This window comes from Candidatus Kurthia intestinigallinarum, assembly GCF_003991225.1.
GTDB classification, from domain to species: domain Bacteria; phylum Bacillota; class Bacilli; order Bacillales_A; family Planococcaceae; genus Kurthia; species Kurthia populi.
On sequence record NZ_JTFC01000036.1, the window covers coordinates 1 to 57,671 of the forward strand.

General features: G+C 39.6%; 51 protein-coding genes and 1 riboswitch (1 of these 52 running past the window's edge). Of the genes, 37 read left to right on the top strand and 14 right to left on the bottom strand.

Annotation, left to right across the window (positions count from 1 at the left end; translation table 11 throughout):
- Positions 1–30: 30 nt before the first annotated feature.
- On the top strand, positions 31–1,173 hold the full coding sequence (gene tnpB / locus QI30_RS14450; RefSeq protein ID WP_126991307.1) for an IS200/IS605 family element RNA-guided endonuclease TnpB: 1,143 nt from the start codon (positions 31–33) through the stop codon (positions 1,171–1,173).
- 385 nt (positions 1,174–1,558) lie between these two features.
- Positions 1,559–2,359: a class I SAM-dependent methyltransferase gene (locus QI30_RS14455; RefSeq protein WP_126991308.1), complete on the top strand. Its 801-nt coding sequence runs from the start codon at positions 1,559–1,561 to the stop codon at positions 2,357–2,359.
- 163 nt (positions 2,360–2,522) lie between these two features.
- On the opposite strand, the gene QI30_RS14460 is transcribed toward QI30_RS14455, so the two are convergent.
- Together QI30_RS14460 and QI30_RS20475 are read right to left on the bottom strand one after the other, a co-directional pair.
- Positions 2,523–2,999: a hypothetical protein gene (locus QI30_RS14460; protein ID WP_126991309.1), complete on the bottom strand. Its 477-nt coding sequence runs from the start codon at positions 2,997–2,999 to the stop codon at positions 2,523–2,525.
- A 106-nt stretch (positions 3,000–3,105) separates the two neighbouring features.
- The gene (locus QI30_RS20475) at positions 3,106–3,273 is read right to left on the bottom strand and encodes a DUF6366 family protein (protein ID WP_158621042.1); all 168 of its coding nucleotides are present in this window, start codon (positions 3,271–3,273) and stop codon (positions 3,106–3,108) included.
- A 73-nt stretch (positions 3,274–3,346) separates the two neighbouring features.
- On the opposite strand from QI30_RS20475, the gene QI30_RS14465 reads away from it, so the two are divergent.
- Both QI30_RS14465 and QI30_RS14470 read left to right on the top strand, forming a co-directional pair.
- Positions 3,347–4,147 carry a hypothetical protein gene (locus tag QI30_RS14465; RefSeq protein WP_126991310.1) on the top strand — a complete coding sequence of 267 codons (801 nt, stop codon included), beginning with the start codon at positions 3,347–3,349 and terminating at the stop codon, positions 4,145–4,147.
- Between the two features lie 33 nt (positions 4,148–4,180).
- A complete protein-coding gene (locus QI30_RS14470; RefSeq protein ID WP_370323622.1) occupies positions 4,181–4,621 on the top strand; it encodes a GNAT family N-acetyltransferase in 441 nt (146 codons plus the stop codon).
- 40 nt (positions 4,622–4,661) lie between these two features.
- Here the strand turns inward: QI30_RS14470 and QI30_RS14475 are convergent, their stop codons facing one another.
- Together QI30_RS14475 and QI30_RS14480 are read right to left on the bottom strand one after the other, a co-directional pair.
- Positions 4,662–5,690, bottom strand: a complete 1,029-nt coding sequence (locus tag QI30_RS14475; protein WP_126991311.1) for a FecCD family ABC transporter permease — start codon at positions 5,688–5,690, stop codon at positions 4,662–4,664.
- Positions 5,690–6,724, bottom strand: coding sequence for a FecCD family ABC transporter permease (locus tag QI30_RS14480; RefSeq protein ID WP_233600607.1), 1,035 nt, complete (start codon positions 6,722–6,724; stop codon positions 5,690–5,692). Before QI30_RS14480 ends, QI30_RS14475 begins: the two co-directional genes overlap by 1 nt.
- Before the next feature lie 156 nt (positions 6,725–6,880).
- Between QI30_RS14480 and QI30_RS14485 the strand changes: the two genes are divergently transcribed.
- The 4 genes from QI30_RS14485 (at position 6,881) to QI30_RS14500 (ending at position 11,075) form a co-directional block, all read left to right on the top strand.
- A complete protein-coding gene (locus QI30_RS14485) occupies positions 6,881–7,849 on the top strand; it encodes an ABC transporter substrate-binding protein (RefSeq protein ID WP_126991313.1) in 969 nt (322 codons plus the stop codon).
- Positions 7,850–7,917: 68 nt separating this feature from the next.
- Entirely contained in the window at positions 7,918–8,703 is a 786-nt protein-coding gene (locus QI30_RS14490) for an ABC transporter ATP-binding protein (RefSeq protein WP_126991314.1), read from the top strand.
- A gap of 14 nt (positions 8,704–8,717) precedes the next feature.
- Positions 8,718–9,743 carry an NAD(P)/FAD-dependent oxidoreductase gene (locus tag QI30_RS14495; protein ID WP_126991315.1) on the top strand — a complete coding sequence of 342 codons (1,026 nt, stop codon included), beginning with the start codon at positions 8,718–8,720 and terminating at the stop codon, positions 9,741–9,743.
- A gap of 153 nt (positions 9,744–9,896) precedes the next feature.
- On the top strand, positions 9,897–11,075 hold the full coding sequence (locus QI30_RS14500; protein WP_126991316.1) for an SH3 domain-containing protein: 1,179 nt from the start codon (positions 9,897–9,899) through the stop codon (positions 11,073–11,075).
- A gap of 39 nt (positions 11,076–11,114) precedes the next feature.
- Here QI30_RS14500 and QI30_RS14505 read toward each other — a convergent pair whose 3' ends face one another.
- On the bottom strand, positions 11,115–12,392 hold the full coding sequence (locus tag QI30_RS14505; protein ID WP_158621043.1) for a CAP domain-containing protein: 1,278 nt from the start codon (positions 12,390–12,392) through the stop codon (positions 11,115–11,117).
- Between the two features lie 271 nt (positions 12,393–12,663).
- Between QI30_RS14505 and QI30_RS14510 the strand changes: the two genes are divergently transcribed.
- Together QI30_RS14510 and QI30_RS14515 are read left to right on the top strand one after the other, a co-directional pair.
- Positions 12,664–13,077: a YrvL family regulatory protein gene (locus QI30_RS14510; RefSeq protein WP_126991318.1), complete on the top strand. Its 414-nt coding sequence runs from the start codon at positions 12,664–12,666 to the stop codon at positions 13,075–13,077.
- A gap of 51 nt (positions 13,078–13,128) precedes the next feature.
- Positions 13,129–13,437: a hypothetical protein gene (locus QI30_RS14515; RefSeq protein ID WP_126991319.1), complete on the top strand. Its 309-nt coding sequence runs from the start codon at positions 13,129–13,131 to the stop codon at positions 13,435–13,437.
- A gap of 366 nt (positions 13,438–13,803) precedes the next feature.
- On the opposite strand, the gene QI30_RS14520 is transcribed toward QI30_RS14515, so the two are convergent.
- Positions 13,804–14,256 (bottom strand): hypothetical protein, encoded by a 453-nt coding sequence (locus tag QI30_RS14520; protein WP_126991320.1) that lies wholly within the window; start codon positions 14,254–14,256, stop codon positions 13,804–13,806.
- Between the two features lie 240 nt (positions 14,257–14,496).
- On the opposite strand from QI30_RS14520, the gene QI30_RS14525 reads away from it, so the two are divergent.
- The 5 genes from QI30_RS14525 (at position 14,497) to QI30_RS14545 (ending at position 20,490) form a co-directional block, all read left to right on the top strand.
- On the top strand, positions 14,497–17,115 hold the full coding sequence (locus QI30_RS14525) for a hypothetical protein (RefSeq protein ID WP_126991321.1): 2,619 nt from the start codon (positions 14,497–14,499) through the stop codon (positions 17,113–17,115).
- Between the two features lie 151 nt (positions 17,116–17,266).
- A riboswitch (Lysine riboswitch) is annotated at positions 17,267–17,454 on the top strand.
- A gap of 113 nt (positions 17,455–17,567) precedes the next feature.
- Complete coding sequence (locus tag QI30_RS14530) at positions 17,568–18,407, top strand: transporter substrate-binding domain-containing protein (RefSeq protein WP_126991322.1); 840 nt, start codon at positions 17,568–17,570, stop codon at positions 18,405–18,407.
- Positions 18,408–18,429: 22 nt separating this feature from the next.
- The gene (locus tag QI30_RS14535; RefSeq protein ID WP_126991323.1) at positions 18,430–19,215 is read left to right on the top strand and encodes an amino acid ABC transporter permease; all 786 of its coding nucleotides are present in this window, start codon (positions 18,430–18,432) and stop codon (positions 19,213–19,215) included.
- A 12-nt stretch (positions 19,216–19,227) separates the two neighbouring features.
- Positions 19,228–19,959, top strand: coding sequence for an amino acid ABC transporter ATP-binding protein (locus QI30_RS14540; RefSeq protein ID WP_126991324.1), 732 nt, complete (start codon positions 19,228–19,230; stop codon positions 19,957–19,959).
- Positions 19,960–20,049: 90 nt separating this feature from the next.
- Positions 20,050–20,490, top strand: a complete 441-nt coding sequence (locus QI30_RS14545) for a hypothetical protein (RefSeq protein ID WP_126991325.1) — start codon at positions 20,050–20,052, stop codon at positions 20,488–20,490.
- 263 nt (positions 20,491–20,753) lie between these two features.
- Here QI30_RS14545 and QI30_RS14550 read toward each other — a convergent pair whose 3' ends face one another.
- Positions 20,754–21,521 carry an SH3 domain-containing protein gene (locus QI30_RS14550; protein ID WP_126991326.1) on the bottom strand — a complete coding sequence of 256 codons (768 nt, stop codon included), beginning with the start codon at positions 21,519–21,521 and terminating at the stop codon, positions 20,754–20,756.
- A gap of 257 nt (positions 21,522–21,778) precedes the next feature.
- Between QI30_RS14550 and QI30_RS14555 the strand changes: the two genes are divergently transcribed.
- The 18 genes from QI30_RS14555 to QI30_RS14640 all read left to right on the top strand — a co-directional run bounded on the left by QI30_RS14555 (position 21,779) and on the right by QI30_RS14640 (position 46,175).
- Positions 21,779–22,033 (top strand): hypothetical protein, encoded by a 255-nt coding sequence (locus QI30_RS14555; RefSeq protein WP_126991327.1) that lies wholly within the window; start codon positions 21,779–21,781, stop codon positions 22,031–22,033.
- 53 nt (positions 22,034–22,086) lie between these two features.
- A complete protein-coding gene (locus QI30_RS14560; RefSeq protein ID WP_126991328.1) occupies positions 22,087–22,857 on the top strand; it encodes a YwqG family protein in 771 nt (256 codons plus the stop codon).
- Between the two features lie 187 nt (positions 22,858–23,044).
- Positions 23,045–24,619 (top strand): glutathione ABC transporter substrate-binding protein, encoded by a 1,575-nt coding sequence (locus tag QI30_RS14565; RefSeq protein ID WP_233600608.1) that lies wholly within the window; start codon positions 23,045–23,047, stop codon positions 24,617–24,619.
- 58 nt (positions 24,620–24,677) lie between these two features.
- On the top strand, positions 24,678–25,601 hold the full coding sequence (nikB, locus tag QI30_RS14570; protein ID WP_126991329.1) for a nickel ABC transporter permease: 924 nt from the start codon (positions 24,678–24,680) through the stop codon (positions 25,599–25,601).
- A gap of 11 nt (positions 25,602–25,612) precedes the next feature.
- On the top strand, positions 25,613–26,494 hold the full coding sequence (locus QI30_RS14575) for an ABC transporter permease subunit (RefSeq protein ID WP_126991330.1): 882 nt from the start codon (positions 25,613–25,615) through the stop codon (positions 26,492–26,494).
- Between the two features lie 11 nt (positions 26,495–26,505).
- On the top strand, positions 26,506–27,489 hold the full coding sequence (locus tag QI30_RS14580) for an ABC transporter ATP-binding protein (protein WP_126991331.1): 984 nt from the start codon (positions 26,506–26,508) through the stop codon (positions 27,487–27,489).
- The gene (locus QI30_RS14585; protein WP_126991332.1) at positions 27,482–28,492 is read left to right on the top strand and encodes an ABC transporter ATP-binding protein; all 1,011 of its coding nucleotides are present in this window, start codon (positions 27,482–27,484) and stop codon (positions 28,490–28,492) included. Before QI30_RS14580 ends, QI30_RS14585 begins: the two co-directional genes overlap by 8 nt.
- A gap of 152 nt (positions 28,493–28,644) precedes the next feature.
- A complete protein-coding gene (locus QI30_RS14590) occupies positions 28,645–29,748 on the top strand; it encodes a sugar ABC transporter substrate-binding protein (RefSeq protein WP_126991333.1) in 1,104 nt (367 codons plus the stop codon).
- Between the two features lie 69 nt (positions 29,749–29,817).
- Positions 29,818–31,338 carry a sugar ABC transporter ATP-binding protein gene (locus QI30_RS14595; RefSeq protein ID WP_126991334.1) on the top strand — a complete coding sequence of 507 codons (1,521 nt, stop codon included), beginning with the start codon at positions 29,818–29,820 and terminating at the stop codon, positions 31,336–31,338.
- Positions 31,339–31,350: 12 nt separating this feature from the next.
- Positions 31,351–32,526 (top strand): sugar ABC transporter permease, encoded by a 1,176-nt coding sequence (locus tag QI30_RS14600; protein ID WP_126991335.1) that lies wholly within the window; start codon positions 31,351–31,353, stop codon positions 32,524–32,526.
- A gap of 68 nt (positions 32,527–32,594) precedes the next feature.
- A complete protein-coding gene (locus tag QI30_RS14605; protein WP_126991336.1) occupies positions 32,595–33,560 on the top strand; it encodes a substrate-binding domain-containing protein in 966 nt (321 codons plus the stop codon).
- Positions 33,557–34,981, top strand: a complete 1,425-nt coding sequence (locus QI30_RS14610) for a sensor histidine kinase (protein WP_126991337.1) — start codon at positions 33,557–33,559, stop codon at positions 34,979–34,981. The genes QI30_RS14605 and QI30_RS14610 overlap by 4 nt, the downstream gene beginning before the upstream one ends.
- The gene (locus QI30_RS14615) at positions 34,971–36,407 is read left to right on the top strand and encodes a response regulator (RefSeq protein ID WP_126991338.1); all 1,437 of its coding nucleotides are present in this window, start codon (positions 34,971–34,973) and stop codon (positions 36,405–36,407) included. Before QI30_RS14610 ends, QI30_RS14615 begins: the two co-directional genes overlap by 11 nt.
- The gene (locus QI30_RS14620; protein WP_126991339.1) at positions 36,394–37,395 is read left to right on the top strand and encodes a sugar ABC transporter substrate-binding protein; all 1,002 of its coding nucleotides are present in this window, start codon (positions 36,394–36,396) and stop codon (positions 37,393–37,395) included. Before QI30_RS14615 ends, QI30_RS14620 begins: the two co-directional genes overlap by 14 nt.
- Before the next feature lie 101 nt (positions 37,396–37,496).
- Positions 37,497–39,329 carry a hypothetical protein gene (locus QI30_RS14625; protein ID WP_158621044.1) on the top strand — a complete coding sequence of 611 codons (1,833 nt, stop codon included), beginning with the start codon at positions 37,497–37,499 and terminating at the stop codon, positions 39,327–39,329.
- 18 nt (positions 39,330–39,347) lie between these two features.
- Complete coding sequence (locus QI30_RS14630) at positions 39,348–41,219, top strand: suppressor of fused domain protein (RefSeq protein ID WP_126991341.1); 1,872 nt, start codon at positions 39,348–39,350, stop codon at positions 41,217–41,219.
- A gap of 202 nt (positions 41,220–41,421) precedes the next feature.
- Positions 41,422–44,406 carry an NPCBM/NEW2 domain-containing protein gene (locus QI30_RS14635; RefSeq protein ID WP_126991342.1) on the top strand — a complete coding sequence of 995 codons (2,985 nt, stop codon included), beginning with the start codon at positions 41,422–41,424 and terminating at the stop codon, positions 44,404–44,406.
- Positions 44,407–45,128: 722 nt separating this feature from the next.
- Complete coding sequence (locus QI30_RS14640) at positions 45,129–46,175, top strand: bifunctional transcriptional activator/DNA repair enzyme AdaA (protein ID WP_233600609.1); 1,047 nt, start codon at positions 45,129–45,131, stop codon at positions 46,173–46,175.
- A gap of 41 nt (positions 46,176–46,216) precedes the next feature.
- Here the strand turns inward: QI30_RS14640 and QI30_RS14645 are convergent, their stop codons facing one another.
- Positions 46,217–47,398, bottom strand: a complete 1,182-nt coding sequence (locus QI30_RS14645; RefSeq protein WP_126991343.1) for an amidohydrolase — start codon at positions 47,396–47,398, stop codon at positions 46,217–46,219.
- Positions 47,399–47,410: 12 nt separating this feature from the next.
- Positions 47,411–48,934: an AbgT family transporter gene (locus QI30_RS14650; RefSeq protein ID WP_126991344.1), complete on the bottom strand. Its 1,524-nt coding sequence runs from the start codon at positions 48,932–48,934 to the stop codon at positions 47,411–47,413.
- A 155-nt stretch (positions 48,935–49,089) separates the two neighbouring features.
- On the opposite strand from QI30_RS14650, the gene QI30_RS14655 reads away from it, so the two are divergent.
- Positions 49,090–50,391, top strand: a complete 1,302-nt coding sequence (locus QI30_RS14655) for a hypothetical protein (RefSeq protein WP_126991345.1) — start codon at positions 49,090–49,092, stop codon at positions 50,389–50,391.
- A 616-nt stretch (positions 50,392–51,007) separates the two neighbouring features.
- On the opposite strand, the gene QI30_RS14660 is transcribed toward QI30_RS14655, so the two are convergent.
- Positions 51,008–51,586 carry a DUF2247 family protein gene (locus QI30_RS14660; RefSeq protein WP_126991346.1) on the bottom strand — a complete coding sequence of 193 codons (579 nt, stop codon included), beginning with the start codon at positions 51,584–51,586 and terminating at the stop codon, positions 51,008–51,010.
- A 310-nt stretch (positions 51,587–51,896) separates the two neighbouring features.
- Here QI30_RS14660 and QI30_RS14665 point away from each other — a divergent pair, with 310 nt between their 5' ends.
- Together QI30_RS14665 and QI30_RS14670 are read left to right on the top strand one after the other, a co-directional pair.
- The gene (locus QI30_RS14665) at positions 51,897–52,364 is read left to right on the top strand and encodes a GNAT family N-acetyltransferase (protein ID WP_126991347.1); all 468 of its coding nucleotides are present in this window, start codon (positions 51,897–51,899) and stop codon (positions 52,362–52,364) included.
- Positions 52,365–52,445: 81 nt separating this feature from the next.
- Positions 52,446–53,591, top strand: a complete 1,146-nt coding sequence (locus QI30_RS14670) for a hypothetical protein (protein WP_126991348.1) — start codon at positions 52,446–52,448, stop codon at positions 53,589–53,591.
- A 49-nt stretch (positions 53,592–53,640) separates the two neighbouring features.
- Here the strand turns inward: QI30_RS14670 and QI30_RS14675 are convergent, their stop codons facing one another.
- The gene (locus QI30_RS14675; protein WP_126991349.1) at positions 53,641–54,726 is read right to left on the bottom strand and encodes a homoserine O-acetyltransferase family protein; all 1,086 of its coding nucleotides are present in this window, start codon (positions 54,724–54,726) and stop codon (positions 53,641–53,643) included.
- A gap of 87 nt (positions 54,727–54,813) precedes the next feature.
- Positions 54,814–55,656 carry a pyridoxamine kinase gene (locus QI30_RS14680; RefSeq protein WP_126991350.1) on the bottom strand — a complete coding sequence of 281 codons (843 nt, stop codon included), beginning with the start codon at positions 55,654–55,656 and terminating at the stop codon, positions 54,814–54,816.
- Between the two features lie 155 nt (positions 55,657–55,811).
- Between QI30_RS14680 and QI30_RS14685 the strand changes: the two genes are divergently transcribed.
- Positions 55,812–56,363 (top strand): ECF transporter S component, encoded by a 552-nt coding sequence (locus QI30_RS14685; protein ID WP_126991351.1) that lies wholly within the window; start codon positions 55,812–55,814, stop codon positions 56,361–56,363.
- Between the two features lie 181 nt (positions 56,364–56,544).
- On the opposite strand, the gene QI30_RS14690 is transcribed toward QI30_RS14685, so the two are convergent.
- Entirely contained in the window at positions 56,545–56,724 is a 180-nt protein-coding gene (locus QI30_RS14690; protein ID WP_126991352.1) for a hypothetical protein, read from the bottom strand.
- Positions 56,725–57,271: 547 nt separating this feature from the next.
- Positions 57,272–57,671 carry the 3' portion of an anti sigma factor C-terminal domain-containing protein gene (locus QI30_RS14695; RefSeq protein WP_126991353.1) on the bottom strand. Its footprint extends 518 nt past the window's final position, so the window shows 400 of its 918 coding nt (coding positions 519–918); its start codon lies beyond the right edge, outside the window; the stop codon is at positions 57,272–57,274.

Sequence of the window (57,671 nt, forward strand, 5' to 3'; positions counted from 1 at the left end):
TATACTATTCGAAAAAAGGAGGTGTCTGTCATGTCACATCAAGCGTATAAATTCCGTATCTACCCAAATAAAGATCAACGAGTATTGATTCATCAAACACATGGGCATTGTCGTTTTGTTTACAACCATTTTCTTGCGTTGTGGAATACTTCTTATGAAGAAGAAGGAAAAGGGTTGAATCGTTCCATTATGTCCAAAATGCTCACAAAGCTGAAAAAACAAGAGGATACGGCATGGCTACGCAACGTAGATAGTGTGGCATTACAAGCCTCTTATGAAAATTTAATAGACGCTTTTCAACGTTTCTTTCAAAAGCAAAATAACTATCCTCGCTTCAAAAGTAAAAAGAATCCAGTTCAAAGTTATACTACGAAGAATACGAATAACAATATTGCGATTGTCGGTAATCAAATGAAGCTACCAAAACTAGGACTCGTAAAATTTGCGAAGTCGCGTGATATTGAAGGTCGCATTATGCGCGCAACGATTAAATACAATGCGAGTGGTACGTTTTACGTGTCTGTCCAATGCGAAGTACCAGACTTTAAGCCATTGCCTCAAACAAATGAAGCTGTAGGAATTGATTTAGGTATCACCGATTTTGCGATTCTGTCTAATGGACGTAGAGTGGATAACCAACGCTTTACGAAGAAGATGGAACAGAAATTAAAACGTGAGCAGCGCAAATTATCCCGTCGCTACGAGCAAGCGAAAAAAGAGGGTCGTAACCTACGTGCGTGCATGAACTACCAAAAGCAACGTCGTAAAGTGGCTCGTTTGCGTGAGCGTGTTGCGTTTCAACGTGAAGATTTTTTAAATAAACTGTCAACGGCATTGATTCGTCACTATGACGTCATCTGTCTTGAAGACTTAAACACAAAAGGCATGTTGAAAAATCATAAGTTGGCAAAAGCGATAGCGGATGTGTCATGGTCTGAATTTGTGACCAAGCTAAAATATAAGGCAAAATGGCTCGATCGAAAAATTGTCGAAATCGACAGATTCTTCCCATCGAGCCAACTTTGTCATGCCTGTGGTCATCGAGATGGCAAGAAACCATTAGCTATTCGTGTGTGGACTTGTTCAGCTTGTGGTACGACACTAGACCGAGATATTAATGCAAGTAAGAATATCTTAATCGAAGGGTTAAGACTTTTAAAGCAACAACCGTAGGAACTACGGGGATAGCCTACTAAAAAAGTGAAGCCGCTGTTTCGAGCAACTGGAAACAAGCAAGCACTGTTCGTAGGAATCTCCCACTTCAAGCAACGTTCAAAGAATGGCTAAGTGGGGGTAGTTCAAGAATAGTACCCATATTATTAAAATAATAATGAGAAAAACATTATTGGTTCGTTGCGTTAAATTTTCTAATACACAATGAGAGAAGAAGAGAAACTTTAAAAAATGTAGGTATTTAAAGGTACAATCGAATTTTCGGTGGATGACCAAGACTGTCGATTTTCCAACGATGCAAGAAATGCGTAGTGGGTAAAAGTCAAAAATAGTACAAATATTAATAGTTGGTAATTGGAAAATTATTATGAGTGAGGGAAAGTATATGACAAATTATGGTGAAAATTTATTTGAAGGAGCAGCAGCGTATTATGCACAGTATCGACCAGTGTATCCGGCACATCTCATTCGCTTTTTAGTAGAGAAGTTTGCTGATAATGGTCAGCAGAAACTGCTGGATATTGGCTGTGGCACAGGAGAAATTTCCTTTCGTTTATTCGATTGGTTTGACGAGGTCATAGGCATTGATACGGATAAGGAAATGCTATGTGAGGCAATGCGCAAAAAAGAGCTGCTTCGCGTCTCAAATGTACATTTTTTCAATGGAGACCTCGTACAGTTTTTAGCGCATCAGTCTATAGATAAACTTCAGCTTGTAACAATGGCAAAATCTTTTCATTGGATGGACCGCGAAGCGCTGTTACATACACTTTATCCACTGATTCAATCAGGTGGTGGCGTAGCACTTATTGATCAGTACATACCGAATAAAGAAATAACGCCTTGGGAGCAGGCATTTAAACAAGTTGTGAAGAAATGGTACGGAGCAGAGCGCAGAGCCGGTAATACAACGTATACGCATCCAGTAAAAAGCCATGCAACGGTAATTGAGGAATCTGCTTTTACCTTACAGCAATATTCATTAGCTCCTTATACATATACGTGGACAATTGACGCTATCTTAGGCAATCATTACTCAACATCTTACGGTCTAAAACAATTTTTAGGAAGTGAAGCACGCATACAAGCATTTGAGCAAGATGTTCGTGAAACATTATTGCAGCTTAATCCAGCAGGTGTTTTTGAAGAAATACTGCCTGTGTCGGTGAAGTTAGCAATGAAATAGATAAAAGAGGCTTTGACATACGTGTAAAAACAACATCTTCTATGTGCATAAAAAAACCGGAACCGCGCCACAGCGCGGTTCCGGTTTTTCGTTGCGAACGCTCAAAAAGGAAAAGGACGTGTTTTGTCGCAGCCTCTTTTTTTAATGATGTAAGCATATAATGCTATGTAGATAGACGTTCGATTAATGTTGGAATTAATTCCGCTTCACTTTCATCGTAAAACCATATCTCGGCTTCATCTTCAACGATGACAAATAACGGTTTATCATTGGAATAGAAGGCTAAATATTCAGGGAGTTCGCCCATTTCCCAACCAAATGCATGATTTGTAAAGGTTTTAAGTACTTCTTTCGCACGACGAATGGATTTATAGCGAAAAACATGTGATTTTCGTTCAGAGCCATATATATGCGCAATATTTCCATAACGATGCACTTTTCGTTTGATTAAAAATTCATCTAGCGGTTCTAGCACAGTCGAATAGGTTTCCTCTAAGAGGTTTTCATTCAACACATTGTCGGCATTAACTTTAATGGACTCTTCTTTAATCGTGAACTCAAAAAAGTCGGATAGCTTAAAAGCGACATCAAGTAACGTAAAATAGTCTTCATTAAAAAAATCTTCGTTTACACATCTCATTATTTTCACTCCTTACGAGAAGAATGTATTGAATAAGTTTAACATAATAATATTGGGGCTAGAAAAGATAAAAAAGGCAGACATCGTGCCATGATGTCTACCTAGATTAAAACAATAATTGATAAATGACATAGCTAATCACCAATATGACAATAATGGAAAGTGTAGCTTTCCAGTTTGTCCCGGCTCTAACAGGTTGGTTGATGCTGTCATTTAAAGTACCACCTGGATTTTTTTCGGCTTCTTGACGGTGCAGCTTTTCAGGATCGTGCATCTAAACACCACCTTTAAAGGGATATTATGTATAATTATACAGCGAGTTTATTAATGAAAAATGGAGGTCACCCATGACGATATATCATTCGAAAGAAAGCACTATTTTTACGATTACACCGCAGCCTGTTGTTGAAAAGGTGTTGCTAAAAGATGTCGGCTGTGAGGTTGGACTTGATGCAAATCAACAAATTGCGACGCTGCGTTTTACCCGTGACGATTTCGAACGTCGAAAGAAATTAACGATTTATGGCGGTACATATTTTAAGATTCTACGAAAGCAACCTACAGCTGTGTATACGTATTATAATGCTGTATTTTCATTTGCAAAGGGGAAGCTTGCCTCTATCGAATTCAAGCATCAGGCAGAGACAGTGAAAGAGATGCGTATGGAGCTTTTACTGCCGCCCATTGAATATGACGAGGAAACGGAAATGATTTCTTTGGCGTTAGATGAAGATGTTTCGCTCACAGACCCTAGGGCAGCTGCGTTTGCATGGCATAATTTAAAAAGCCAAGCGGATAATTTTTACTTTGATGGAAAGTTAGTCGTCTATTTAGATGGTGAGTTATTTTTCGAAGAGAGCACCACTGATGTTTGTGGGTTACTTAAGGCGCTAAAAACCTATAAAGAATATGATGGAGTAAAGGATATTTTATTTTTAGATTCTACTGTAACGTTTTTAATTACGAAATCGGACGCGGGTATGCATTTGTATACGCATGATGAAGCCCAACAATGGAGTAAGCTGATTCCACCGGCACTCTTTGATAAGGCGATAGAAGATGTTTATACTGCTTTTTGTACACTTCTAATCGATACAAAATTACCGTTATCGCAGCGTGAAGATGTGTTAGCACTAAGCATGGTATAATGACGAAGTAAAAAGCTGTAAAGGATGATGACAATGTGGTCAATCAAAAAATTTGATGAATTATCAACGAAGGAATTGTATGCTATTTTGAAGGAGCGTACAGATGTATTTGTTGTCGAGCAGGCATGTCCATATCCAGAACTAGATGGCAAAGATTTTGCTTCGTATCATTTATTTAAAGAGCAGGACGGTGAAATTGTGGCATATTTACGTGTGCTACCGGCAGGTGTATCCTATGATGAGGCATCGATTGGACGCGTTCTTGTGAAGCAAAACTACCGCGGACAAGGACTAGCACAGCAATTACTAAAGAAAGCATTACGCTTTTTAGAAGATGAGCTTCATGAAACGACGATTAAAATCCAAGCACAGGATTATTTACGCAAATTTTATGGCTCGTTTGGATTTGAAGTTATCTCTGAAACGTATTTAGAAGATGATATTCCACATGTAGATATGCTGAAGAAGGCATAAAAAAAGAGGCTAAGACCAAGGGAAACGGTCAGCCTCTTTTTTAATTGCGTGTTTTTAATAGTAGATAAATAAAATATGGTGCACCAACAATCGATAAGATGACCCCAACAGGCAATTCTGCAGGTGCGATGACGATACGTGCGATCGTATCCGATGCAACAACGAGTAATGCGCCAATTAGTGCGCTTAGCGGTAGTACACGCATATGTGAACGACCAACTAAACGACGTGCAATATGTGGTGCAATCAGTCCAAGGAATGTCAGGCCACCACCAACGGCTACACAGCTACCTGCTAAAAGCACCGCTAAAATTAATAGCCATTTTCGCTCTTTATTGACATTAATACCGACACCAATAGCAGACATTTCATTTAGTGAAATAATATCGAGTGTACGGGATTTATAAAAGGCGATTGGTAGTAAAATAAGAAGCCATGGCAGTAATGCTAAAACAAATGTCCAAGACGTTGCATAGATTGAGCCTGATAGCCAGACGAGTGTTCGTGTGAAATCAACTGGCTCCATGCGTAATTGAAAAATCGTAATACCGGCACTAAATGCGGCATTAATCCCAATCCCAATTAAAAGCATGCGGGTGGGTGCAATCCTTCCTTTACGATATGCGAGTGTATAAATAAGAAATGCTGCAAGCAGTGCACCAAATAATGCCACAACGGGTTTTAAAAATACAAAAAATACTGAGTTTGTAGCAACAAAGCTTTGAAAGAAAAATGTATAGAGTACAATGGCGAAGCCCGCTCCTGAGTTGATCCCTAAAATACCGGGGTCAGCTAACGGATTACTTGAAATACTTTGTAAAATAGCACCTGAGACAGCGATGCCCATGCCGACTAAAATCGCCATCGTAATGCGTGGCATACGGAAGTCAAAAATAGTCATGGCATCCTCTGGGTTGCCAAGTCCAACCATAGTTTGAAGGAAGCTAAAAAATGAAATTTGAATATAGCCTGTATTGACGCTAATAAACATCGCGACAACTAATAACACGAGACAGGCAACTAAATAGAAATAAAATCGACTTGAATGTTTGCGTAATGAATTTTGCATTATAAACCTCTTCCATCTTTGCGTGCCAAGTATAAGAAGAATGGTACGCCTATAATTGCGGTAATCGCACCAACTGGCGTCTCAAATGGACTCATAATGATACGACCTAAAATATCTGCGAAGAGTAGCAGACAGCCACCAACAATGGCAGATACCGGAATGATCCAGCGATAATCGACACCAACAATGGCGCGGACAATATGCGGCACAACAAGACCAACAAAGCCAATAATGCCGGCAATTGATACAGCTGCCCCTGTTAGTAAAAGTACAACAATGGTACATAAAATACGGATAAGTGTTGTGCGTTGACCAAGTCCTTTCGCGACCTCTTCTCCTAAACTCATGACAGAGATGGATTTAGATAGGAAGAACGCGAGCAAAAGACCAGCAACAATAAATGGTACGGCTACTTGTACATGTATGGGCTGGATAGAAGATAAGCCGCCAGCGTACCAAAAGCTAATGTCTTTTGCGACATCATATTTTAAGCCAATTGTTGTTGATAAGGCACTGAGCATAGCTGTAATGGCAGAACCGGCGAGTGCGAGCTTCACCGGTGTGATGCCACCTTTACCTATAGCCGTTAATGTAAAGACAAGTGCAGCTCCTGCTCCAGCGCCGATAAATGAAAACAGCACAAGTGTTGAGAAGTCAGGTGCTTTTGTTACCGCGTATGCGATGGAAAGCATAAATCCAGCGCCTGCTGTAACCCCTAGAATAGAAGGCTCAGCTAAAGCATTTCGCGTCACACCTTGCATAATTGCACCTGATACGGCAAGTGCTGCGCCAACTAAAAGACCTGCAATGGCGCGTGGTAGGCGTAATTCATGCAAGATAACATGGGCGCTATTTGTTTCATCATAATGAAATAGCGCATCCCAAATTCCTTTATACGTTAAATCACTAGCCCCAAATCGAATAGAAAGTGCAACAGCAAAAAGTACGAGTATAATAAGGAAGATTGTTGCAATCCATCTAAAAGAAGAACGATAGTGACTTGCTAAATAACTAAAAGATTTTTTTTCGTTCATAGTAATAACTCCTGGATTCATGTGTTGACATAATAAAAAATTTGTTTTATCTTAAGTGAGAAAGATTTTCATTATCATCATATGAGGAATTATAACATTATAGTAAATGAAAATAAACTACTTAAAACTTAAATAGATAGTTAGGAGAATTCAATAATGGCTTTTAAAATGAAAAAATTTGGTTTCGCATGCGCAGGAGCATTAGCTTTAGTATTAGCGGGGTGTGGTAACGACTCGAATTCTTCTTCAGATAATAAAGAAAAAACAGAGCAAACAGATCAAGCAACAAAAACACGTACATTAACAGATGCAATGGGCCATGAAGTAAAAGTACCTGAACAACCAAAACGCGTTATCGCAACATACTTAGAAGATAACTTAGTTGCTTTAGGTATTACACCAGTAGCGCAGTGGTCTGTTACAAATGGCGTGCAAGATTACTTACAAGAGGAATTAAAAGATATTCCAACAATTTCGTACGATTTACCACTTGAAGCCGTTCAAAGTTTTAAACCAGATTTAATCGTAATGGATTCAGCTTCTATGGTAGAGGGCGATAAATACGATCAATACAATAAAATTGCACCAACTTATGTTATCGGTAAAGAAGTAAACAATGATTGGCGCGATGAATTAACAAAAATGGGCGAAGTATTTGGTAAAGAAGCGGAAGCAAAACAAGTGTTAGCTGATTACGAAGACAAAGCTACTGAAGCAAAAAAAGAAATTAAAGATAAAGCAGGCGACATATCTACTGCAGCTGTTTGGGTAACTGGCGGTAAATTCTTCATCGTATCAGATAATCTTTCAAGCGGAGATGTTATGTACAATGACCTTGGCTTAAAAGTGCCAGCAGTTGTAAAAGAAATTTCTGAAAAAGCAACAGGTAACTGGAGCGAAATTTCATTAGAAAAACTAGTAACAATGGATGCTGATCACTTATTCTTAATTGAATCAGATGATGATGCAAGTAAAAAGGCATTAAGCGACAAACTATGGAATACAATTCCAGCTGTAAAATCGGGTAACTTACACAAATTAGGTACAGAATCTCCTTGGCTATACACAGGTGCGATTGCGAATACAAAAATTGTTGAAGAAATTACAGACGCTTTAGCAAAATAAGCGTTAAATTAGAGTTTGTACTTGCATGCGTAAGGCAATCTCTTTTTGTTTAAAGGAGAATTTTCTAAATGAAGAACGACATTTTGGTAGAGCATGTAGATGTTGGCTATGAGAAAACAAAAATTGTACGTGATGTTTCTTTAAGTTTCAAAGAAGGCGAAATTACGACGATTATTGGACCGAATGGTTGCGGAAAATCGACGTTATTAAAGGCAATGACTCGTATTATTCCATATAGTAGCGGCTCGATTTATTTAGATGGTGCGGCTATTGCTAACTATAAAACAAAAGAGCTTGCTAAGCGCTTAGCAATTTTACCGCAAATTGCGGAAAATCCAGCAGGTTTAACAGTAGGAGAACTTGTGTCATATGGCCGCTTCCCGCATCAATCGGGTTTTTCAAAGCTGACGAATGAAGATTATGAAATCATTGACTGGGCACTTGAAGTAACCAACACACTAGACTATAAATATCGTGAAGTAGATACCTTATCAGGTGGCCAGCGCCAACGTGTGTGGATTGCGATGGCACTTGCACAAAAAACCGATATTATTTTCTTAGATGAGCCAACGACTTATTTAGATATGGCGCATCAGCTAGAAGTTTTACAGTTACTAAAAAAATTAAATGAAGAGCAAGGCCGCACCGTTATTATGGTATTGCATGATTTAAATCATGCGGCGCGTTTTTCACATAACTTGATTGCTTTACGTAATGGGGAATTAGTGAAGCAAGGTAGTGTGGAGGAAATGATGCAGCCGGAAATTCTTGCGAAAGTATTTAATATTGATGCAACAATTGTACGCGACCCAAAAACAGATAAGCCTGTCTGTTTATCATACGAACTAATTTAATGAGGAGCGATTCGATGGAATTATTTGATGTAACGATTGTTGGTGGAGGACCTGCTGGCTTATATAGCGCTTTTTATAGCGGTCTACGCGATTTGAAAACGAAAATTATTGAGTTTCAACCCACTTTAGGTGGTAAGGTTAATATTTTTCAAGAAAAAATGCTATGGGATGTCGGTGGTCAGCCACCAATCGTTGCAGCGCAGTTCGTCGAAAATCTTGTAGCACAAGCAAAGACATTTGATCCAACAATTTGTTTAGAAACAAAGGTGCAAAATGTGCGTAAAGAACAAGATTACTTCGTGATTGAAACAAATGATGGTGCACAGCATTATTCCAAAACAATTATTATCGCAACAGGTGGCGGCATTTATAAGCCGATTAAACTAGCAATCGATGGTGCTGAAAAATACGAAATGACAAATTTACATTATACGATTAAAGGCATCGAACGTTTCCGTAATCATGATGTATTAATTTCTGGTGGCGGTAATGGTGCTGTAGACTGGGCCGTTGAGCTTTTACCAATTGCGAAATCAGTGACATTAATTTACCGTAAAGAGGAATTGACGGCACATGAGGCGCAGGTGCGTAATCTACGTGAAAATGGCGTGGAAATTATGCTAAATTCTGAGCTTGTATCCCTACAGTCAAATGAGCAAAAAACGGCGATTGAACAAGTGACTGTTTGTCAAAATGGTGATAATACAACGTTTAATATAGATGATGTTATTATTAGTCATGGGTATGATCGTGAAGTATCCCTTGAATTTGATGAAGACATTCGCCCGGAATGCAAAGATAATTATTATTTGCAAAGCATTGGCAAATGTCAAACAACAGTTCCAGGAATTTTTGGTGCAGGGGATATTGTCACATATGAGGATAAGGTGAATTTATTGCTCGGCACATTCCAAGATGCAGTTCTTGCGGTGAATAGTGCGAAATTATATATGAACCCTGAAGCCAATAAAGTAGCAATGGTATCATCACATAATGAAAAATTTCGTGAGAAAAACCAAGAAATTTATGCAAATGTTTAAAGGAAGTCGAAGAAAAGTAGAGAGCCTGAAGAAGCGGCTCTCTTTTTTTATGAAAAAATAAAAAATAGGCTCTTATTAATGATAAAAATTGTAAAAAATAACAAACAAAGGACGTGTTTTGGTATAATGCTGTTAAGTGAGGTGGATGGATAAATGAAAAAAATGTATGGGGTTGCAGCATTATTAGCAACCACCCTTGTATTAACAGCATGTAATTCTGAAAAAGAAAAATCAAATGAAAGTCAGCAAGCAGCCCCGCAAGATGAGTCGATTCCTAAAGATTATAAAGAGGAAATCAAAAAATTAAGTGATGCTTCTTATGAGGATTCGCGTGCCAAAACAGATGCTTTAACAACCTATGCGCAAAGGTATACGAAGGCGTATGGCTCGGCCGTGGACAATCAAGGGAAAAAACTAAATGATTTCTTAGATTCTGTACTAGACAAGTCTTATACAACAGGCTCGAATGGAGATATGGCGTTAAATTTCTTTGAGTCTTATTTTTTACAAGCATCGTCAACAAGTGAATGGAAAGATGATGCACCGGAGCTTGCTTTAGCAGAAACGTATCATGAGACGATACGGAGTAGTATTCGTTTGTCAGAGGCGATGCGCTTAAATGATAGTGAAGCGACTAAAAATGAAAAGCAAGAGCTCAAAAAGCTAAAGCAAACACTTGCAAGAGATGCGAAAAAATTAGGTACGGTAAAAGGCGACAAAGTATATTATCAGTTAGAGGGTAAGAAAAAAGAGCAGGCGAAAAAGGACAAAAAAGAAGCTTCTCTTGAAGAGAAAAAAGCACAGGCTGCAAAAGCGGAGAAAGTAACAGTAAAGCAACAGACACCTGTAGCGAACCCAAATGCGGCACAAAATGAGCCGTATCATTATGTAAATGGCTATGTCTATGTCAATACAGGAAAATCAAACGCTGGACTGTTTTTACGTACAGGCCCTAGCCAAACGAGTAGTAAGCGTCTAAGCAAATCTTTACCGAATGCGACTGGTATGACTTTACTCGGTCGTCAAGGCAACTGGTATGAGGTCTATGTTGATAGCTATGGCGCCATGGGCTGGGTGCATAGTAGCTACGTGTCATCACAGCAACCTGTCGTTTCACAACCTTCACAATCTTCATTACCGAGTACAGTTGTTGTCAATACAGGAAGTAGCACTCTAGTACTGCGTTCTGGACCAGGAAAGGGCTATAGTAAAGTTACGTCACTTGAAAATGGTACCTATTTGTATGTAACGGATTCAGTGGATGGTTGGTATGAAGTATATGATACAGTTAGTGGTAGCACTGGCTGGGTATCGAAGCAATTTGTAAGATAATCAAAAAACACCACTTCCAATGGGAGCGGTATTTTTTGATTATTTTGTAACAACTTTAATTTTCTTCGTTTGATGATGCACTTTATTCGTTACGGTTACGTAGGCAGTACCCTTTTTCAACGATTTAAATGTATAATTGCTAACTTTTTTTAATGATTTTGTATTGCTAACTGTTAAATCAACATTTGCACTATTTGTGAAATCTAAACGTTTTAAATTGCTAAATGTATATGATTTTCCTTTTTTCAACGTGATTTTCGTTGGATAGCTTGGTTTTGCAAATGAATCTTCTAAATCAAAGAAACGAACCTTATAGCTAATCTTGGTGGCTTTGTTATTTTTCAATAAGCCCGAAATTTTAATGGTATACACTTCATTATCCTTAAATTTAAAATCGCCTAATTTAGCATGCCATACAATCGCATTCATATAACCATATCCTGATGAGCTGACACTATAATGCTGGCCATCCTTTAAATTTTTTGAATCAATTGTTACGGATTTCTTACTCGTTTTCATCGTGATTTTAACACGATCTGAAATCGTATAATTTTTGCCGAGTGATACAGAGAATGGGGTATCTTGTGTCATTAATTGAATAGGCATACGCTGAGCAGGCCATGCGATTTTAGCATTGCTATAATTTTTTTCAGCAAGCCCCCAGCCCCCTGGTTCCTGTAAATCTTTTTTTGACCAATTATAATAGCCAGGTAGTTGTTGATGGACAGCTGCTTTATTATCAAAAACATATGTATCTGTATAACTACCAACTTTACCAAAGCCGATTGAGCGCATAGAAGGGTTTAACAACCATTTACGGTGACCAATGGCGGTCTTATTACTACCACTGTCAATCATGTAGCCATTTAAAATCGATTGCTGGATATTGTAATACCCAACGCCGATATTACTAGCAAGTCCAGCAAATGCACCTTTTTTATACGTTTTACTTGTACTGGACATCCCTTGTGGCACTGGAATTTGGTGCGCCAGCTGATTGTTTCTGTTCATTAAAAATGCAGCATTTTGTGCTAAGTTTGAGAAGTTTTTATTCTCTTTGACTTGTGGTAAATCTGTTAAATAACGTACTAGATTTACGGAATTCAGCGCCGCGGTGTTCTCTGTTTTGCCGACTTTCGTTGAAGTTGGGGGCGTTACATATTTTTGAGGCTGTGATTTCGCAAGCGGATGCTTCACAATAAATTTCGCAATACTGCTCTCCGATGGGATGTCCCCTGTAATGCTTTCTGCTGATGCAGAAGATGCAGCGACTAACATAGAGGCTGCAAATGATAAACTAATAATCCATTTTTTCATATTCTTCACTCCTATCAAAAGTGTATCAAAATGATATAGTAGAAGAATGAGCATGAACGATTATTCTTTTTTTAAGCGTTCAGACTTAAAGTGGTATTCCCTTTTGTGTGAATCGACAGTACTCACATAAAATTTTGTTAGCAGTGGATAATAATAACATGCCAAATTTAATGATAAATTGTTAATTATTGTGTTAATTGGCAGGTTATCTTTTTTTATGGAATTTAGTCGATAGTCTTGTTATGCTAGTAACGAAGTGAGGGATTAATAAATGAAAGAAAAATTCGCAATTTCTGCGAGCCTCTTTGTGGTAGCACTCCTTTTTATTGGGGTAGGAGTGATTGAATTTTTTGCCTTAAAAATTTTAGGTTTGCAATATACATCCTTATGGATGGGTATATTATTCATTGTATTATATGGTGTATTTGATTTTATTATTGCCTTTTTTATTGGTGCGATTCCAAGTGTATTAGTGGAACTCGAACTATTAGAAAAACAATATCAGGCAGGACTTGATTTCGTCATTGATTACATATTAGCTTTATGTTTAATTGGGCTATTGGATGCCTTTATGCCATCAATTTCTATTACATTGTATGGCACGTGTATTTTTGCGCTCGTAACGGCAATCATTCATTACAAGATGAATATTCATGATGATGTAGAATCTTCATCAAAAGCTTAATGAATACAACCTCCTTTTATGGTAAAATATTACATAATGGGAGGTGTTTTTATGAATAAATGGCTGAAGAGCATTGTGTTTGTAGGAATAGGTGGCTTATTATTCTTTACGGTGAATTATTTGTTTTTCCATAGTGAAGGACAGATGAGGACGAGCATCACACAAGAAAATATTGTGCAAAAGAATGATACGTACTATTTAGTCGTCGATGATGAGTCATATGAAATCGACGAGCAATTTCAAAAGCGTATTGATACAACGGATACGATTGAATATGATATAGATTATACATATAATTCGCTGTTCCAACGTGGCAAAATTGTAGAGCTCCATAAAATTGGAACAAATTATAACAAATAAAAAACGAGAAGCGGCTACTTGTGCGCTTCTCGTTTTTGCTTTATAGCCAGGATTGATAATGTCGATTCCCATAAATATAAAGCTTTTGTGTCGCAATAATCCGTTCGATTAAGATAATAATGCTTTTAAAAATAGCATATGATGCGACAGATGCTTGTTCTTTTTTACCGTGTCACGGTTTGCTCAACAGCTATAAATTGTAATTGACTAGCTGTTGTGGGTGAATGCTCCGCAATGGTTTGATAGTACGCATGACTAAGCATTAAAAAATACGAAAAAAAGAGCAAGATCGTTGTTCAACGTTTCAAAAAACATTTCTCCTTCAGATGGTGATACATATATGTACGTTTAAAAAGTAAAAAAGTTTCAATTTAATACATTGCGTGGAGGCATTGTATCATTATCATCATCTGGTAATTTCAAATAGCGTTTTAAATCACTAGCCGCACTGTTTAAAGTTTGTTGGATACGCTTGCCTAGCTTTAAAATCGCTGGTGTAATATCACTTTCTTGCCAAATCGTTAACAAATGCTGCTGGAAAGCAACATAGCCAATAAAATCCATCATTCGGTTTTGCACCGACTTATAAATGATTCTTTGACTCGCATCATCTGTCATTTCATTATGTAATAGTGTTAGTTCAAAGCAAAAATCAAGCATTTGCTCACACTTCTCTAAGGTCGCTTTGTATTGTTGCAGGGCATACCAGCTTTGAGACGTTAAATACACCTCACCCATTTTTTTTTGTAAGTTTTCGCGTGCTTTATGTATGTCATTCATAAGATGTTGCATTGCGTCAATGTGGCTTCCAAACGTCATATTATCACCTCACTATATCGCTATTATAACAAGCATTTCGGCAAAATCACATAAAAAGCTTGTCCTTTTTTATACCCTTTCTCATACGTGATTAGACATACTATCTTTTCATGTATCTATTAATAAAATAAGTATTAAAGACTATCTATTGTATGGAACCTTGTCATCTTGTCCGCAAATAGAGGATATTTTACAATAAAATAAAATATTAAATCTTATACAAAATAGGGAGGTGTTTTTATGAAATGGAAAAGACTCATCGCTTCTACCACATTAGCCTTTATGATGTCATCAACAATCACCTTACAGCCTGCGCAAGCTGCAACGTACCAATTGAAAAATGGTGTATTGATTGATGCACCGACGAAAAAAGTAGTAAAAGGATATGCACTCTACAAAGGGAAATTGTATAAGGACGGCAAATTAAATAAAGGATATGTTTATTGGAATAACAAATTGTATCGTAATAGTGTATTAAATACGGGCTATGCCATTGTTGGCGAAGGAAATTTAATGCGTCTTTATTATGGTACACAGCTAAAAAGTGGTACGAAAAAAGCGCGTAATAACACGCTTCTATTTAAAAATGGCTTTTTAGCGCAAGGGAATGTACAGACAAAGGACTTACAGTATTTATATGTGGATGGTCGTTTAAGTAGCGCGGATGAAAAGGTATATCAAAAAGCGGGCCTCTCCTATTTATATGAAAAAGGCCATTTATCGACAGGTGAAAAAATGGATGCTACAAAGCAGTATTTATTTAAAGATGGCAAGTTAGATACTGCGGCACCGATACAACTAAGAGATGGTCATTTATTTGTAGAGGGTCGTGCACCACAAGGAAACTATCTATATGAAGGAACACTTTATTTTTATGGTAAGGTAAGCCAAGAATTAACGGATTATAAAGGCCTTTACTATTATAAGGACGGCAAGCTTGCGGATGGTGATGCGAGCCCGTACCCAGTGAAATTCAATCAAGGCGTGCCTATAGTGACGATTGACTCGGTTTCGATGCTTGATTTGAATCGTCTTCAAGTGCTTGGAGAAGATACGAGTTGGTTATTGAAAGAACAAATTCGGGTGAATGGGAAAAATGTAAAGGGCAAAGGTTATATACAAAGTGAAGAGGATAATTCTGTTTGGTTATTGAATACACCTGTAGCACTCGATGAAGACATTGCCATTCAAATTGGTAATCAAAGCTTTACGTTAAACTATGATTTAACGCAGGCGAGTTTAGCACTTGCGAATGATACATTTGAGCCGGGTGAGGAAAATACGTTGGCGTTGCAGATTGGTGCTACTCAAAAGAGTGTCAAGGAGTGGAAAGAAGTGGGCTATGATATAAAATTTACAGCACAGCAAGCAATCTTTCCGGAAGGCACCACCTCGACAACAGGGGAACTTGCTACGACGAACAAAGGGGTGTACCCACTTCATGTAAGTGTCGAGAAGAATGGAAAGAAGCGCGAGCTAGATACGAAAATTCGTTTTACTGCTTACAATCCAAAAGAGGAAGTAGCAACAGATGAAATTTATCTAAAAGTTCGACAAGATTACTACAACTATCAAATGACACCAACTAAAACATTAGTTGTCGGTGAACTAGGCTATGTTTCTACTGCACAGTTTGCTAACCCAGGGTTCCGTGTGAATGGTGCAAATCTAACCTATACAAGCTCGGATACGTCTGTTATTTCATTCCGTGACGAGGATCTACAGGACGCTAGTAGTGAAGATTCACTGCCTATTATTGCACCGCATTTAGTAGCGAAAAAGGCAGGGAAAGCAAAAATCACAGTGAAGGCTGGGAACTATACACAATCCTTTACAGTGAATGTGGTGGATAGTAAGCGGAAGCTAACAACGATTACGGCACCGAAAACGTATAAGGCCTATATAGAGAAGGATATTAATCCACTCGCTGTTCCGGGGCTTCGTGCAACACAAAAAGATCAGTATGGGGACCCGTATTATAAAGCTTCAAGTAAATCGACAATCCAATATCCAAAGACAATTCCATTCCGCTACGCACCGATAAAAACATTTACAGGCGCTGAAGTGTATACGTCATTAACACCAACAACTGCTGGTCAAAAAGGAACAATTTATTATAAAAATGCGAGTGGGAAAACACTTGCACAGACAGCACTGACGACGAGTAAGCTTCCAGCAAAGGTGGAAATCGACTTTAATAATTTAAATGATTTAACATGGCACTATGAAGATGTGAATGGAAAATACGCGGGTGAGGTACCAAAAGCAGATGTTAGTGGCTATAAAGTACGCTATAATCCAGCGATGCTATCGATTGATGGTGAGACAACTGGTGAGTATACGATTGGACGTATTAACTATGCACCAGTGACATTTTTACGAAATGGCTATACAACGGTTTATATTTACGATAAAAATGATAAATTAATTCGTACGCGAACAATTTATAGCCCGGCAACGAGACCGGCAATTACAAGCATTGATACAAAAGATGTACCCACATTAACAGCTCCGGCAACAATCGGCTATAAGGATGTACTTTATACGTCAGAGGAAGCCGGGAAAGATCCAAAAGTGGAACGCTTTACACTATCTCAAAATAGTAATGCGACGGTTCGAATGACTCAAAAAGCGCGTGAATGGGCAGATGCAGAGGAATATGAAAATACCGTTCAAGCAGGTGATTTGTATTTGGACTATGATGAAAATGGCAAATTTTCAACAGGGGATAGACCGGTTCTAACAGTAACAGCAGACAATGCTACAGACTATGCGCTCAATAAATGGCAAATCAACGAAAAAGATACAATCTATATTCGCTATGGTAATGTCATTGAAAAAGAAATAAAAATTAATTAAATACGAAGGAATGAAGTCATTTATGTGCATGATTTAGTCGTAAATACCGAAATTGTTTAGAAAAATAAAAATATTATGACAAATTATATTGACATAAAAACAACATTCCTGTATATTTAGTCTCATAAATTAGAATAAATGCCTCACAGCTTCGTGAGGTAGAGGCGCGATAAGTCAAGATACAATCGATGAGCTAGAGAAGAGTTATGAAACGATTGATGAGGGACTATCGCCGAAGTGCATGACGATTTCTCAACATCATGTGCTGGGTCTGCAGTGAACAATTGCAGGACTGTCTCGCTTGAGTTTCCACCTTAAGTGAGTTGTGCTATCTCAATTTGGAATGTTGTGAGGATTCTGGGACTAAAGATAATTTAGGGACCTGAGTTTACCTCAGGTCCTTTTTTGTTTAGTCCTAATAACTAATTAATGACAAAAAAGGAGAGAGTAGGATGAAGAAAACAGGATGGTTAGTAGGTTTAATGTTTGTACTCGTTCTTGCGTTAGCAGGATGTGGCGCTTCAGATTCTGATAAGTCAGAATCTTCTGGTGATTCAAAGGATACATTTACAGTAGGGATGGAAGCGGGTTATCCACCATTTAACTGGACACAACAGGACGATTCAAATGGCGCTGTAAAAATTAAAGATGGTTCTGAGTATGCGGGTGGGTACGATGTTGCAATCGCACAAAAGGTAGCAGATAAATTAGGTAAGGAATTAGTTATTGTGAAAACAGAATGGGATGGACTTGTTCCCGCATTAACTTCAGGTAAGATTGATGCGATTGTAGCAGGTATGTCGCCAACAAAAGAGCGTTTAAAAACAATTGATTTCTCAGATGTGTATTACACATCTAACCTTGTAATGGTTGTGAAAAAAGGTAGTAAATATGAAAATGCTACGTCGTTAGCAGATTTCAGCGGTGCTAAAATCACTGCACAATTAAATACATTCCATTATTCAGTAATTGATCAAATTGATGGTGTGAAAAAGCAATCTGCCATGGATAACTTTCCGGCAATGCGTGTAGCACTAGAGTCAGGTAAAATTGATGGTTACGTTTCAGAGCGTCCAGAAGGTGTATCTGCAGCAGCCGCAAACGATAATTTTGCAATGGTTGAATTTACAGATGGCTTTAAAACAAGTAAAGAGGATACAGCAATTGCGGTTGGCTTACAGCAAGGCAGTGATTTAAAGGCAAAAGTAAACGAGGCGTTAAAAGAAATCTCTGAAGACGATCGTACGAAGCTAATGGATGAAGCAATTGCAAATCAACCAGCAGCAAAATAGTTGCTTGTGAGGAGGAATATTAATGAGTTTAGATTGGTTTATAACCATTATTACGAATAACTGGCCGATGCTTTTACGAGGCGCTTGGATGACCCTAGTTATTTCAACACTCGGGACACTTATTGGCGCATTAATCGGTTTGATTATTGGCGTCATTAATACAACTCCGAAAGCACAAAAGGGCGGTCAAAAAACATTTTTAGCGATTGTAAATGGCTTATTACGTGTCTATGTGGAATTCTTCCGTGGTACACCGATGATTGTACAGGCCATGGTTATTTTCTACGGCACACCGCTTATCATGCAATGGCTTAAAGCAACAATTGGTACGGATTTCGGCTTTAATGGCGATATGAATGCGACATTTGCTGCAGTCGTCATTGTGTCATTAAATACAGGTGCCTATATGGCGGAGATTGTACGAGGCGGCATTATTAGTGTCGATAAGGGACAATTTGAAGCGGCACGCGCAATGGGGATGAATCATTGGACGACGATGACATCTGTTGTGTTACCACAGGTGCTGCGTAATATCTTACCGGCAACGGGTAATCAATATATTATGAATATTAAAGATACGTCGGTATTAAATGTCATTACCGTAAATGAGCTATTCTTCCAAACAAAAACGATTGCGGGTGCGAACTTCCGTTACTTTGAATCATTTTTCATCGCGTGTATTATTTATTTAATTATGACACTAACAGCGACACAGGTGCTTCGTTTCTTCGAGCGTCGTTTAGAAGGCAAGGCCAATTATCAAATGCTTGATGAAGCGGGCATTATGCGTCCGAAATCACGCGAGTAAAGGAGAGAGAGTATGGGAAACGTTATTGATATTCAGCATCTATCAAAATCCTTTGGTTCGCATGAAGTTTTAAAGGACATTAACTTTTCTGTTGAAAAAGGAGAAGTCGTAACGGTTATTGGTTCATCAGGCTCTGGTAAATCAACATTACTTCGGTGTATTAATCTACTTGAAATACCTTCAGGTGGCGAAATTATTTATCACGGTGAAAATATTTTACAAAAGAAAAATTTGAATGATTACCGTAAGCATATGGGCATGGTATTCCAGCAGTTCAATTTATTTAATAACTGGGATGTTTTAAATAACTGTACTGTAGGGCAAAAGAAAATTCTGAAGCGTTCAAAAGCGGAGGCCGAAGAAATTGCGTTGAACTATTTGAAGGTTGTTGGTATGGATCGCTATGTGAAGGCGCGTCCTCACCAACTATCAGGTGGTCAAAAGCAACGTGTAGCAATTGCGCGTGCGTTATCGATGTCACCAGATGCACTTTTATTTGATGAACCAACATCTGCGCTAGATCCAGAGATGGTCGGTGAAGTGTTACGTGTCATGAAGGAGCTTGCACAGTCGGGATTAACGATGATTATCGTGACACATGAAATGGAATTTGCACGCGAAATTTCAGATCGAATTGTTTTTATGGATAAGGGGTTAATTGTAGAAGAAGGCTCACCGGATGAGTTATTTAATAATCCAAAGCATGAGCGAACAAAAGCCTTTTTACAACGTGCACTCAAATAAATCATGAAGAAGCTGTCTTTTTGGACAGCTTCTTTTTTGTGCAGCATGTATACGATTTCGTGCTATGCTAGATTTGGAGGGGACATAGCGATGAAAAAGTATAAGGTATTGTTTCTCATCTGTTTCACACTATTATTGGTGGCTTGTGCAGATGAGAAAGTGTCTGTTAAAAAAGATGTGACAATTGGTGCGGTCAATGAGCAAGAATATGAGGAGCTAGGCACTGTCCAACTAGATGAAAAACCAGCAAGAGAAGCGCTTCAAAAAGTATCATTGTCATTAACGATTGAAAACTTTGAGCAATTACATAATGCGAAATTAGCTGTCGATGATAATGCACGTGCATTGTTTGGTAAAAGCTATTGGTTTGGGTCGTATACATTGAATGAGCATCACTATGAGGCTGTATTTTATGTGCAACTTGATAAAGAGACAATTCAACAGCAACTAGAGGACATCAACTATAAGGTGACCTGGGAATATCGCGGGGATACAAAGCAACAAGTGGGGGATTTTGGAGCGAAGAAATAATCGAAAGCTCATCTCCACTGTAGTGTAACCGGATGGCAATCATTTTGTATAGATAAGGTTTCTGAGAAATCATTCGTTTTTAACGTGCATTTTTTTATAATCGACGCTTTTGTAACGGGTTTTTAAATAAAGAGGCTGGGACATACGTGTAAAAATAATCTCTCATAGGAGCATAAGAAAAACCGGAATCGCGCTGTAGCACGGTTCCGGTTTTTCGTTGTGAAGGCTAAAAAAGGAAAATGACGTGTTTTGTCCGAGTTTCTTTATTTTTCGTTAGGAAATACTAATGTCACATATTGTGCTGAAACATACGCAGGTTTGCCCTTATAAATAATTTTATACCATTCAACAGCGGCATCTTTTTTATACGCTGTAGCGAATTTAACTTTTTCGCCCTTTTGAAGTGTGCCTAAAATCGTACTTGTCACACTTGGCTCTTGACGAACTTTCAATGTCACTGTGCCGATATTACGAACAACGCCCGTTTTTGTTGTGGCAACTTCTTTCTTTGTAAAGGTAATATGCTTCGCCTCAACATAACCAACTTTTCCTTTATAAAGAACTTGGAAGAAAGTATCCTTTGATGCTGCTGTGTAGTTTTGTGTCAACTGAACAGTGGCACCTTCCTTGAGTGTGCCACGCTTTTTACCCTTTGCTGAAGCACTTGCACGTACGCTCAGTTTCGCTTTCGAGACATAGCCTTTTTTTACAACCTTTAATGCGGGTGTAGTGGTCGGCTTTTCAGACGTCACATATTGTCCATATACATAAACAATTTCACCATCTAATAATACGCGATACCACGATTTTTTTGAGCCATCAATAACTTGCAGTTCAGTATTTTTTGCAAGTGTTGTGACAATACTTGAAGTAGTGTTCGGTGCAGTACGTGCATAGACCCCATGATTGGTATACATGACCTTCGTTTCAAACGCTACCGCCGTCTCAGCATTTGCTGTTGTCGGTAAAGAAAGCGTAGAAGCGGTAAGTCCTGTTGCTAGTGCATAAATTAAAAAAGATTGTCGATTCATACATATACCTCCTAAAATATTAATTATAATGACCTATTTATATTTTACTATCTAGATTCTACCATAAATTATTTAGTGGAAATAGCTTAATATGCAATAATCTGTGAATATCTATCTGTTTATATTGATAAAACTACTACTCGCCAGTCTATATAAAACAAAAAAACTGTTCACTAAATATACACAGCGTTCATGATTGTCGCCAGTCCTTTCTATACTTTAAAATAAAGTTACATTGATAAAGGATGGTGGCTCATATGGAGTATACAAGTGACGCGTTACATAAAATTTGGGATGTCGGACAGCTTTATCGTTTGAAATCAGGTGAGGTTCAAGCCTATTTAGCGTACAAAAAAATTGAAAAAACGTATAAAGAATCTTTTCGCGAAAAAGCACTTGCTCTAATACCTAAAGCTTCGAAACAGCAGTTACAATTACTTGATTTGACAATCGAATGGGAGCCAATGCGAGAAGCATTTTTAGCTGGTTTAATTGGCGAACGACTACGTTAAAAATAGAACAAACGTTCCTTTTGTGGTAGACTAATTTCTAAGGAGGCGTTCATATGATATTACCAGCGATTTTACAATCTTTTGAAAGTCAGATTCAAGAGACTTTGAAGCCGTATATTAAAATTTCCTTGAAGGAATCAGAAAATATTAGCCTTACGAACAGTAAGGTTGGTGGCCATCCTTATTGGCCTGTAAATGAACCTTACCCAGTTTCACCAGAGCACGAGCCACTTCGATTACTTGCTCAAATTAACTTCTCAGAAATACCTCAGGGAATAGAAGAATTACCAACGACGGGTTTGCTACAATTTTTCCTTGCGTCAGATGATTTATATGGTATGGATTTTGATGAACCTGCAACGCAAGAAGGTTTTCGCGTTGTGTATCATGAGACGACCGAGGCAACAGCTTTAGATGATTTTTCATTTTTAGATGCGATATCGTATGATGAATTTCCATTAGGTGAGGGTTTGGAACTTGCCATGAGCTTTGATATTAAGGAAGCGGCTATGTCTTCAGAAACGTACGATTTTGATGCGCATTTTGGTGAGGAATTCCGCGAAAATGATGACCTGATGGAGGCTTATTATGAATTATTTAGCGGCCTCGAGCACCGTATTGGAGGTTACCCTGGTTTTACACAATTTGATCCACGTGATGACGATACACCGTTTGATTTCCTGCTTTTCCAGCTAGACAGTGAAACAGTTGGTTCACAGGAAATTTTATGGGGTGACGTCGGCATTGGGAACTTCTTTATTAACACTGATGATTTAAAACAAAAGAATTTTTCGCATGTTCTCTATAATTGGGACTGTGGTTAAACAATATGAAGAAATCGCTATTAGGCGGTTTCTTTTTTTGTAATAAATAAAAAGTCTAAACAAAAACAGTGCTTTAAATAGTTAATTATTACCTTTTCGATTCATTTTGATTATAATTTCCATAATATAGGGTATCTAATAATATCATGATGATTCATGAAATTTGTTAGTGTGGGGGGAGAAATGATTGAAAAGGAGAACAAATTGGTTCGCACTTATAGCTTTAGTAGTGATGGCCGTTGTATTAGCAGCTTGTGGCGGAAGTGATTCTGGCTCGAATTCAGCGAATGAAAGTGGTGGGAAAAAAGCGGGCAAGGACTTGACGATTGCGGTCAATCAAAACTTCGTAACACTGGATCCGCAAGACTCGAACAACACTTTGGATAACTCGGTTCAGCAAACGATGCTAGAGGGGTTAGTTGGCTTTGATAAGGATATGAAAATTATTCCGAAGCTAGCAGAGGATTATAAGGTGAATAAGGACGCAACAGAATTTACATTTATGTTACGTAAAGATGTGACGTTCCATGACGGGGAAGCTTTTAATGCGGAAGCTGTCAAAACAAATTTTGAGCGTGTATCAGATGAGAAAAATGGCTTGAAACGCTACTCATTATTCTCAAATATTGAAAAAATTGATGTGGTGGATGATTACACAGTGAAATTTACGCTGAAAAATTCATTCGCTTCAATGATTAATAATTTCGCTCATCCAGCTGGTGCGCTTCAAAGTCCGAAATCACTAGCAAGTGGTGATGATGTCGCGCGTAAACCGGTTGGTACAGGCCCTTATGTATTTGAGTCATGGGATTCAAGTGACATTATTAAAGTGAAAAAGAATGATAAATACTGGAATGGTGATGTAGCGGCCAATTCGATTACCTTTAAACCGGTTGTAGAGAATGGCTCTCGTACAGCGATGCTACAAACAGGCGAGGCTGATTTTGCATACCCCATTCCAACTGAACAAGTAGAAACATTGAAAAAGCAAAATATTACGATTGAAAATACGGATTCGATTGTTATGAACTATTTATCAATGAATGTTAGTAAAGAGCCATTTAATGATCCGAAAGTGCGTGAGGCAATTACACACGCAATTAACAAAGAAGATTTAATTAAAGTAGTATACGCAGATTATGCAAAGCCAGCTACATCTGTCATTGCCGAAAAAACGCAATTCTACTCAAAGCAAGAGGACCAAAGCTATGATGTTGAAAAAGCGAAGGCACTCATGAAAGAAGCGGGCAAAGAAAGTGGCTTTGAAACAACGATTTGGGCTACAAATACGACAAACTACATTAAAGCGATGGAGTTTATCCAACAATCTTTAGCTGCAATTAATATTAAAGTTAAAGTAGAACCAATGGAAAATGGTGCACTTGCAGATGCCTTGTGGGCAGTGGAAGATCCAAAAGATGCGAAGGTACAAATGTACTTTGGTGGGTGGAGTCCATCAACAGGTGAAGCAGACTGGGCGATTCGTCCGTTATTCTCATCTGATTCGTTCCCTCCAAACTCATATAACATCTCGTATTACTCAAGTAAAGAAGTAGATAAGGGCTTAAAAGAAGGTCTAGCTACTTCAGATGAAGGCGAGCGTCAAAAAATTTACGATGATGTACAAAAAACAATTTGGACAGATATGCCATGGGTGCCGATTTCAAATCCAGATAATATTTTCGGTAAGAAATCGAACTTAGAAGGCATTGTGTTACTACCAGATGGTGGATTAAGTGTGACAGAACTACAAATTAAATAAGAAAATAGCGGCGCTATGAGGAATCATAGTGCCCTTTTGTTCTGGAGGGGAGAACGGGATGCTGAAATTTATTTTGAAGCGTATTTTACAAATGATTCCGATTTTATTTGTCGTCACAATTGTTGTGTTCTTATTTGTGCATATGATACCCGGGAATCCTGCGCGAATTGTAGCGGGTGCAGATGCAGACCAAGCAACGGTTGAAATGATTGAAAAGAAGCTAGGTCTTGATAAGCCGATTGTCGAGCAATATTTCGTCTACATCGGTAATTTAGCGAAGGGTGATTTAGGTACGTCGTTAAAAACGAATGAACCTGTTTTACAAGAGATGAAATCCCGTTTTATGCCCACCTTTTGGCTGACCGTCTGGAGTATGCTTTTTGCGGTCATTGTCGGAGTAGGGATTGGCATTCTTTCTGCCATGAAACGGAATTCATTTTGGGATTACTTGGGCATGTTTGGGGCAGTTGTTGGGATTTCCATTCCTTCCTTCTGGTTAGGACTGCTATTAATGCAGTGGTTCTCCGTGAAGCTAGGCTGGTTCCCGACAACAGGGCTTGATTCCTGGCAGGGCTATGTACTGCCTTCGATTACGCTCGGTGTCGGCGTAGCCGCCATTATTGCGCGCTTTACCCGCTCCGCTTTAATTGATGTACTGAAGGAAGATTATATTCGGACAGGGCGCGCAAAGGGCTTTTCTGAAAGTAAAATCATGATTAGACAGGCGCTTAAAAATGCGATGGTGCCGGTTGTGACGATGACGGGCCTTCAATTTGGTTTCCTACTCGGTGGTTCGGTTGTAATTGAAACCGTATTTGGCTTCCCTGGTTTAGGGAGCTGGCTCATCGATGCGGTGGCAACGCGCGATTACCCGGTTATACAGGCAGAAATTTTATTGTTCTCGCTCGAGTTTTTATTAATTAATTTATTGGTCGATGTTATTTATGGTTTCTTAAATCCACAAATTCGCTATGACGATTAAGGAGGGGTTTTATGACAACAATTCAAGAAAATAAAGTAGCTGCTACACAACCCGCTTCGCCGTGGCGTGAATTTTGGAAGAAATTTAAGCGCCAGAAGCTGGCCTTTGCCTCCGCTATTTTTATTGTGCTGCTGTTCATTGTTGCACTTATTGGACCATGGATTGCACCGTTTGATTATACAAAGGCAGATTATAGTCAGATTCTGCAGGGACCTAACGACAAGCATTGGCTCGGGACGGATGCCTTTGGTCGAGATATTTTGAGTCGCATTCTTGTCGGGACGCGCACAACGCTACTCGTTGGCCTGAGTGCGGTACTTGCAGGGGCGATTATCGGAACGATTTTAGGGCTACTCAGCGGCTATTACGGCAAGTGGATTGATAGTTTGATTATGCGCTTTTGTGACGTGTTACTCGCATTCCCGGGGATTTTACTTGCGATTGGGATTATCGCGATTTTAGGACCTGGGATGATCAATGTTGTTGTGGCTGTTGGGATTTTTACGATTCCGATGTTTGCGCGGATTGTTCGCAGTAATACACTCGTATATAAAAACTCATTATATGTAGAAGCCACGCGCTCGCTCGGGGCCGCGAATTTATATATTATTTTCCGGCACATCCTACCCGCGTCCTTTTCTAGTATTATCGTTTATTTCACGATGCGCTTAGGAACGGCGATTTTAACAGCCGCTAGTTTAAGCTTTTTAGGACTTGGTGCACAGCCACCATCACCTGAATGGGGCGCGATGCTGAGTGCTGGGCGCGATTATTTGACGACAGCACCGTATATTACGTACTTCCCTGGGCTTGCGATTATGTTAACGGTGTTAGCCTTTAACTTATTAGGGGATGGCTTACGAGATGCATTAGATCCGAAAGTAAAAGATTAGGAGGAAACGACATGGCAGAAAAAGTATTAGATGTAGTGGATTTAGAAACGCATTTTATTAGCGATGGTAAGGTAGTTAAAGCAGTCGATGGCGTTTCCTTTCATCTTTATAAAGGGGAAACACTCGGCATTGTAGGCGAGTCCGGGAGCGGCAAGAGTGTCACATCGCTATCGGTGATGCAGTTGCTACGTAATACGCCAGGGAAAATTGTTGGTGGAACGATTCAGTTTGGCACATTAGACATTGCCCATGCATCGGATAAGCAAATGCGGAAAATCCGTGGCAATCAGATTTCGATGATTTTTCAGGAGCCGATGACCTCGCTTAACCCCGTTTATAAAATTGGGCGTCAGCTAACAGAGGGCATTATCCTACACAAAAATGTTTCGAAAAAGGAAGCGACACAGCGTGCACAACAGATGCTTGAGAAAGTCGGCATTCCGCGTGCAAAGCAAATTTTAAATGAATACCCGCATCAATTGTCTGGTGGGATGCGGCAGCGCGTCATGATTGCGATGGCAATGGCATGTGACCCAGAAATTTTAATTGCGGATGAGCCAACAACGGCACTTGATGTGACGATTCAAGCGCAAATCCTTGAGCTAATGAATGAGCTTCGCGAAACGTCACAAACATCGATTTTAATGATTACGCATGATTTGGGTGTCGTAGCGGAAATGTGTGACCGGGTCGTGGTGATGTATGCCGGGCAAATCGTCGAGGAGGCACCGATTGAAGCACTTTTTGCACAACCAAAGCATCCGTATACACAAGGGCTTCTTGCATCGATTCCAAAGCTCGGTGAAGAAGTGGAGGAATTGACGTCTATTTCAGGAACGGTTCCGACACCGGAAACAATGCCATCAGGGTGCCGCTTCGAGCCGCGCTGTCCGTATGCGATGGCGCGCTGTAAGGAGCAAAATCCAGTGTTAAAAGCAGATGAGGACGGGCGCGTTTATCGCTGCTGGCTACAGGAGGAGGGGTCTCATGAGTGATGTGCTGGTTGAAGTCAAAAACTTAAAAAAATACTTTGGTGGTAAGAAATCATTATTTAATCGACATCCTGATACCGTTAAAGCGGTGGATAATGTGTCATTTGAAATTTATAAAGGCGAAACACTCGGCATTGTCGGCGAATCGGGCTGCGGGAAATCGACTACTGGTAAAATGATTATGAATTTACTAGAGCCTACAGAAGGTTCTGTCGTATTTCAAGGGAAGGACCTAACAGAATTGACAGGGCAAAAGGGCCGGGCAGCGCGTCAAAAATTCCAAATGATTTTCCAAGACCCGTATGCGTCACTGAATCCACGTATGACGGTGCGCCAGCTGCTAACAGAGCCGTTTAAAATTCATGGTATTGAGAAAAAGAATGAGCGCGCGAAAGTCAATAAGTTACTCGAGCTGGTGGGCTTAAATGCGTATCATGCGGACCGTTACCCACATGAATTTTCAGGAGGTCAGCGCCAGCGTATTGTAATTGCACGTGCGCTAGCACTTAATCCGGATTTAATCGTGGCCGATGAGCCGGTGTCTGCACTTGATGTATCGATTCAATCGCAAATTTTAAACTTAATGAAGAAGCTACAGCGCGAGCTTGGGCTCACGTATTTGTTCATTGCGCATGATTTGAGTGTTGTGGAGCATATTAGTGACCGCGTTGGCGTGATGTATTTAGGGAATATGGTCGAGCTGACCGATAAAAAATCGCTCTACCGCGAGCCGCTCCATCCATATACACAGGCGCTATTATCTGCGGTGCCTGTCGCAGATCCAACGGTGAAAAAGCAGCGTGTGATTTTAAAGGGTGATTTACCAAGCCCATCTGACCCACCGACGGGCTGTGTGTTCCATACACGCTGTCCATTTGCGATGACACAGTGTAAGCAGAATAAGCCAGTACTGCAAGATATTCGCGGGGACCAGCATTTTGTTGCCTGTCATTTATATAATGGGAGTGCAGAGTCAGAGGCAAAATTAAAGAAACAAATTTTATAAAAAGAAGAGGTATTGCGACAAGGCAATGCCTCTTTTTTTAGGTCAATGTTGAAAAATTCCATCAAATATTAAAAAAGTCATAATGAAAACGATTACATTTACTATTTTTTCCTCTTAAACTAAAGGTAGAGAATAATAAGGGGTGTGAAAAAATGAAAAAGAAGTGGAATCTACTTGTGATGTTATTAGTGCTTGTCGTAGGGGGTGTGCTAGCGGGTTGTGGTAATGGTAGTGGTGGCAATGTAGACATCGGTATCGTGTTACCAACGAAAGATGAGCCTCGCTGGGTACAAGATGAACAGCGCTTTAAAGATGCACTAAAGGATTCAGATTACACAACCGAAATTTTATTTAGTCAAGGGTCTTCAGCGAAGGAAAAGGAAAATGTGGAAGCCTTATTAAACAAAGGGATTAAAGTTCTTATTATTACACCACATGATGCAGCCGCTGCAGCTGCTGCAGTAGAAGCAGCGAAAAAAGATGATGTGACGGTGATTTCGTATGACCGTTTAATTACAGATACCGATGCAGTTGATTACTATGTGACGTTTGACAGTATCGCTGTAGGTGCTGCACAGGCTCAATATTTAGTGGATCATGCAGAAGGAAAAGATGTACCGCTTTACTTATACGCGGGCGCGGCTTCGGATAACAATGCGTTCCTATTCTTCCAAGGAGCATGGGAAGTATTACAGCCAAAAATTGCGGATGGTACATTTAAAATTGCTAACTCAAGTGTGGCCGAATCAATGAAGGATAAAAAAGACTTATCACGCGCAGAGTTAGGGAAAGTGATTGGTCAGGTAACAACGAACTGGGATGCCAATGAAGCGAAAAATAAAGCGCAAACAAACTTAACAGCTGTCAAAGATGACATGAAGGGGGATGTCGCTGTACTTGCACCAAATGACGGCACAGCGCGTTCAATTGCCGATGTATTCAAATCAGATGGCGATATTAAAAACTATTTAATTACTGGTCAGGATGCAGAAAAAGCATCGATTCAATATATTATTGATGAAAAGCAATCAATGACTGTATTTAAGGACGTACGTACGCTTGTAAAAGATGCGATGGGTATGGCTGTTGATGTATTAGATGATAAAACACCAGAAACAACAGGTGAGTATGACAATGGCACGAAGAAAGTAAAAGCGAAGCAAACGGATGTCATTGTAGTCGATAAAGATAATGTACAAAAAGAGTTAATTGACTCAGGTTACTACAAAGCAGACGAATTCACAGGCTTGAAGTAGTTTCATAAGAACAAGTGGAATAGTGATGGCCTGTGCTATCACTATTTCTTTTTTAAAGGAGGAATTCGCATGGCAGATTATATTTTAGAAATGGATACTATTTCAAAAAGCTTCCCTGGTGTTAAGGCACTTTCTGATGTGAATTTCAAGGTGGAGCGCGGTGAAATTCATTGTTTAGTGGGTGAGAATGGTGCTGGAAAATCGACGCTTATGAAAGTATTAAGTGGTGTTTATCCGCATGGTGAATATGAGGGAGAGATTATTTACAACGGCAAAGCACAGCAATTCCGTGAAATTAGCGACAGCGTAAAGGTCGGTATCGGTATTATTTATCAGGAGCTGGCGTTATTTCCGGACTTAACGGTTTATGAAAATATTTTTGCTGGCAATGAGCTAAAGAGTGGCCCGTTTATTAACTGGAATGAAACGATTACCGCTTCTAAAAAGTTATTAGAAAAGGTGCGTCTACGTATTACACCGGAGACGATGATTCGTGACTTAAATGTTGGGCGTCAGCAGCTCGTCGAAATCGCCAAAGCGCTTAGTAAGGATGTAAAACTACTCATTTTAGATGAACCAACAGCCGCATTAAATGAAGATGACAGTGAAAACTTACTGCAATTACTGAAGGAATTGAAATCGCAGGGCATTAGCTGCATTATGATTTCGCATAAATTAAAGGAAGTCATTTCGATTGCTGATAAGGTGACAGTGCTACGAGATGGCAAGACAATCGGAACGATGGATGCGCAGACTGAAGAAATTACCGAAAATAAAATCATTCGTAGCATGGTTGGGCGTGATATTGAGGATATTTATCCGAAACGACCGAATCAACAAATTGGAGAAACCGTGCTTGCGGTGCGTGATTGGTCTGCCCATGATAGCAATTTAGATCGCCAAGTTGTAAAGGATGCACATGTCGAGCTGAAAAAAGGCGAAATCATCGGCATTGCAGGGCTGATGGGCGCAGGGCGTACGGAGCTCGCACTCAGTATTTTTGGTAATCCAAAGCATTATAAAATGCAGGGAGAGCTTGAGGTACTTGGTAAGAAGCGGAAGTTGAAGCATACGAGTGAGGCCATTAAAGCAGGAATTGCCTATGTGACGGAGGACCGTAAAGGGGATGGTTTATTTTTACTACAGGACATCCGCGAAAATATATCGGCCGCCAATCTACAAAAAATTGCGAGTGGTGGGACAATTAATGTCAACGAGGAAGTAAAGGTTGCACAGCATTATAAGCAGTCACTCAATATTAAGGCAAGTTCTCTAGAGCAGGAAGTAGGGAAGCTAAGTGGGGGCAATCAACAGAAGGTATCTGTTGCGAAATGGTTATTTACAGAGCCGAAGATTTTAATTTTAGATGAGCCGACACGCGGTATTGACGTCGGGGCAAAGTTTGAAATGTATACGATTATGAATGAGCTTGTTGATAAGGGCATGAGCATTATTATGATTTCCTCGGAGCTTCCGGAGGTGCTTGGGATGAGTGACCGCATTTATGTAATGGCAGAGGGTCGCATAAAGGGAGAACTTTCACGTAGCGAAGCAAATGAGGAAAATATTATGGCATTAGCGACACAATAGGAGGCGAAACAGATGAGTTTTTTCGGGGAACTAAAAACATTATTAAAGCAAAATATTCGTGAGTACGGGATGTATATCGCACTTGTTGTGATTATGTTGATTTTTACGATTTTAACAAATGGTTTATTTATGTCATCGCGCAATATTAGTAACTTATTAGACTCTGCAGGGTATATTGCGGTGCTTGCGGTCGGGATGACATTAGTAATCGTCATTCGTCATATCGATTTGTCGGTCGGCTTTTTAGCAGGTTTTCTCGGTGCTATCGCTGCGATTTTCCTGACGCGTATGGACTGGTCAATGTGGCTTGTTATTCCAATCATTTTATTAATCGGGATTTTAATTGGGCTTATTAGCGGCTTTTTAGTAGCAAAACTAGCGATTCCAGCCTTTGTTGTGACATTAGCAGGGATGCTGATTTTCCGCGGTGCGCTCCTACAAGTAACGGAGCAATCGGGGACGATTATTATTAAAAACGACCAGTTCAACGCCATTGGTAACGGCAATATTCCAGCAATTGCGGAAGTGGCGGGGCTTCATTTGTCAACGTTACTCATTGGACTATTAGCAATCGCCTTTTTTATCTATAGTGAGTTTAAAACACGTCGCACGAAAAATAAATATGGCTTTGACACATTATCAATGAGTATGTTTAGCGTTAAGCTTGTGCTCGTATCGGCCGTCATTTTATACATCACGTGGATCCTAGCAGGCTATAATGGCTTCTCTTGGACATTAATTATTATGCTTGTTGTGGTGCTTGTATATTACTACCTAACGACGAAAACGGTGTTAGGACGCTATATTTATGCGGTGGGGAGCAACCCAGAAGCGGCGCATTTAACAGGGATTAATGTTCAAAAAATTACGTTGTTCGTATTTGGTTCGATGGGGATGCTAGCGGCGCTGTCAGGTATTTTGTATACATCACGTTTACAATCTGCGACAACGACGGCAGGAACATTGTTTGAGCTTGATGCGATTGCGGCAGCCTATGTTGGTGGTGTATCAGCTGCAGGTGGTGTCGGAAAAGTAACAGGCGCGATTATCGGTGCGATTGTGATGGCCTCCTTATCAAACGGTATGAACCTGCTTGGTGTCGGAATTTCGTACCAATATATGATTCGAGGAGCAGTACTTGCGACGGCGGTAATTTTTGATGTAGCAACACGCGCAAAACGTGCTTAAATAAAGAAAGCTGGTGGTAAATATATACACTGGCTTTTTTTGTATTTTATTGGAAAGAAGGGGATGCCGTGAACAAACAACTTCTTATAATATTTGGGCTGTTGATTGTGTTCTTTAGTGTGCTTGTAGGAAGAGCTGTGTATCAAGTGATGGATGCCACACCGCAGCTACCAAAAATAGCAAAGGACACAAATACCTTGCATATCGCATTAATTACACAGGAACTAGATACACCTTTTTGGGACCGCGTAGCACAGGGGGCGAAACAGGAGGCGAAGAAGCAAGGTGTTGCCTTTGAGGTCACGGGTGCGTATGCCTTTGATGATAGTGCCTTTTTAGATGCGATGGAGCTTGCAATTCATTCAAAGGTAGATGGTATCTTAATCCAAGGTCTTGATAACCCGCGCTTTAAAGAGCTTGCGCAGGTGAAGGCCGCCTATTACGGCATTCCAATTATTACGATAGCAAATGATGTGCCGGTGAAGGATACCTTGCGTAAAACGTATATTGGAACAGATCAGGTGGCAGCAGGTCAGGCACTAGGGAAACATGCGCTACAAACATTGAAAAAGGGTGATGAGGTCGTCGTATTAATGGATGAAGCAAAGCCCTATTTTGAGCGTCAGCGTCTGAAAGGGTTGAAGCGAGCATTTCATCGTCAAGGAATCGAGGTCATTGTGCGTACAACCGGACATGAGCAGCAGCAACTTGTCGATTCCACGCAGCAATTATTAAATGAACATCCGACGAGCGATGCCTTTATAATGCTTAATGCGAATTATACGAATACAGTCGTCCAGGAAATTTCAAAGCGAATGCGTCTAAGTAATTTTCAGTTGTATACCTTTGATGACGGGGTCGATGCAGAAGCGCTATTACAAAGTAAAAAAATTAATGCGCTTGTGACGCAGCAGCCTGAGAAAATGGGGCAACAAGGGGTGAAGCGTCTTGTCGATTGGTTAAATGGCAATGAAATGCCACTAAAGGTAGCAGGCTATTTTACATCCTTTGAGATTGAAGAGGTGGGCTCATGACAAAAATTCAGCAAAAAATCTGGCTGCTTGTTATTTTAGCGGTGGCAGTCATGGGCATTATTTGGCTTGCTTTAACCCATGTCACCGAGCAAAATCAGCAAAAATCAAATGAAGTCTTAAAGCGGTATATGGAAATTAATGATGTGTCACAGCAAACGAAGGCGCTTATTACCTCACTGAATACACAACTTGTGACACCGTCAGCCTATCATGCTCAGCAAACGCGTGCGCAGCTATCGAAGGTGCGTGATTTAGAGCAAGAGCTTGAAACCTTACGTAATGATGACAATGGCTTTCGTATTACGAGCTATCGGCATTTGCTAGAGAGTGTGACGGATACGTCTGAGCGTGTATTGCGCCTTGTCAATGAGCAGGAGCTTGAAGAGGCAACGATGGAATTTAATGAAGCGACACGTATTGCCAACTATATTTCGGAGATGACAATGACGCTTTTGAGTGAAGAAATGGCAACCTATAATGGCTTTTATGGCGCGCTAATTGAAACATCTGAGCAGCTAAATAAATTAGCGCTATTCGTCCTCGCCCTCATTACGGTTGTGTTACTAGCGGCGACATATGGCTTTTCCTATAGTATTACAAAGCCGGTGGATGAGTTGACACGTGCAGCGAATGACTTAGCAGAGGGGCATTTTGATCGCCCTGTAAAGGTGGAGTCAAAGGATGAGCTCGCCTTTTTAGCCTCGACCTTTGAGCATATGCGCGTGAATATTAATGAGTATATTGATGAGCTAACGCAAAAGGCGCATTTAGAGCAGGAGCTTCAGAAAAATAAGCTTTTGCTAAAGGAAAGTCAGCTCAAGAGTTTACAAAATCAAATGAATCCACATTTCTTATTTAATACACTTAATACATTATCCAAAAAAGCCTATCTAGACGGGGCAGAGGAAACGAGTGATTTATTGGTTGATGTGGCGGGGTTATTACGCTATAACTTGAAAAATCGTGATCAGGCCGTTCCGTTAGAGGAGGAAGTGGCAGTTATTGCGCAATATATGGCGATTCAGCAGGCGCGTTTTGCGGACAGGCTGACGTATACAACGTCGATTGACGCTGATTTATCCGTTCCGATTCCAAGCTTTACATTACAGCCGCTCGTTGAAAATGCGGTTATTCATGGCATTGAGCCAGTAGAAAATGGTGGAACGGTAAAGCTAAACATTAAAACAGTGCCACAGGGACTTCAGATTCAGATTATGGATGATGGGCAAGGTATTAATGCCGAGCAGCTTCAGCGTATCCAGGCACCGCAAAGTGAGGCACATATTGGCTTTTACAATGTCCAAAAACGCCTTGAGCTATTTTATGGTCAGACGAACTTACTGCAAATTACGAGCAGTGAGGGGCAGGGGACTGTCGTAACAATACATATTCCTAGAGAGGAGCGAGCAGATGACGCTTAAATTATTAATCGTAGATGACGAACCAATTGAGCGCCAAGCCCTACAGCAAATCTTACAAAAGGCTTTTCCAGATTTTCAAATGATGCAGGCTAAAAACGGACGTGAAGCAGTTGAATATGCGCTAAAGGAAGAACCTGATTTAGTGCTAATGGATATTTTAATGCCTGGAATGACCGGCTTAGAGGCGATTGAGCTGATTCAACAAAAGGGAATTGAATGCCAGTTTGTCATGGTGACAGCCTTTGATACATTTGATTATGCCAAAAGTGCTTTACAGTTAGGGGTAAAGGATTATCTATTAAAACCAACTACTCCAAAGGAAATGACGCAAATTATCGGTGCGATTGCGGAGAAAATCATTGCTGAAAAACAGCAAAAGCAGCAGTTTGAGCCATTTATTGAGCAAGCCTTTGTATCACAGCTATTATTTGATGCTATGGACTCTGTAGAGGATGTATTACCGCTTCCATTAAAGGAAACAACCTCTTTTGCTGTATTAATGGTGACATTTGCGGAGCAGGTAAAGGGTGAGGCTGTATTGAAGAAGGCACAGCAGTACGGGGTGTATAGTGGTGTCTTGTACGAGCAAAGGCGGCCATTTATTATTCCGATAAAGGAAGATTTTAGACAGGAAACGATGCGTGTCGCGAAGGCATTTATTGCAGCGTTAGAGGAGCAGCACTACAGTTCAGTCGCGATTAGTAGTCAAATTCCGTCATTAGATGAGCTGTCGAGAGGGTATCGCGAGGCATGGCTAGTCTCTGGCGTCGCGCAGCGCGTAATTTATTTTGAGGATTATGTGCAGTTTGTGCCGATGGAGGCGGACTGGCAAGCGGCAATTGATCAGCTCGATTGGCATAAGATTCGGCTATTATTTCAACAAATGACGCAGCAAAAGCCCTTAGCGGAGGCACGTGAGGAAGCCTTCCAAAAATTATGGCAAGTGCATATACAGCTTCACCAGCTTGGACTTGAGATGGGACCACCGACGCTTTCTTTTTCCGATGAATCACAAGCGCAATTATTGAAGGATATTTTTCAAGCGATTGACCAGCTTGCTCGTCACGAGGAATGGCTGAAAAAGCGTCAAGAGTCGGATAAAATGCAGCAGGCAAAGACATATATTGACCAGCATTTTTCAGAGGACATCTCGTTGGAAACGTTAGCGGCTTATTTACATCTCAATCCGATTTATGTCAGCAAGCTTTTTAAAGATAAGCTCAATATTAATTATATTGACTATTTGAGTGAAATTCGTATAAAGCATGCGAAAAAGCGGCTGCTTGAGCAGGAAACGTCGACAAAGGAGATTGCGTATGATGTTGGCTACCGAGACCCGAATTACTTTAGTAAGGTATTTAAAAAATATACGGGCTATTCCCCAACGGAATACCGGAAAAGGGCACTCGCCTATGATGAAATATAGCTGGTTGCTTATTGTGCTTTTATTAACGGCTTGTAGTGCAACAAAGGCAGAGGAAACGGCTGTACAGAAGCAGGTTACAGTGGGCTTTTTAATGGATACATTAAACGAGGAGCGCTGGGTAAAGGACCGTGCCTATTTTACCGAGGAGGTACAGAAGCAAGGTGCGAACATCCAAGTAGCAGTTGCACATGGTAATGATGCCTTGCAGATTGAACAGGCTGAAAAGATGATTCGTTCACATGTCGATATATTGGTCATTGTGCCACATAATGCCCAGGCGATGGCGGCCATTGTTCACCAAGCGCATAAGGCAAATATTCAGGTGATTGCGTATGACCGCATTGTAAAAAATGCTGACATTGATTTGTATATTTCCTTTGATAATGAACGTGTCGGGCAGTTGCAGGCAGAGGAACTGCTAAAAAGCGTACCACAGGGCAATGTGGTGTATATTGGCGGGGCTTCAACGGACCATAATTCGCATTTGCTGAAAAAAGGTGCTATGAATGTATTTGCACCGCTTATACGAAGCGGCGACATTCGCATTCAGTATGATCAATGGACGAAAAACTGGCAGCCAAAAGAAGCCGCAAAAGGTATGGAGGAGGCGCTTCGTATTAATCATCATCAGATTGATGCAGTAATTGCCGCCAATGATGCGACAGCCTATGCGGCGATGCAGGTTATTAAGCAGCAGGGGATGGCGAAAAAAATTGCTGTTATTGGACAAGATGCAGATGCAGTAAATATTCAGGCAATTCAGCAAGGAACACAGCTCGCAACCGTTTATAAACCTGTGAAAAAGCTCTCGAGTGTCGCTGCGAAAACAGCTGTATCAATGGCGAAAAAACAGAAAGTCGATATTACCGACTCTATCGATAATGGAAAAAATAATATTCCTTCTATTTTATTGGAGCCCATTTTAGTTACGAAAAAAAATATACAAAATACTGTTGTGAAGGATGGGTTTTATCAAGAAGATAAGTGAATGTAGTTATTTAGATATAGACGAGCTTATTATCGTGAAATAAGCTCGTTTTTTTGTTTTTTTATACGCTCACGAATGTACATACATTTGAACGTATGCAAGTGGAAAAAGAAGTTGTGTCGAATATGACGGAGACATATATTGAGCTATTAAATGTTTCAATAGGTCTTGCGTATTCATCTCCGGATTTTGATGCATTGACTGAGAGTTCAGCGTTTAGTGACAGTATGGCGGAGTATCAGCAGGCGATTCAGGCACAAAAACAATTTGAGGCACAGCAGCGTGAACTAGCGGAGCAAAAACGATTAGAGGAGCAGTATGCTAAGGCGCATCCATTTGAAACCTATTTGAAGGAGAGTTCAGAAGAGGTAGCGAAGGCCTGGGGGAAAGCAGTGAACTATATTGAAAACCTCCCGATTGATCAGCTTGTCGAGCAGTATGGCTTGCCAGAAGGATTTAAGGCGCTAGGCAAAGCGGAGAAGGAAAGAATTCTTTTTCAAATGGGTATCATTGGTGCAGCAGGAAGTCTTATTAGTGATACGGCTATCGGGGCAGTTTCTACATATAATTCAATTGAGAACGCAGTAGACACAGCTACTCTAAAAATGGCCGGATTAAAGCCACCTAAATACATGGAATACAAAATGGAGCAAGATAAAAAAGCCTTAACAGACACCTATAATCTAGTGGCCACAGAGGAAGGCCGCGCCCAACTAAAAGAGGGCGTCACAAAAATGATAGGGAACATAACTCAAAATGTAAAAAATGGTGACTCCTACGCAATAGGTGGCTATGTATTTAATACGGCGACATTATTTGTTCCAGGCGCAGGCCCTGCAGCCGGTGTAGCTAAAATGGGTACAACTGCCGGAAAAATTAGTAGTTCGGTTATCAAACAGGGAAAAGCTTTGAAGGCGGGTACTATTAGCAATCTAAATATGAAGGGTATAGTATATGATGTAAATAAGAATACTGATTTACTCGCAAATAAGCCACTAAAATTAAAATCAACTATAAATAATATTTCAAACAAGGTAACAGATAAGGTAACAAATAAGGTTAAAAAAGTTGCCAAAGTGAGCAAAGATTTAGGAAAAGATTTAAGTGAAGATATATCCTATCTTGTAAAAAAATCTATTCAACTTACTGAGAATGCTGTTACCCCAGATGGAGAATTTTTAGCTGTAAAGAAAATGGGCTCTTCTAATAAAGATAATCACGTTTACTTCTCTAAGACGAAAGAGAATATTAGTTCTTCACAAGAAGGTAAAAAAATTAAAGTAATTCAAGATATTTTTTCCGCACCTGTGAAAATTTCTCCTAAAGAATTTAATGAAATCAGAGAAAATATAGAGCGCCCTCATATTAAAGAGCATTTTTATAAATTTATTGATTTTCAAAAATCAGGAAATCATATAAAGCACGAAAAAATGAATGAGTTATTGTTAGCGATTCAAAATGCAAATTTCAAAGGAGATATTAAACTAACAGAAGAAGATTTGAATTGTATTCGCCGTACAATGCGGTCTCTTGGGGTTGAAGAACAATATGATGAGGCATTAAGACATGGAAAGGTAATTTCTTATGCAAAATATTATGAAAAACGTGTTGGAACAGAACGCTATAATAATGAACGAGCTCCATACTTAGCAGTCGACGATCGTCCTCATGCTCATCATATACTTTATAAAAAAGGAAAAGGTCAAGCTCAGCAAAGTTTAGTAAAAGAAGGCCAAGCCATTCTAAAAAAAGTTGATATTGATCCCATACTCAGTTTGTATAATTTAGTGATTGCACCAAATCGTAGGCAGCATAATAAAGAAAATCTAGAAGCTGTTGTGGTAGCATTAAGAGAAGCGGATAAAAAGGGTGCAACAAGAGAAGAAATCATAGAAATACTAGTTAAAAATGGTGAAGTCGCTAAAGATGTATAAAAATGGAGGTATTTAAGGATGGAAAATAAAAAACCAAACACACCGTTATTAAATCAAACGGTACAGAAGGCGATCAGAGAAGGGAAGCTAGACGTCCTGCAACAGCTAGACGAAAATAACGAGGATGTATTGCATGCCTATACACCGGTTGGAACGGTTTTACATTTAGCCGCTGAATCAAATCAATTAGCGATTGTGAAATGGCTTCTAGAAAGTGGAATGGATATTGATGAAGAATCCTTCCCTTATAAAGATACAGCGATAAAATCAGCTGCGGCAAAAGGCCATTATGAGATGGTGCGCTATTTATTACAACAGGGGGCTGCGATAAATTTTGAACCGCCTCATCCCTATAAAGATGTCCTATTCGGTGCTATTCGATCTGGAAATAAAGAAGTTGTCCAACTGTTAATCGACTATGGTGTGGATACGACGATTCGTTATTTTGAACGAAAAGATGCCGAGGTGATGGCGAAAGAACAAAATCAAACGGAAATTCTAGCACTCATTCAGGCCCATAATGCGACCTTACCCGCCGACCATGTGCCGCGTACAACGCCTAAAGAGGAATATGATGATGAAGACGAGGACTATGAGGATGAAGACGAGGAAGAATACGAAGAACCATCCAGTCATGCGGTAATTCGTGCGGCGTTTGAAGAGGTGTACGGTCCGATTCAAACGACCTATTATCAAAACTTCCCTTCTGAAGTCCCGATTCAGGCGCATATTATTGCCCCATCAGCCGCCCATCCGTATTATGTTTTATTTACAACAGGTATGAGTGACCGCGCGGTTGGATACAACCTGTTATATGTGGAAAATATGATGAAAGTACCTGCAGATTGGCTTGAAGGCGGGGCAGACTGGTTGGATCGAGAAAAAATATGGCCGATTAATTGGTTGATTAAATTAGCATGTATTCCGCATGATGAAAACGTTCAGCCGGCTCGAGGGGTCATCGTCCCCAACAAAGGGGATTTAGCAGACCCGTATGGCATTGAAACCTATTTAAGCTGTATGTTAATTTCTGCTCCTACTGATTCAGATATCCAGCACTTGCAGGTAGAAGGCGAAGAAATTCGCATCGATGAATTGGTGCCAGTATATAAAGCGGAGTGGCAGTATGCGGAAGCAAATGGCTATACGGCTTTACAAGAAAAATTAACAGCGGCACGGGTCCAGGAAGTCATTGATTTTCAACGTCCTGCCGTTGTGGAGAAGTCGGTAGACGATGGACAGCCCAATTCGAAAGTGGCGGCAAAAATAACGGAAGCGTTAACAGATGAAGAAAAAGTACGTGAAAATTTCGAAAAAGAGTATGGGCCGATTGCCATTCAAATATCAAATTTATTAGAAGAAGAAAATCCGACGCTTACGATTACAGGAAATATTATTTATCCAACGAAAAAACATCCATATTATGTTGTTTTCACATTGGGTGTTAGTAATCATCTCCCGCCAAATGTAACGCACAATGAAGCATATGAAATGATGATGAAATTACCACTTAATTGGGTCGCTTCTGAAGGGGAATGGACACTTCCTGAAAAAAACTGGCCTTTACGCATGATGGCGGAATTTGGATATAGCGCACGTAAAAAGCTGCAGAAGATTTATGGCTATACGACGTTCCCTATTGAAGGGAACGCATTAAAGATTTTATCGAATCATACAAAAATGACCCATTTATTAGCAAGAGAACCAAATGAATTCTCTATTTCTGGTACAGTTGTAGAAAAAGTTTTAATTGTAGCACATCAACTTATCCCAATTTATGAATCTGAAATGGATTATGCCGAAGGGATTTATGGAGCTGATGTACTACGGTTGTTAGAAAAACAACAGGCAGATAATATATTAGTTGTGAATCGACCACCATCTGTCTAAAAAAGACACGGAGAAATCCGTGTTTTTTTATTTTAATATCAATATAGGACTTTTATCTATTTAAAAATAATTTAAATTATGTCAAAAGTTTAAAATAATTGTAATAATATGTTTTTTATATTACGATTTTAACTATGTTTATTAATTATTTGATTTTTCAGATAGTTATAAGCGATTTTAATATTATGATGGGGGTTATTACATGAAAAAAGGCGTATCAATTGCCGTAGCTACAGTTCTAACACTTAATTTAACGACTTTACCAATCCTAAGTTATGCAACCGAATCGGAGACAAAAAACAGTGTACGTGCGAACACTGAAAATACCACCGCTTCTGTACAACCATTCTCTTTAAAGAATAGCGCATATTTAGCAGACTATGAGGCACTTTTTAAAATTGATTCTTCTCATATAAAGTCCATCAAAAACAATGGTGGCATTTATCATAAATCATTGCTAGATTATGCGATTGATGGTGATACAACTACGCACTGGGAAACAGGAAAGCCGAACAGTGATACATTTACGAATGAAGTCATATTTACATTTAATGATACGGAAGAGCTAAGTCGAATTATTTACACCCCTCGCCCAGGTGGTAAAGGGTTTGCACAGCAATTCGAAATTTATACTTCTACTTCCGAAGCAGAAGATGATTTTACACGCGTAACTGTAGGCGAATATACTAGTTCGACGAATGATACGATTGAAATTCAATTTGCAAATACAGAATTTAAACGTTTAAAATTCGTTTTTAAAAAGGCCAATGCAAATTGGGCAGCCGCAGGGGAATTTTCCTTTTACAAACAAGACCAAATAGCTGAAGAGATGAACAGCCTTTTCTCAAATAATCTAATGGCAGAAGTAAGCACAGCCTATAATTCACCCGCTAAAATTGAGGAGCTTGAAAAGCAAATTGCAAAGCACCCGCTTTCTGAAGAATACAAATCACAAATTTCCTTAGCGAAAAAAATTGTCAATGGGGAGTTGCAAACAGAGGGACGCATTATCACAGCTGAACAGCGTGGAAATATGGCGAGTTATGCACAGCAAACATTAAAAATGCCCTATGGCTCAAATTCGCAGCCTACAGGAATTGCTGCTCTAGTTGGGGAGGAATTAACCGTCTATGTAGAGGCAGATAGCACACAGCCACTACCACAACTCATGTTTACCCAGCAGGAGGGAAGCTGGAATGCGTGGAATCGAACGGTTAATTTAAAGCCAGGAAAAAATGTCTTTACTGTACCCGCAATTTATACGGGGAATGTGACACAAGGTGGCGCTGTCTATATTATCAATCCTTACACTGCTGAACAACAGAAAAAAGCGCCGGTTTTACGTTTTGAAGGTGGGGAGCGTTTCCCTTTATTTAAAAAAGGAGATGATGTTGCGGTATTTAAAAGCTTTTTAGAAACCTATCAGCAGCGACTAGCGAAAGATGTTGAAGCCCACCCGGAGGTAAAGGACCGTCAATTAATTGATGTGACTGAAATTATGAGTGATCGCATCTTATTTACAGGTACCGCTTCAGAAGCATATAAGCAATTTATTACTAATGATGTCAATCCGCAAACGACCGTTAGTGGATATGATAGATGGATTAAGAAACTATTTGATTTTACGGGTTTTGACAGTAGTAAGACAGTGCATACACCAGGAGAAATTCGTGAAAATATTCGATTAATGCAGCCCTATGGTGCGATGTATGCAGCAGGGAATCATACCGGTATACAGCGCAGCACCGTCCCCTTCTTATTTAGTGGGGATTTTAGTAAAACATATCCAGGCTGGGGCCTAACCCATGAAATTGGGCATCGAATGGCGGTTGGCATGCGAGAGTACGGAGAAGTGACAAATAATATGGTCTCGATGGCAATGTCAGTAGAGTATAATGCGCTCGATAATCGAATTCCATATGAAACGATTTACAAGCATGTTATTAAAGAAAACCAAAAATCGATGACGGCACAAGGATTATCCGAACGCTTAGGTGCTTTTTGGCAGCTAGAATTAGCTCATCCAGGTTACTGGGCTGAACTGAATAAACTTTACCGTGAACAGCCTGTTTCCTTACCAGAGGGTGATTACTCAAAGCAGCAATATTTAATTCAATATTCTTCAGAAGTGTTAGAAAAGGACCTAAGTAGCTACTTTGCGCGACATGGCTTCACTGTAGGTGATGATACGAAAGAGAAAACGAGCATTTATGAGGCGCCGACAAAGATTTGGTATTTAAATAATAGTGTGATTTCTTATAAAGGACATGGCTTTTCCGAGGACGCGCAGCCACAAGTTGATTTAACGCATGCAGCAACTAAAAATACGATTTCACTAGAGATGGACCCAGACAATCAAGAGCATGTACTTGGTTATGAAATTTACCGAGATGGTAAGCTTTTAGCATTCACTGCAACGAATAGCTTCACCGAGGAAATCACAGAAGATGCGACCTATCAAGTTGTTGCATACGATAAAAAGCTAAAGGCTTTAGAAGCTGTAGAAGTTCATACTACACAGCCTGAATTATCAATTGAACATCACGTAACCATTCCTGTAAATAGTGAATTTACGCCAAGTGATTACGTGACGGCTAAAAATAGCGCGGGTGACACTATTACTGATGAAGTTTCTATTACATCTAATGTCGATACAAAAGTTCCTGGTGATTATACAGTGATCTATAAAATAGAGCAGGAGGGTCAGCAAAAAACGAAGAAAATGCGTGTTGTTGTTGCCAATCAGGTGACCTATACTTCAGATATTGACCCTGTATCAGCCACCATTGCATGGGGCGGCTTCCAGCGAGATAAATCGCCAGCAGGCAAATCCATTCATTTACTTCGTCAGGGTGTCGATACGACATACAAAAAAGGGCTTGGTACACACGCTCGCTCAACAGTCATTTATGATTTGAGTAACAGGGACTATGATTACTTTGAAAGCTATATTGGTATTGATCAGGAGATGCAGAATAATACCTCCTCGTCTGCTCGTTTTGAAGTATCAGTGGACGGTAAGCAAGTGTATGGCAGTAACACCTTTTATTCTACTACTTCAAGCGGTTTCGTAAATGTTTCATTGAAGGGCGCAAAGGAGCTGAAGCTTGTCACAACGGATGCTGGCATTAATGGAAATGCAGCAGATCATACGGTATGGGCTGATGCGAAGTTTGTAAAACGATAGTGTTTGTTAGAAATGCTTTATTAAAAATCGTCAAAAGCTCAACTAGCGTCTTTTGACTACGACATAATTTTAAATATGTGCCAAACAAAGCCTAAAGACGCAGGGAATATAAGCATTTGCATAACTATTTTGTATTTAAAAGCTGAACTAGCATAATTTAATATGAATGTAAGCGATAGTTATTAACTTTAAGCATAGAAAAAGGCTTGTTTTTGCCCGAAATGAGGCGAAAACAGCCTTTTTTGTTTCTCCGAGGGATCATTTTTGTCGAGCTTTAAGCGTGGATCTGGGCATTTGCTAGCGCGATTCTAGAAAACAGCAAGATGCTTGATTAATTTTCATTTTTCTATGTTGAAAACGACCTTTACAGTCCCGAAAATGACGAAAAAGGGGCGAAATCTGGGCTCTAAGGGGTACTTTTTAAGTTATTTTTATGCTATATGATACCAAGCATGCACAATTATCCTGCAAAGAAATGATAATGATTTATGAAAACCTCCTACTCGAATAGATACTTGTTAAATGAACAGGCTTATTCTCATAGTGCTGACACATATTTATTGATATGTCGTAGCCAAAACACGCTTTCTAAGGTGATGCGCGATTTCTGACGATAGGATTGGTGAGCTACCATATGAAAAAAATCGGTGTTAATTTTTTGGGTATAGAGAGAAGAGGAATTTGATAGACTAAGCTCATCAAGAAATGAAAGAAGGATGCATATGATTTCACAACCAGCGTTGATTGACGAATATTATCAAATGCTACTTGAAAAAAATTCACACTACGAGGGCATCTTTTTTGTTGGGGTCAGGACAACAGGTGTTTTTTGTCGACCGACCTGTCCAGCGAAAAAGCCTAAAAAAGAAAACTGTGAATTTTTCAAAACAGCGCAAGAGGCAGTGCTTGCCTCGTACCGCCCCTGTAAACGATGTCAGCCGCTTCATACACCGACTACATTATCAGCAGACGTACGAAAATTAGTGGAAGCCATCGAAGCAGATCCTGAGAGAAAATGGCGTGACCGAGATTTTGAGGAATTATCCATCAGTGCCAATACAGCACGTAGGCAATTTCTAAAAACATTTGGCATGACGTTTTTAGAATATGCACGTGCGCGAAGACTTGGGATTGCCTTCAATCATATACGTAATGGCAAGCCCCTAATTGAGACACAGCTTGATAGCGGCTTTGAATCTAGCAATGGGTTTCGTGATGCCTTTACACGAATTATGGGAAATGTACCGCGCAGTAGTGGCGACATTCGCTTATTAACTGCCACTTGGATTGAAACAAAGCTCGGGCCTATGATGGCCATTGCAGATGACGAGGTACTTTATTTGCTCGAGTTCGTCGATCGTCGAGGGCTGGAAAATGAAATCCTTACTATGCGTAAAAAATTAAATGTAGCGATTGTGCCTGGGACAAATAAGCTCCTACAGCAGTTAACTACGGAATTAGCTGCCTATTTTGAAGGAACCTCTATGACTTTTCAGACACCCCTTTCAACTGAAATTGGCACACCCTTTCAAAAGGTAGTTTGGGAACAACTCCGCCAAATTCCAGTCGGTGAAACGAGAAGTTACAAGGAGCTCGCCATCCAATTAGGTAAACCAACAGCTGCCCGTGCAGTTGCACAAGCAAATGGTGCCAATCAAATCGCACTGCTTATCCCGTGCCACCGCGTTATTAATACAGATGGGCAGTTCGGTGGCTATGGAGGTGGACTGCAGCGAAAGGCTTGGTTGTTGGAGCTAGAAGGTCAATAAAAAAGGAAGTGCTTCTTCATGCGAGCACTTCCTTTTTATTATTATTTTAAATAATCTAACGTAGCGTGGCCTAATACCTTAGCTGCAATAGCTAATGCTCGCTCATCAATATCAAATTTAGGGTGATGATGTGGATAAACCTCGGACCATTCAGGATTTTTAGCACCTGTGAAGAAGAAATTGCCTGGTACGTGTTCAAGATAGTAAGCAAAATCTTCTCCGCCCATTTGTGGTTCACATACTAACCCTTGAAGCTCAGGCATTTTTTCGACGGTCTGCATAATATGATTCGTTTCAGCAGGATGGTTCACGACTGCTGGATAGCCTCGCACATATTCATACGTATAGCTCGCTTTCATGTAAGCACACGTCGCCTGTAATAACGACTCAATTTCTTTTTCAATTAAATCGCGCTCTTCTGCATTAAACGTACGAACAGTCCCTTTTAAATACACCTGGTCTGCAATTACATTAAACGGATTCAATGCTTCAATATGACCAATTGATATAACCGCTGGGTGGAGGGGATTAATTCGTCTTGAAACGATTTGCTGTAAATTCACGATAAACTGAGAAGCGATTAAAATGGAATCCTTCGTATCACTTGGATTAGAGCCATGTCCGCCTTTACCTTGAATGGTAATATAAATCGCATCCGCAGCTGCCATTAGTGGCCCGGGTGCCGTATAAATCGTCCCTAGCTCTAGTGGCGCCCATAAGTGTGTGCCGAAGATGACATCTACCCCCTCTAAGCACCCATCCTCAATCATCGCAATCGCGCCTCCCGGGGCAAGCTCTTCGGCATGTTGATGAATAAATACAATCGTTCCTGCAAGCTCATGCTGTAGCGCATTTAATGCTTTTGCGACAATAAGGAGCGTAGCGGTATGGCCGTCATGCCCACACGCATGCATGCGCCCATTAATTGTTGATTGAAAAGAGAGCCCTGTTTCTTCCGTAATAGCCAGCGCATCAAAATCAGCTCGTAGCGCAACAGTTTTTCCAGGCTTATGTCCCTTTAATGTTGCGACAACACCGTTACCACCCACATGCTCACGTACGTCATGTCCTAAAGCACGATGAAAGGCAGCGATTGTCTTAGGTGTTTCTACTTCCTCATACGAAAGCTCCGGGTTTGCATGGAAATGACGACGAAGCGCAATCATTTCTTCCTCATACGTATCAATTAATGTACTAAATTTCTCCTGTTGAATAATCGACATGGAAACATCTCCTTATTTTAAATGAATAAAATCACCAGGTCCTAGCGGTAAATCGAATAAGAACCAAATGGCAAATAGAATGACCCAACCAATCGCAAAGACAATAGAGTAGGGAAGTAGCGCGGAAATTAATGTCCCAATGCCAATATTCTTGTCGTAGCGTCTTGCGAAAGCTAAAAGAATGGCGAAATAAGCTAGCATAGGTGTGATCGGATTGGTGATAGAATCCCCCACACGATAGGCAGCCTGTGTAACGGCTGGTGAATAGCCTAAGTACATAAACATCGGTACAAAAATTGGAGCTAATAATGCCCATTTTGCAGAAGCGCTGGCAATTAGTAAGTTGACAAAGGCACAAATTATAATAAAGCCAATAATCATCGGAAGGCCGGTAAAGTTTAATGCTTGTAATAGCTCAGCGCCTTTAATTGCCATAATCGAACCAATATTACTCCAGTTAAAGTAGGCAATCATTTGCGAGGCCACAAACGCTAATACGATAAACGGGGCCATATCTGCGATTGATTTAAAAATTTTCTCTGCAACATCTTTATCTGATTTCACTTCTTTTGACGCAATACCATAAGCAAGTGCTGGTAAAAGGAAGAAGAAGAGCATGATTGGCACAATACCTGTCATAAATGGTGAGTTTAAGAAGCTACCTGTTTCCGGATCTCTTAAAAGACCATTAGAAGGAATGACCGTAAATGCAATAACGACACAATAAATAATTGTGACAATGGTTGCCCATTTTAAGCCTTTTTTCTCCAGTGCAGTTAATGGTTCTAATTTGTCTACAGTGCCCTCAAATTTACCGAAACGCGGTTCTGTAAACTTTTTCGTAACCCAAGTACCACAAATTACTAAAACGAATGTGGATGCGATAAGGAAGTAATAGTTCATTGTGGCACGACCTGTATAGTCTGCATCTGCGATATGTGCCGCAGATTCGGTAATCCCTAGTAGTAAAACATCGAGAGAGCTAATCAATAAGTTAGCGCTAAAGCCGCCTGCTACTGCTGCATATGTAACGATAAGACCAGCAATTGGATTACGCCCGATGCTCATAAAGATAAGCGCTGCAATCGGTGGTAAGATAATAAATGCTGCATCGGCTGCTAGATTACCGACTAGACCTGTTAAAATAAGCACAGGGACGATTAATTTCTCAGGTGCGGCCATAACCGTTTTTTTCATCATAGCGGAAATAAGACCTGTTTGTTCCGCTAAACCAATGCCAATCATCGAAACGACTACCATACCAAGTGGAGGGAAACCTGTAAAATTATTCAGCATTTCTGTTACAATCAAGATTAAGCCATCTTGACTTAATAAATTGACAACGGTAATCGTTTCTTCTGTGCCAGGCTTTACGGCAGATAAACCAATTGTAGACAGTAACCATGATAAAATTAGGACAAGTCCAGCCATGATGACAAAGAGTGTAATCGGATCTGGTAACTTGTTTCCTGCTCGCTCAATTAAATCTAAAAAGCGGGTGATAAACGATGACTTTTGTGTGTCTGCATTATTCATGTTCTTCATCTCCTTTAAAATGAACTAGACGTTTCAACGTTTGAATATTCTGTCTTTTTTAATTAAAAGACACAAGTTGAATAGGTCTTTTATAAAATGAAACCATATAATGATAAAATAGGCAATAGCTATTTTAAACGAAAAGAGGCTCTATCATGTATAAAATAAACGTTTTTACAGCAGAATTATCTTTGTCCTGGATTAAAGAATTAGATGCTATCAAGCCGAATAATTGTGAGTTAGTCTATTTTACATACAAGCATTTTGATGATTTAAAAATGCTGTTGGATACGCATTTATCTGAAGGGGATGGGGCGTTATTTAGCGGACAAATTCCTTATTTCTTTGCACAAACGCAGTTTAAGCAGCTTAAAATTCCGATTGCCTATTTTGATATTTCGGAGCGGGATTTTTACCGTGTTTTAACGGAATTATTTTATAAGCATAAAATGTCGTTATCTGAACTGGCGATTGATTTTTGCTATGAGGAAAATGACTATTTAGGGATTCATGAATGGTCAGCGGATGAAGCACCGTATTTATTTAGTCAGACAATCAATTCCTATTCCACACAAAAAATTATTGACCAACTAGCGCAGTGGCATAAGCAATTACATGCAAGGCAGGACGTAAAGCTTAGTTTGACACGCGTTGCAGAGATTCCGGCGATGCTCGAGGTAGATCAAATCCCGTATTTACTTGTACATCCGTCAAAGCATGCGATTAAAACGACGTTTAAAAAATTTATGTATCAATTGGAGCTACAACGATTTCGTCGCAACCAATTAGTAGTGGCACACATTCATATTCCTGTTGATAAAATGAATGTGGATGCGCTGGAGTACCGGCAAATCGCTTTATACAAAGCGATTTTAGATTTAAAGGAACAGGATGAGACGATTTTGGTTCACCGAGAAGCGGCATCGATTGTGTTATTAACTACTTATGAAGCCTTTATGAAACGCACGCATGATAAAACAAAGTGTGAGCTTGTGGGCTATTTGCATAAAACCTTGTCATTTCCTGTGAAGGTGGGCTGGGGTGTTGGTGAGGATGTATTAGAGAGTCGTGAATTTGCACAAAGAGCTGCACAACTTTGTTCATCTAAAGAAACCCAAGGCTGGATTATCGAACAGCATCATAAACAAGGACCATTATTACCAGATGTAGTAATTACTTTTGATGAGCAGGAGCAAGATTTTTTAAGAGAACTTAGTGAGCAGTATGCATTTCCACTAATTCAACTGCAAAAAATAGATGCGGTAGTTAAAGAGCTTAAAAATCCAATTTTAAATGGGGATTTATTAAGTGAAAAATTAAATATTACGGTCCGTTCAGCGAACCGTATTTTACAGCATTTACAAGAGAAAGGACTTGCAGCAGAGTTGCCACCGATTACAACAAGCTCTAGAGGACGCCCGAAAAAGTTTTACGAAATCCAATTTCCAAAGCACTAACACATATTTACTACGACAATTTAAAATAAGCAAACGCAAACTATTTATTAGTCCCTCTTTTTGCGTCAGTAAATCAGGTTAAATATAAAACTTTAGTAAACCTTATTTTTTTATTTAAGTTAACTAGGTTAATTTAAGATAACCTTTATATTTAAATGGAATAAAAGAATTGATTTTAATAAATTATTGCTTATACCGATAAGACACCATTACGCGAATTTGCAAAAAAGATATTTCATAGAGGATTCTATTTACTGAGAGAGGTTCTAAATAAATGGGGATGATACGTGGTTTGTTCGTGGACGTAATAAACGACCTTCGTCTAACTAAATTCAGCGGTCATAAGACAGTTATGACCGCTGAATTTGTTGAAGGTGCGCTGTAGAGATTTCAAAAGGCGTTTATTGCTTCGTTGTATAAACCAATGAACTTATACAAGTAAATCAGCATTTTTTTGAAAGTATGATGTACCAGAAATAAAAAGTGAAGTCACTTAATCGACTTCACTTTTTTAATGTTTTATGATTAAAATTATCCCTACTAATCTAAGTTTTGTGCTGACAATAGAACGGCCTTATCACTATCTTGCTTCATAGATTAGTTTCCTATTTAAGATTTATTTTAAATATTGCTCTTTATATTGTTCTAATGAGGAAAGCCATACACTATTAATCTCTTCATTCGTTACAGCTATAACAGTCATTTTTGATGTCAACTGAAAAATGGGTTCAAAACATTCTAGTAAATCAAAATCTTTTGCAGAGAAATCGGAACACAGCCAGTAAACTTTTTCATAAATATTCGGGACTTCGGTTCCATCACTTCGCTCAATTTGATAATCTTGCTCTTCTTTATTTTCATAAAGATACAAAAGAAAAAGATATAACCATTTGTACTTTAATTCATAAACATCTTTTTGTTGATTCATTATTCCATTCGGGATTAATTCTAATAAATATGTTTGTATTTTCATCGAATCTTTTTCGGATGCAATAGCAATACTAGCAATTGTATCTGAAACGCCATCTGCATTTTCTAATTCATCAATGGCTTTTTCAATAGCTACAGCAGAATCTATATATTCACCTAACAACCCAAAATAAATATCACGCCATTTCAAATCAATATGACGATGTAAAAATTGATAAGGAATCTTTATATTCATCGAATTATCCGGAATAAGAAAATTTTTCACATTATTCACCTCTAATATATTCTATTTTTTATTGCTACTCCCCTAGCTATCGCTTAAATAATAATCTCTTCTTACGAAATTTTAATATCCTTCACGATCTAAAACATATTCAAAAATACCGCTTTTAACGCGGGTCCCAACGTTATTATAGAAGTATGCATATGTTGTGTCACCAACTGTTTTTGTTATGCGTAAACCATTTTCGGTACATTTACTAATAAGACATCATTACTCAATTTCGCAAAAAGAGGTGATTCGACGATTGATAGCGAATATATATAGCAAAAATAGGATCGAGGGGCATATGAGTATGAAGATTATTATTGATGATTTAACGAATGAGCAGTCTCAGGATTTGATTGGGTTGCATCTAGCGGATATGGCTGGAAATTCTCCTCCTGAAAGTATGCATGCGCTATCGGTTGATGGCTTAAAGCAAGCGGATATGACGTTTTATAGTGCTTGGGAGGGTTCTGAGATTATGGGCTGTGGTGCTTTAAAGGAATTGTCGCAAACGGAGGCGGAGTTAAAATCGATGCGCACGGTAGAGAAACATTTAAGAAAAGGTGTTGCCGCAGCCATTTTACAGCGTATTATTGATGATGCGATAGAGAGAGGCTTTACAACATTATCTTTAGAAACAGGTTCAATGGACGCATTTAAGCCGGCTCATCGCTTATATGAACGTTTTGGCTTTATCGTCTGCGGTCCTTTTAGTCAGTATAAGGAAGATCCCAATAGTGTATTTATGACAAAAGAATTAACATGTAGGGTGTAAAGAAGCGAGAAGTTCTTATGGATTTCTCGCTTTTTCTTAGTTTCTTTTTACGCTATGATTAAAGAAAGGAGGCGACAACATATGGCGTTTTATGACGATTTAGATGTACAGCATATTCATACAAAGCTTTCCCATTTATCGACGCAAGAAGTCGAATTATTAGTGAAGGCCTATTATGAGGAAATGATGCCAGTTGTTAATTTAATTGCTTATTATGCACTAGATGTACAGCCCAATACGTTAACGCAGTATTTTCCAGATGCCTTTGTACATGAGCACTGCGAGCTATGTGGTCACACACCTTTATTATTACCTCTACAAAATCGCTCTCAAATTCGACGTATGAATGAAATCGATACGATGCGTTACTGCCCTATTTGTGAGCATCACGATAAAATGCAATGTCACTGTGACGCATGTTTAAAAGAGCAACAAATGCGCTACCAAATGTTTCAATTAACAGAGGACGAGCTGAATGAAAAAGAACAGACGCAAATTGCAGCATTTTTAACTGAGCTTTCCCATGCCTCTAATGAGATTCAGTTAACGCGTGCTGAACGATTTTATGTAACAGGGCTGCTGCAACTGGCTTATGATAAAGAAAAACAACAGATTATGCCCCTTTGCAACTATTCAGAAGAATTCACGCCAAGCAAGGTGCTGACAACGCGTATTTTAAAAGACTTAGTAGACAGAAGAATTTTACTGCCCTGCTTAGAAAATAGTCTGCCTACAGCTTTTCACTGCGAGGATATAAACTTTTTGCGGACATTGCATGACCCAAACTATTGGAGCGGAAAGTGGACTGTAGCTGAACAAGAAGCGGCCTATACGCATTTTGAAAAGCTAAGAAACAAGCCGCCTATTATTCATTATGAAGAAGCGGCCTTTCGTTTAAATATGGCATCAAAAGAAATCGACGACCTTTTTATCGCTCGAACAGAAGGACGTATGTTTTACCAGCGTATGTGGAAGGAATTAGCGATGGCTCATGGTGAATTTTATGCAGCTTATTGCAAATTGCCTACTCCCCTACAAAAAATTGATGATGCATTAGACAAGCATTCCATTAGCGAAGTTTATACGTTTATCCAACGAGGCTTTACGTCCTCAAATATTGAAAAAAGTGCGCGTATTAAACCACTTAGCCGTTTAGAGAATCTTCTTTTTACGCAAATGATGGGCATTGGAGAAGATGGCTTTTTCACACGCCCTACGTTTATTTAATACAAATTATTTCCCATTAAAAAAACACGGATTTCTCCGTGTCCCTTGTCTATTGTAAAAATTCTTTTAATCGATTTTCATAAGGCTTGATATCTAAAATCCCTGCCATATGCCCATAAGTGCTTTGATAATGAAAATGGTCTGCTGTTTTATGGGCATTCTTCAACAGCGTAATAAATTCAGCATTGTAGGATGAGGGCTGCAGTAAATCATCATCACATGAAATGAGTAGTACATCAGCTTCAAATCGCGCAGCTGCTTCCTGTAACGAACCTCGCTGACGGGCCAAATCCTGTAGCATGGTCGCTTTACATGTATAATACCAATGTGTTGGATCAAGTACCGGTAGATTTTGTTTAATTGTTTGCGAAAGCGCTACTTCATAGGTAGCTGGTATTTTCAAATCTGTATAGGTTGCCTCATCATCCTGAATGCGTGGATATGTTTTTTCGTAGAACGTAGAAGTGAAAGCGCCCGTATTCATCATTTGTACGGCTAGCTGTAAGCCTTCCTTCGCGTCTTTTGTTGGCCAATTCGCATCTAGCTCTAAAACACGCATCGCCGGCTGTAAGACAGTCAATGAAGTCCATGTCGGATTTTGTGCATTGGTAATGACGCCGGTAATCCGCTTCGCAAATGTTGGAAACTCACAGCCGAGCTCTAATACTTGAAACCCTCCTGCAGAAGCCCCCATCGCTAAATAAAGCTGAGAAATGCCAAGCTGTTTACTTAAAAATTGATAAGCAATCTTTGCCATGTCGCGATACGTAAATACAGGGAAATCCAAGCCATATGGTTGATTTGTTTTTGGATTAATCGATGTAGGACCGGTCGTCACAACATTTGGGAGATAAGGTGCGACATTACACACATTATCGATACTCACCACAAAAAATCGCTCGGTATCAATTACCTTCCCAGGGCCAATCAGTGCATCCCAATAACCAGGCGCTGCATCATCCGCATGGTATTTCCCCGCTGCATGGCTACTCGCACTAAAATAATGTGCAATGTAAATCGCATTATCGCGCGCTTCGTTTAACGTACCATATGTTTCATAGCCTAATGTTAAAGGAATTTCTTGCCCATCTTCAAATGTATACGCTAATTGGAATTGTTGTTTTTGAACAATCATGATAAATTCGCCACCTTTCCTTCCCTAAATACCCTCATTTTACCATTTTCCACCATAAAAAAAGAACCGCCAAAGCGATTCTTTTCTCTACAATAGCATGCCTAAATGCTGTTCAAAATAAACACCTGCTTTTGTCAGGCTTGTTTGTTTAGCGGTGGTTTCAATAGCAGCTGTTAAAAATTGCTCTGCTAGTTTGATTGTTTCTTCTAGGCTTTGGCCGCGTAATAGCCCACCTATGACGACAGATGCGAATAAATCGCCTGTTCCGGAGTAGCTTTGGCCGTTAAATGGCTGTTTATGATAAAAGCTCTGCTTGGCATCGATGACGACATTGCTAATCGAAGGCTTCTCTGTATAGGATGATGTTACACCCGTAATAATAACCTGGGCGCCTGTTTGTGCATGGAGCACCTGTCCCGCTTCCTCTACCGCCTGCATAAAGCTTTCTTCTTCGTGATAATTATGTAATTTCTCATACGGAATGCCGGTTAATAAGCAGCATTCTGTAATGTTTGGCGTAATAATCGTTGCCTGTTTCACTAGCGCGCGCATTCGTTCTAGTAAATGGCTCGTATACATCTTATACAAATCTCCCATGTCGCCCATGACAGGATCGACGAGCACCGTTGTATCTGTCGTTTGAAACCGCGCTAAAAACTGCATAATGTGGTCAATCTGTTGCTCCCCTGTCACAAAGCCGGTATGAATGCCATCAAAGGTTTCATTCATTTTCCCCCACTCCTCGATAAAGTGAGGCATCTCAGCTGTTAAGTCCTTACAATAATAGCTATCATATGCTGTTTGTGCTGTTAAAATAGCTGTCGGAAGCGGACAAGCCTGTACGCCCATGACAGAAAGCACTGGAATAGCTGCAGTAAGCGAGCATTTCCCAAAAGAGGACATGTCCTGAATAACCGCTACTTTTTTCATTATCGTTCAACCCATCTCTTTAGTTTAATTTTCTTCATTCTATCATATCTACTAACTAAACTGACCCTATCATTTTTTAATAAATTGGTACTTTTCTTTATGTCAGTTTTGCTTCAGAATAATCTGTAAATTAACAATAAGTGAGGAAGATGAATATGCAAAATGTAAATGGATATTCCGAAACACATAAACGAACATTAGAGCTGGTTATGACAGCGGTGCTTATTGCGCTTGTATTTGTTTGTACAATGCTACTAAATATTAAATTGCCAATTAAAGCAAATGGTGGGCTTGTGCATATGGGGACAGCGATGCTATTTATTACATCGATCCTATTTGGACCGAAAAAAGGGGCATACGCTGGAGCGATTGGTATGGCGCTCTTTGATATGGTAGGTGGCTGGCTATTGTGGGCACCAATTACCTTTGTAGCACGTGGCTTACAGGGCTATATTGTCGGGAAGATTGCATGGGCGAAGGGTCATAAAGGAAATCATATGGGGCTTAATATTATGGCTGCGGTGATTTCAATGCCAGTGATGATTGCGGTGTACTATGTCGGCGAAGGGATTCTGTATAATAACTGGGTAGCGCCGCTGGCATCGATTCCTGGTGATATTGTACAAAATGTGATTGGACTCATAGTAGCCATTCCGTTATGTGCGTTTTTATTAAAAATTCCTTATTTCCAAAACAAGTTACGGTAACAAGACTGAAAAATATGCTATAATGAAGCCATACAAAAAGACGGTGCGCGAACACCGCCTTTGCAACAGACGTCACTGATGAGTTACAGCTCTCAGTGTCGGACCTCTCAAATAGTTGAATTGTGTGAGAGCGTACACATTAGCTGTTACAGCAGCTTACGTGTTTAACTTCGGATGGGCCTTAATCTTCATGATTAGGGTCTTTTTCTTTTGGCTGACAATTATAGCCGCGAAAATGTTTGACGCCCTTACTGTCCGTCCACTCTTTGCTGTAGCAATAGTTTTTACAGAAACTACGCGCAGCTAGTAGTGTAATCGGTAGAATAAGCGTCGAAAAAACATACAAAAGAACCGCCGACATAAACCGCCTCCTTTCTAAGAGGCGCTGTTGCATACATTTATTATATCAAAAAAAGCGAATGGATTCGAACGTCCATTCGCTTTTTTGAATAAATAAAAGGACTGGCTCAAAAACACCAGTCCGTGTAGCACCTAATGATGCAATCAATTGAAACTTCTATTTTTGTTACGTGATGTTGCTTAAATAACTTTATTTACTTACACAATGTTAACGGCTTGGTTAAGTCCCGCAACATGTGTCTACGATCGAGACATAACACATTCTCGATACGACGCCTTACTTGTTCGTGTTGCTTGTATAGCGTGGTATGGGATTGCATCATTATTAATTCTACTTTTCCCCGATAAAATAAAGATAAACCACTTTTTTAAAATTAATTTAAATTATTTGTGATTATTTTTCCACCGCGATTATCCCTTGAGACTGAAAAGCTTGTCATATCAGGGATTTCAGCCGTTTTTTCATGTATGTCAATCTCCTTTACTATTGTCAGTGTAAAGAAGAAAAATGAAGAAATGGCTAGTAGAAATCTTAAGAAATGATAAAGCTAATTTTTATCAACTACTGCACCTATACTTGACGATTTAATATAAGATTGATTTTTTAAAATAGCTAAATCTTTTTTCGTACCGGTTACGACAACCCCAGCAATAAATTTCTTGTGCTGCCGTTTTTTTAGTAGTTCATAGTCTTCTTTAGAATATGTTTTAAGTGCTTCTAAGAATCGTTCTGGTGTATTGATTCCTTCTTCACTCGTTAACAGTTTTTGGGCTAAAACAGTAGTATTTTTATTAGGTGCAGAGAATCCGTATAAATCACCATCTAATTCTGGCATATCACGCTTTTGTTTTTTTGAGTCAAAATCATTCACCCAATACCAGGTCACATGAAGTTCTTTCGGAAGCATTTTCTGTACATGTTCAAATGGAAAGCTATCCTCAAATGAA

What these genes read in the sequence shown, in the direction of transcription:
- QI30_RS14545 (WP_126991325.1), top strand. Translation starts at nt 20,050, where the DNA reads ATGAAAAAGTATAAGGTATTGTTTCTCATCTGTTTCACACTATTATTG.
- QI30_RS14495 (WP_126991315.1), top strand. Translation starts at nt 8,718, where the DNA reads ATGGAATTATTTGATGTAACGATTGTTGGTGGAGGACCTGCTGGCTTA.
- QI30_RS14600 (WP_126991335.1), top strand. Translation starts at nt 31,351, where the DNA reads ATGAGTTTTTTCGGGGAACTAAAAACATTATTAAAGCAAAATATTCGT.
- tnpB (WP_126991307.1), top strand. Translation starts at nt 31, where the DNA reads ATGTCACATCAAGCGTATAAATTCCGTATCTACCCAAATAAAGATCAA.
- QI30_RS14560 (WP_126991328.1), top strand. Translation starts at nt 22,087, where the DNA reads ATGATATTACCAGCGATTTTACAATCTTTTGAAAGTCAGATTCAAGAG.
- QI30_RS14500 (WP_126991316.1), top strand. Translation starts at nt 9,897, where the DNA reads ATGAAAAAAATGTATGGGGTTGCAGCATTATTAGCAACCACCCTTGTA.
- QI30_RS14610 (WP_126991337.1), top strand. Translation starts at nt 33,557, where the DNA reads ATGACAAAAATTCAGCAAAAAATCTGGCTGCTTGTTATTTTAGCGGTG.
- QI30_RS14465 (WP_126991310.1), top strand. Translation starts at nt 3,347, where the DNA reads ATGACGATATATCATTCGAAAGAAAGCACTATTTTTACGATTACACCG.
- QI30_RS14510 (WP_126991318.1), top strand. Translation starts at nt 12,664, where the DNA reads ATGAAAGAAAAATTCGCAATTTCTGCGAGCCTCTTTGTGGTAGCACTC.
- QI30_RS14670 (WP_126991348.1), top strand. Translation starts at nt 52,446, where the DNA reads ATGGCGTTTTATGACGATTTAGATGTACAGCATATTCATACAAAGCTT.
- QI30_RS14475 (WP_126991311.1), bottom strand. Translation starts at nt 5,690, where the DNA reads ATGCAAAATTCATTACGCAAACATTCAAGTCGATTTTATTTCTATTTA.
- QI30_RS14595 (WP_126991334.1), top strand. Translation starts at nt 29,818, where the DNA reads ATGGCAGATTATATTTTAGAAATGGATACTATTTCAAAAAGCTTCCCT.
- QI30_RS14480 (WP_233600607.1), bottom strand. Translation starts at nt 6,724, where the DNA reads ATGAACGAAAAAAAATCTTTTAGTTATTTAGCAAGTCACTATCGTTCT.
- QI30_RS14535 (WP_126991323.1), top strand. Translation starts at nt 18,430, where the DNA reads ATGAGTTTAGATTGGTTTATAACCATTATTACGAATAACTGGCCGATG.
- QI30_RS14520 (WP_126991320.1), bottom strand. Translation starts at nt 14,256, where the DNA reads ATGACGTTTGGAAGCCACATTGACGCAATGCAACATCTTATGAATGAC.
- QI30_RS14555 (WP_126991327.1), top strand. Translation starts at nt 21,779, where the DNA reads ATGGAGTATACAAGTGACGCGTTACATAAAATTTGGGATGTCGGACAG.
- QI30_RS14455 (WP_126991308.1), top strand. Translation starts at nt 1,559, where the DNA reads ATGACAAATTATGGTGAAAATTTATTTGAAGGAGCAGCAGCGTATTAT.
- QI30_RS14585 (WP_126991332.1), top strand. Translation starts at nt 27,482, where the DNA reads ATGAGTGATGTGCTGGTTGAAGTCAAAAACTTAAAAAAATACTTTGGT.
- QI30_RS14515 (WP_126991319.1), top strand. Translation starts at nt 13,129, where the DNA reads ATGAATAAATGGCTGAAGAGCATTGTGTTTGTAGGAATAGGTGGCTTA.
- QI30_RS14470 (WP_370323622.1), top strand. Translation starts at nt 4,181, where the DNA reads ATGTGGTCAATCAAAAAATTTGATGAATTATCAACGAAGGAATTGTAT.
- QI30_RS14675 (WP_126991349.1), bottom strand. Translation starts at nt 54,726, where the DNA reads ATGATTGTTCAAAAACAACAATTCCAATTAGCGTATACATTTGAAGAT.
- QI30_RS14615 (WP_126991338.1), top strand. Translation starts at nt 34,971, where the DNA reads ATGACGCTTAAATTATTAATCGTAGATGACGAACCAATTGAGCGCCAA.
- QI30_RS14645 (WP_126991343.1), bottom strand. Translation starts at nt 47,398, where the DNA reads ATGTCGATTATTCAACAGGAGAAATTTAGTACATTAATTGATACGTAT.
- QI30_RS20475 (WP_158621042.1), bottom strand. Translation starts at nt 3,273, where the DNA reads ATGCACGATCCTGAAAAGCTGCACCGTCAAGAAGCCGAAAAAAATCCA.
- QI30_RS14485 (WP_126991313.1), top strand. Translation starts at nt 6,881, where the DNA reads ATGGCTTTTAAAATGAAAAAATTTGGTTTCGCATGCGCAGGAGCATTA.
- QI30_RS14580 (WP_126991331.1), top strand. Translation starts at nt 26,506, where the DNA reads ATGGCAGAAAAAGTATTAGATGTAGTGGATTTAGAAACGCATTTTATT.
- QI30_RS14690 (WP_126991352.1), bottom strand. Translation starts at nt 56,724, where the DNA reads ATGTCGGCGGTTCTTTTGTATGTTTTTTCGACGCTTATTCTACCGATT.
- QI30_RS14650 (WP_126991344.1), bottom strand. Translation starts at nt 48,934, where the DNA reads ATGAATAATGCAGACACACAAAAGTCATCGTTTATCACCCGCTTTTTA.
- QI30_RS14490 (WP_126991314.1), top strand. Translation starts at nt 7,918, where the DNA reads ATGAAGAACGACATTTTGGTAGAGCATGTAGATGTTGGCTATGAGAAA.
- QI30_RS14635 (WP_126991342.1), top strand. Translation starts at nt 41,422, where the DNA reads ATGAAAAAAGGCGTATCAATTGCCGTAGCTACAGTTCTAACACTTAAT.
- QI30_RS14685 (WP_126991351.1), top strand. Translation starts at nt 55,812, where the DNA reads ATGCAAAATGTAAATGGATATTCCGAAACACATAAACGAACATTAGAG.
- QI30_RS14590 (WP_126991333.1), top strand. Translation starts at nt 28,645, where the DNA reads ATGAAAAAGAAGTGGAATCTACTTGTGATGTTATTAGTGCTTGTCGTA.
- QI30_RS14540 (WP_126991324.1), top strand. Translation starts at nt 19,228, where the DNA reads ATGGGAAACGTTATTGATATTCAGCATCTATCAAAATCCTTTGGTTCG.
- QI30_RS14680 (WP_126991350.1), bottom strand. Translation starts at nt 55,656, where the DNA reads ATGAAAAAAGTAGCGGTTATTCAGGACATGTCCTCTTTTGGGAAATGC.
- QI30_RS14505 (WP_158621043.1), bottom strand. Translation starts at nt 12,392, where the DNA reads ATGAAAAAATGGATTATTAGTTTATCATTTGCAGCCTCTATGTTAGTC.
- QI30_RS14530 (WP_126991322.1), top strand. Translation starts at nt 17,568, where the DNA reads ATGAAGAAAACAGGATGGTTAGTAGGTTTAATGTTTGTACTCGTTCTT.
- QI30_RS14550 (WP_126991326.1), bottom strand. Translation starts at nt 21,521, where the DNA reads ATGAATCGACAATCTTTTTTAATTTATGCACTAGCAACAGGACTTACC.
- QI30_RS14630 (WP_126991341.1), top strand. Translation starts at nt 39,348, where the DNA reads ATGGAAAATAAAAAACCAAACACACCGTTATTAAATCAAACGGTACAG.
- QI30_RS14575 (WP_126991330.1), top strand. Translation starts at nt 25,613, where the DNA reads ATGACAACAATTCAAGAAAATAAAGTAGCTGCTACACAACCCGCTTCG.
- nikB (WP_126991329.1), top strand. Translation starts at nt 24,678, where the DNA reads ATGCTGAAATTTATTTTGAAGCGTATTTTACAAATGATTCCGATTTTA.
- QI30_RS14655 (WP_126991345.1), top strand. Translation starts at nt 49,090, where the DNA reads ATGTATAAAATAAACGTTTTTACAGCAGAATTATCTTTGTCCTGGATT.
- QI30_RS14620 (WP_126991339.1), top strand. Translation starts at nt 36,394, where the DNA reads ATGATGAAATATAGCTGGTTGCTTATTGTGCTTTTATTAACGGCTTGT.
- QI30_RS14460 (WP_126991309.1), bottom strand. Translation starts at nt 2,999, where the DNA reads ATGAGATGTGTAAACGAAGATTTTTTTAATGAAGACTATTTTACGTTA.
- QI30_RS14525 (WP_126991321.1), top strand. Translation starts at nt 14,497, where the DNA reads ATGAAATGGAAAAGACTCATCGCTTCTACCACATTAGCCTTTATGATG.
- QI30_RS14640 (WP_233600609.1), top strand. Translation starts at nt 45,129, where the DNA reads ATGATTTCACAACCAGCGTTGATTGACGAATATTATCAAATGCTACTT.
- QI30_RS14665 (WP_126991347.1), top strand. Translation starts at nt 51,897, where the DNA reads ATGAAGATTATTATTGATGATTTAACGAATGAGCAGTCTCAGGATTTG.